The sequence below is a fragment of the Streptomyces sp. NPDC059695 genome (assembly GCF_042733785.1).
GTDB lineage: Bacteria > Actinomycetota > Actinomycetes > Streptomycetales > Streptomycetaceae > Streptomyces.
Window position 1 is genome coordinate 120,950 of record NZ_JBHWFF010000003.1, and the last position, 54,724, is coordinate 175,673.

Genomic DNA, 54,724 nt, shown 5'->3' on the forward strand with positions numbered 1-54,724 from the left:
CACCGCCGCCCCTTGGTCGTTGTTGTGCGTTTTTGTCTTCCACCCCCCCCGGCTCCCCCGCCCCCCCGCCCCGCCCCCGGCGCGGGGCGGGGCCCCGCGCCGCGTGCGGAGTCCCGGTCAGAAGCCGTCCGCGTGGGACCCGGCCTCCTCGTCCGACCTCGTCATGGTGTCGGACGTCTCCTTGCCCGCCTCCGTCACCAGGCCCAGTCGCTTGGTGACGTAGGAGAGGGTCTCGGTCAGGTTCTCGGTGGGCCGGTCGACCTGTTTGTGGTAGGTCTTGCCGATCTCGTCCTGGCCCGCCGACTCCTTGTTGATCCTGTTGATCTCCACGATCGTCCGGCTCAGGTCGCTGAGACAGCGCTGGTAGTCCTCGTAATGGGAGAACTTGGTCTTGAGGTCGCTCAGGACCTTCAGGTCGTCAGCCATGGAACTCCTCCTGCTTGCCCGTGGGGATACGGCTCTCGGCCTCGGCCTCGAACTCGTCCTGTCTCGCCTTCTCTACGGAGGGCATGCGGACGGCCTGCTCCTCGGCGGCGAACTCCTCCTGCCGGGACGCCTTCAGTTCCTCCAGGGACTCCTCCTGACCGAATGCAGGTGCCATCGCCCTCAGCGGCTTGAGGAGTTCGTCCATCTCGACCGGCGTGCCGGCGAGCCCTGTCACACTGCGCAGGTGGCCGCCGAAGTCCTGGAAGCCCTTGATGCGCTCGATGACCTCGCTGCCCATCCTGGACCGTGCCTCGTTGAGGACGGTGACGAGGACGGTGGCCAGTTCGGCCGGCGCCATCGACTGGTACGCCTTGGTGTGGAAGGCCATCGAGACCACCTGGCCCTGGGGGCCGACCGTCACGGACACCATGCGGTCCTTGGAGGTGGCGGACGCGGTCGCCGCGTCCAGTTCGCGCTTGGCCTCCAGCATCTTGTCCCGCTGCTCGTGCAGCGCGGACATCGCGTCCTTGAGGATGCTCTCGAAGTCCATGGCCATGGGGCCGCCTTTCAAGGGGGAAGTGGGGTCGTTCGGCGTGGGCGGGCGGGGTCAGCGTCCGATGACCCCGCTGACGGAGCCGGTGTCGGTGCCCCAGGTGTCCTCGTCCTCGGTGAGCCAGGTGGTGCGCTGCCGGTCCTTGCCCTGGTTGGGCTGGCCGCCACCGGCCGCGCCGGGGTTCATCGGCGGCATCATCGGGGACTGCGCGGTCTGCGGTCCGCCCGCGCCGGTGCCCGAACCGCTTCCGGAGCCGGTGCCCGAACCGCTTCCGGAGCCGCTGCCCGTGCCGCCGACTGAAGCGGTGCCGCCGGAGCCCGCGGAGGCACCGGTGGGGCGGCCCGCCGGGTCCAGGAACGCGGTGGAGCCGCCGGTCGCCAGGCCGGGGACGCGCTTCGGCGCGCCGCCCGCGCCACCGCTGCCGCCGCCCAGCTGGTCCAGCAGCTTGCTGTGGCTGCCGCCGCCCAGTCCGCCCGTCCCCGTGCCGGTCGTGGGGTGCGGCACGGGACGGGAGTTGATGGCGTGCTCTGCATTGGTGAGGAGTTGGTAGGTCCGGCTGATGGGCTTGCCGTCCGCGCCCACGACGACGCCGTCCTTGAGCGTGGCGCCCTTGGGCAGCGCGTAGGGATTGCCGTTGGAGTCGAGGAGCGGCTTGCCCTTGGCGTCGACGACGGAGCCGTCCGGGAGCACCTTCGCCCCCTCGGGCAGCTGGATCTGGTCGAAGTGGGACCCCGGCGTCCGGCCCGGCGTCTCCTCGGGGGCGGGCTGCGACTGCCCCACCTTGGCGCCGGGCGGGGCGACGATCTGCTTGCCGTTCGAACCCATGACGGGCTTGCCGTTCGCGTCGTAGACCTTGCCGTCCTTGCCGATGCGGGAGCCCGGCGGCAGGACGACGGGCTTGCCGTCCGCACCCGTGACGGGTTTGCCGTTCTTGTCGAGCAGCGGTGCGCCCCCGCCCGGCGAACCGGTCCCCGGCCTGGTCGGCGGCGGGGTCCCGGGCAGCCCGCCGGTCCCGGTGCCGGGCAGCGTCTCGGGAAGGGAGGGCTTCTTCGTGCCGCCCGTCCCGTCACCGCCCTTGTCGAGCGGATTGCCGCCGCCGATGCCGCCCTTGCCGCCGCCGATTCCTCCGGCGCCTCCGATGCCGCCGCCTGCTCCTCCGCCCGCCTCCCCGGTACCCGGTCCGGAGGCACCGCCGCCCGCGCCCGACCCGCCGCCCGGCGGCATCTCGGGGCCGCCCGCGCCGCCGCCGGTGGGCATCTGGAGACGGGGCTGGTAGATGCCCTCGCGCAGGGCGCCGGCGAGCGTGAGGTACGAGGTGTCCACCTTGCCCATGGAGGTCTCCGCCGCCTTGTCGAGCGGAGACAGGTGGTCCAGCCACGACTTCTTGGCGGCGAGTTCGATCTTCTCCAGCCAGGCGCTCTGGCTGACGTCCATCCCCGAGCCGTCCTTGACCTTGGGGTTCTCGGGGGAGTAGACGGGCGCGCTGTTGGATCCGTCGCTGCTGGTGATGGTCCGCCACGTGAAGTCGCATGTGGCGTTGGCCATGTGCTCGTTGAGCGCCGTCCGCATGCGCCAGACCGGACTGGCTTCGAAGGTCAGCTCCCTGGCGCCCGGTAGCTTCCACCAGTTCACCAGCGCGGCCCACAGCGCGGCGAGTGCCCTGTTCAGCTCGATCTGGGCGTTGAAGATGAGCGTCTCGTAGCCGCTGCCCTTGGAGTAGTCGATCGTGTCCGGGTACCCGGTGGCACCCTCCACGGGCAGCGGCTGGGCCAGGTCGAGCTGGACCTTGCTCATCTCCGTGGAGATGACGTCGAGGAACTTCCTGAAGGCCCCGGCCGCACTGCCCTTCCACTCGCTCTCGTCGGCGTCGACGCTCTCCTCCCACCGCTTCAGGACGGGAACCCACTTCGCCAGCCAGGCGTGCACGCCGTGCACCAGCTCGATCGCGGCGTCGAAGGAGGCGTAGCTCACTGCCCCCGTGTTGTGCGTGGAGGCGAACAGCAGCTCTTCCAGGGGCTTGAGCGCGTCACTGTAGAAGAGATTGAACTTGGACTGGGCGTTGTCCAGGACGTTCGGCCAGTCGAGCTGGAACCCGACCACGCACGAGTACTGCTCGCTCGCGGCGTCGAGCGGGGTGAGGGGGATGACGAAGGCGACGTCGTAGCCCTCGGACGCCTTCTTTCCGTCGCCGGAGACGATCTTGACGTCGGGGGTGTCCTGACGTCTCCACTTCTCGGCCGCCACCGCTTCGCGGTTCGTCAGGGTGTTGGTGTCGGGGAGAAGGACCTTGATGGCCTGTTCCCAGGTGAAAGCTGCCATGGGGTGAGGGAGTTCCTTCCGGGGGCTTCGGCCTTCGCTAGTTGCCGGTCGAGGGGCTGCCGCCGGTACCGCCACCGGTGCCGCCACCGCCACCGGCGTCCCGCTGGATGTTGTTGAGGATCTCCCACATCTCGGTGACGTCCACGGAGTCGTCGCTGGCGTTCTGGAAGGTCTCCTTGACGAACATGAGGTCGAGGTTTGCCGACTTGGCGATCCTGCGGAATGTCTCCAGCGCGCTGTTGAGGTCCTTGGCCAGCGAGGCGAACCCCAGCTGCACGGCCTCGGCGCTCACCATCTGCTTGACGTTCCCCGGCAGGATCTTGCTGTTGCCGGTCCCCTTCTCCCAGGAGAGCAGTGCCATCACGGACGGGTCCTGGAAGTCCTGGAGCAGCGTGCTGAACTTCCACGCGTAGTCGCGCAGTACGTCGTCCGTGATCGACGTGACGGTCTCGTCGCTCGGGGTCGTCATGAGTGCTCTCCTGCCGAAGTCGGGGTGGTACGTCGTCCGGGGCGTCCGACAGGAAGAACGCGGCCGCAGCCCGGCGGGGTTCAGCCCGGTCCGGGAACGGCGGAACCCGGCGCGCCTGCGAGGGGCGGGCCGGGTTCCTGGCCGGGCGGGGCTCAGCGCTGGAACAGATAGGCACTCTTGCGGTCGCCGTTGCGGATGATGCCGTGGGCGTCCGCCAGCAGGTCCGCGCCCTTGTCGAACTGGTGCGACAGCGTGGAGTCCAGATTGTGCACGACCTGCTTGAACTCCTCGAACTCCTTGGCCGCCTCACCGGTGAACTCCGACTGGATGGCGCTGAGCCGCCCCACGATGGTCTGCACGGCCGCGCTCATGGCGGCCGCGACCTGCTTCATCTGGTCGTTGGCGTCCTGGAGGGCGCCGTGCTTGATGTCCATGTCCATGGGGTCCATGCGCGTTCCTTACGACAGGGGGGAGGAGGAGGGGGAAAGGGAGCGGGAGGCGGAGGGGACGCTCCGCCTCGATCACTTGCTGAGGATGTCGTAGACGTCGCCGTCCCACATGTCCATGTTGGACTCGGCCTCGCCGGCCGTGTCCGACATGACCTTGCTGGTCATGCCGACGGCCTCCACGAGGTCCTTGTACTCGGCCATCACCGTGCGGTAGCCGCGCTGCCAGTTCTCGATCTTCGCGACGAACTTGGTGCCGGCGGCGGACTTCATGCTGTCCCCGACCCGCCCCGCGATGTCCTCGGACTGGGCGTAGGACCGCTCCATCGTCTGGAGGTGCTCCTCCAGCTCGTTGAGGGTCTGGGTGAGTACCGCTGACGAGACCTTGAGGTTGGCGTTGGGCGCGTCGGTCACCTGAACTCCTTTGTCGTGCCGGCTGGGTGGTTCCCGACAGGGAGAACGGGCGGCTCAGGGAGCCGGGTTCACCACCCGTTCGGCGGCGGTGGCCGTCCCCTTCGCCACCTGCGCGCCCTTCACGGTCTTCCCGTCCTTCGGCGCCTCCCCGGGGCAGACCGGTGCCGGCACGCCCGCCGTCACGTCGACGACCCCCGCCGTCGTCAGCGCCGACGGGTCCAGGGCCGGGCCCGACGGCAGCAGGGACAGCAGTGTCGCCGGGACGCCCACGCCCACCGCGCCCGCGTAGCCGAGGGCCTTCGCGGAATCCGCCGTCGGCAGCAGGTACTTCACGCCGTTGTCCGCGATCAGATACGTCGCCCCGGCAGCGCCCGCCCCGGACAGTGCCCGTACCAGCGCGCCGCCGCCGGGCCGTACGGAGACCAGGTCCGCCGCACCGCACGCCGCCGTCACGCCTGGCTGGGGCGACACCGGACGACCCGCGACCACCGCCGCGTCGGCCACCGCCACCAGGGTGGACACCCCACCCTCGGCCGAGGGCCGTACAGTCGTGCACACGCCCTGCCCCGACCCCGGTTCCACCAGCTCCGGCGGCGCCTCCGGAAGGCCCCCGTCCGGCAGGGTCCCGGCCGGCGCCGGATGGGCGGCCAGATCCGCTGCGCCCACCGCGACGGCGACCGCCGGAGCCCCCGCGTAGGCCTGTCGCTGCGTGCGCGGATCGCCGCGCAGCAGCTCGAAGAAGGTCCGGTCGAGCGGCGCCAGCCCCTTCCGCGTCAGCACGTACGGCTCACTGCCCGGACCCGTGAACAGCTGGCCGATCCGGGTCTCCCGCCCGGCCAGGGCGGGGCCGGGCGTGCCCCGGCCCGCGATCTCCGGCAGGACGAGGTCGGGTCCCGCCGGCAGGGAGTTGAGGTAGGCCGCCGCCACCGGGAACGGAGTGGCCGTGCCGTAGCCGAGCGCCGCCCCCGCGCCCGCGCCGAGCCGCAGCCGCCGCCCCTGCCACAACAGGTGCCCGGTCCCGTCCGACGCGGTCACCAGCACTGCCTGCCCAGGACCCAGAGCCCGGCCCGCGCCCGCCGCGCCGACGGCCACCGACACCACCGGGCCGGGCCGCCCCGACGCGGTGGCCGCCACCAGTCCGCACACCAGCCAGTCGCCCCGGGCCAGTGCGGACGCGTCCGGCAGTCCGTCCGGCGCGCCCACGATCCCCAGCGGGCCGCCGCGCGGCACCCCGCCCAGCGAGCCCAGGCCGACCTGCGTCACGGTCGTCCGGTCCCCGGCCACCAGCCGGGCACTGGCCTGGTTGAGGACCGGTCGCAGCTCACCGCCGACGAACAGGTAGCGGGCGCCCGTCTCCTTGACGACCACCAGGGTGCCCGGCTTCGCCCAGCCCGTCGCGCCCCCTGGCTTGATCGCCCCGTACAGGCCCATCACGAGGGCGATGACCACCGCGATGAACAGTCCGGTCCGCACCCCGCGGGTGGTCCGCCGGGGCGGGAGGTCCAGCGCGTCGGGCTCGCCCCGCAGCATGCCGGCCCCGAGCCTGCTCATCACGAACAGGTGGGCCTGCACCTGGTCGCGCCTGGACTGCATGTGAACTCCTGGGTGGGAAGGGGTGTCGGGGATCGGAAGAGTCTCGGGGCAGGTGGCTCAGCCGGTGAGCCCGCGCACCCATGTGAAGACCCCGGCCTCGGTCAGCGCGAGCGGGATCAGGCTCAGCGCCAGCGCGCTGTGCAGCAGGTCGGCGGCCCGCCCCCAGTACGGCAGCAGCCGCCGCCCCGGCACCGTCCACGAGAAGATCGCGAGGGCCGCAGCGGTGGCCGTCAGGCTCGTCAGCAGGCACAGCCGGCCCGTTGGACCGAGGGAGAGCGCCCACCCGGTCGCGAGCAGCGCCAGCCCGTACACGCCCGGCAGGATCAGGGCCAGCCGCTGCCACCGGGAACCGACCTCGCGCACGTGCAGGATCAGCAGCAGCGACAGGACGGCCGCCAGCGTCACCGGCGCCCAGCCGGGCGCACCCGACATCAGCGTGAGACAGGCCGCGCACAGGGCGCCGGTCACCACGTGGAAGGCGGTCAGGTAGCCGTCGGCCACGGCGCTGCGGTCCATGACCTCCCGCGCCGGATACGGCTCGATGTCTTCCTGGAGCTCCTCCGCCCGGCGCGGCAGCGCGGGTAGCCTCATCCCCGACAGCCGGAAGGCGAAACCGGGCAGGAACGCCCCGAACGCCACCACGAGCACCGCCAGTGCCCCGGCCGTCTCCGACGACGACAGCCCCGCCAGAACGAGCGTCCCCGCGGCGGACGTGGCGACCGAGACGACGAGCAGCCCCAGGAACAGGGGCGCGGAGCAGGCCACGGACGCGAGCGCCAGCACAGAGGCGCCCGCCGCCGCCGAACCGCCCGCGAGCAGCCGGGCGGCCGCCAGGTCGCTCTCCCCCGCCGGCAGCAGCGCCCCGGCCAGCGCCAGGTAGGGCACCGCCGCCGCGCCGAGCGCCGTGCCGGCCCCCGCGTCGCCCACCGCCCGCGCGGCGCTGCCCGCGCCGATCAGCAGCAGGACTCCGGTTCCCGCCCCCGCGACCACCCTCAGGGGGCCGAGGTCCCCGGAGAGCGCCAGGAGCACGAAGCCGCCCGCCAGCGCGAGGAGTGCGACACCGAGCGCCAGATGGTGGGTGAGGGTCGGGGTCCAGCCGTCGCCGCGCTGTTCGAGGCCGGCCGCGACACCGTCCACGATGTCATCGAAGTGCGCCTCCGGCAGCGCCTCGCGGCGCATCCGCAGGTAGAGCCGTTCACCGTCGCGCAGTCCCAGGGCCTCCGCGGTCCGCTCCTCGTCCAACGGTTCCTCGCCGAGCCGCTGGAGCACCCAGCCGCCCGCCTCGACGGCCTTCTCGTCCAGGTCGTCGCCGGCGTAGCCGATGATGGTCGGCAACAGGTCCGCCAGGGGGACGTCGGCCGGTACGGAGAGCTCGACCACCTTCTGCGGCCCGTGGAACCTCAACCGGCACAGCCCCGCCACCGCGCTACCGCTCACTGCCCGTGTGTCCTTTCCGCTGTCCAGCCGAGGCCGGAAAGCCCTCGGCGGACAGAGGAACGGACACACCGCGCCGCCGGGTTCAGCTCCTCCCGAGCGAGGGGGACGGCGGGGCTCAGTCGTCCCCGCGCGCCGAGGCCCGTAGCTCCCGTACGAGCGCCTCGACGCCCTCCTCGCCGCGGTGGGCCACCAGGACCGCGGCCAGCCCGGCCACCGACCGCCGCTCGCCCTCGCTCCAGCGAGCCGCCGACGGATGCTCGTCGACCACGAACACGCGCGCGATCAGCAGGGCCTCCGGATCCGGCGACCCGACCGGGGCCGTGGCACCGAGCAGCCGGACGAGCACGCCCGTCACCTCGGCCGCGGTGGCCTCCGGCACGTCGAGACCGGTGACGGCCCCGCCGAGCGGATCCTCGTCTTCCGGGCCGACGTCCGGCAGCCACGCGCGGGGGAGCGCCCCCACCTCGTACGCCCCGCCGATTCCGGTCGCGAGCCCGTCCCCGTCGTCCTCCTCGGTCTCGTCCCCGGTCCCGGCGCCTTCATAGTCCCCGCGCACAGCTCTCCCTCGGACTCCGCCCCGGCGAGCGTACGCGCATCGCCTCGCCCACCCGGGCGACCGGCCGGGCCGGGCCGCCGGGCGGTCCGGCGTGGATCCGTACGCGCGCACGCTCTTCCTGATCCTCCGCTCCCTCTCCGTCGCAGTGGTCAACGGGCCTCCTCGCCGTCGGGTTCATCCGGCGTTCACCCGACGGCGCCGTACGGCCGGGATGAACCGCCCCGCACCCCCCGTCCGTTCCCTGCTGACGAGGAAACCGCACGAAGTCGGCCGCCCGGCGTGCGCCAGGCGTGAGGAGCGTTGTTCGTTGAGCGTGGTGCAAGTCAACCGCCCGCCGCGGCGGCCGGGCCCCGAGATGCCCGACGGAGAGATCCAGCTCCAGGAGCCGCCCGGCCTGCCCGAGAAGCAGAGCGGCGTGGGCAGCATCATCACGATGGTGCCGATGGCTCTGTCCTCGCTCTCCATGGTCTTCATCTTCCTGCGCCCCAACGGGGGCATGATGACGTACATCGCCATGGGCACCATGGCCGTGTCCGCCATCGGCATGATCGTCACCCAGATCATGCGCGGCAACGCCGACCGCAAGCAGGAACTCACCGGCGAACGCCGCGACTACCTGCGCTATCTCGCACAGATGCGGCGGCAGGTGCGCAAGGAGATCCTCCGCCAGCAGGAGGCCCTCGCCTGGCGTCACCCCGACCCGGCCGAATTGCCCTTCCTGGTGAGGACGTCGCGCCTGTGGGAACGCCGCTCCTCCCACCCCGACTTCAGCGACGTGCGGATCGCGCTGGGCTCGCAGAGGCTCGCCGTCCGCCTCGCCCCCCTCGCCACCAAGCCGGTCGAGGACCTGGAACCGCTCAGCGCCCACGCGCTGCGCCGCTTCATCCACGCGTACGGCTCCATCGCCGACCAGCCCGTCGCCATCCACCTGCGCGGCTTCGCCCATGTCCTGATCCGCACCGGAGACCCCGGCTCCGAGACCGGCGCCGCCGAGCCCGGGACGGGTGGGGAACCGGAGGGCGACCGGGCCCGGGCCCTGGTCCGCGCGATCCTCGCCCAGCTGGCCACCTTCCACGCCCCCGACGAACTGCGCGTCGCCGTCGTCGCCCCCGACCGGCGCGCCCACTGGGAGTGGACCAAGTGGCTCCCGCACGCCCTGCACCCGCACGAGACGGACGGCGCCGGACCGCTGCGGCTCGTCGCCGGCAGCATCGGCGAACTGGAGCAGCTCCTCGGTGAGGAGTTCGGCGCCCGGCCCCCGTACGAGCCCGACGCCACCCCCAGCCGCGACGAGCCCTACACCGTCGTCGTCCTCGACGGCGCCGTCCTCACCGCCCCCCACCGGGCCGCGCTCGGCGGCTACCGCAACGCCACCGTCGTCGACGTCGGCTCCACCCTGGAGTGGAAGCACGGTCGCCTCACCCTCCGGCTGCGGATCACCGGCGACCCCGACACCCCCGGTGCGCTGGAGATGGTCGGCGCCGACCGCAACCGCAAGGACCAGGTCACCCCGCTCGGCGTCCCCGACGCCCTGACCCCCGCCGCCGCCGTCCGGCTGGCCGCCGCCATGGCCCCGTACCGCCTCGGCGACAGCTTCGACGCGGGCGAACCCCTGGAGACCGACTTCGACCTGGCCGGCCTCCTCGGCATCCCCGACCTGCACCGTTTCGACGTCAAGGAGCAGTGGGCGCGGCGCAACCAGTCCAACAAGCTCCGCGTTCCGCTCGGCCTCGGCCCCGACGGCACCCCGATCGACCTCGACATCAAGGAGTCCGCACAGGGCGGCATGGGCCCGCACGGCATGCTCATCGGCGCCACCGGCTCAGGCAAGTCCGAACTGCTGCGCACCCTCGTCCTCGCCCTGGCCCTCACCCACTCCTCGGAGATCCTCAACTTCGTCCTCGTCGACTTCAAGGGCGGCGCCACCTTCCTCGGCCTGGACGGCCTGCCCCACACCTCCGCCGTCATCACCAACCTCGCCGACGAGGCCGACCTCGTCGACCGCATGCGCGACGCCCTGCACGGTGAGATGATCCGCCGCCAGGAGCTCCTGCGCGCCGCCGGGAACTACGCCTCCCTCCTGGAGTACGAGACCGCCCGCGCCGCCGGCACCCCGCTCGACCCGCTGCCCACCCTCTTCGTCGTCGTCGACGAGTTCTCCGAACTGCTCGCCGCCCACCGCGACTTCATGGAACTCTTCGTCATGATCGGCCGCCTCGGCCGTTCCCTCGGCGTCCACCTGCTGCTCGCCTCCCAGCGCCTCGACGAGGGTCGGGTGCACCAGTTGGAGTCCCACCTGTCGTACCGGATCGGCCTGCGCACCTTCTCCGCCATGGAGTCCCGCGGCGTCCTGGGCGTCCCCGACGCCTACCAGCTTCCCTCCCAGCCCGGAAACGGCTACCTGCGCAGCGACATCTCCACCCTCAGCCGCTTCAAGGCCGCCTACGTCTCCGGCGCCTACCGGCCCAAGCGACGCCCGGATGCCCACCGTTCGGTCATCGAGAGCCAGGTCGTCGCCCTCGGCACCGAGTACGTGGCCCCGCACGTACTGCCCGCCACCCCCGATCCGCGGGAGGAGACGGCTGCCGAAGAGACCGGCACCCTCCTCGACATCGCCGCCGAACGCCTGGTCGACGCCGGCCCCCCCGCCTACCAGGTGTGGCTGCCACCGCTCGACGTGCCGCCCACTCTGGACGAGCTGCTGCCCCCGATCGGTCCCGACCCCGAGCACGGCTTCACCGCCGAGGGCGACGTCCGCGGCACCCTCAAGGTCCCCGTCGGTGTCGTCGACAAACCCTTCCAGCAGGTCCGCGACCTGCTCGTGGCCGACCTGGGCGGCGCCGACGGCCACATCGGCATCGCCGGCGCCCCGCAGTCCGGCAAGTCCACCCTCATCCGCACCTTGATGACATCGCTCGCCCTCACTCACACCCCCGCCGAAGTGCAGTTCTACTGCCTGGACTTCGGCGGCGGCGCCCTGTCGAGCCTGCGCGGTCTGCCGCACGTCGGCGGTGTCACCGGGCGGCACGACCCCGACCGGGTCCTGCGCACCATCGCCGAGGTCAACGCGGTCATCACCCGCCGCGAGAAGTACTTCGCCGAGCTGGGCATCGATTCCGTCGCCGCCTTCCGCCGCAAGAAGGTCGCCGGTGAACTCCCCGACGACCCGCACGGTGACGTGTTCCTGGTCATCGACGGCTGGAACACTCTGCGCCAGGAGTTCATGGACCTGGTCCAGCCCCTCACCCTCATCTCCCAGCGCGGCCTCAACTACGGCGTCCACCTCCTCGTCGGCACCACCCGCTGGGGCGAGGTCACCGGCGCCCTCCGCGACCAGCTCCAGACCCGTTTCGAGCTGCGCCTGGGCGACCCCGTCGACTCCGTCGTCAACATGCGGGCGGCGGGCAAGGTTCCCAAGATCCCCGGTCGCGGCCTCACCGCCGACCAGATGCACTTCCTGTGCGCGCTGCCCCGCATGGACGGCATCGGCACCGCCCATGACCTCGGCGAGGGCGTCGCCGACCTGGTCGACGTCGTCGCCGACCACTGGACCGGTCCCCGCGCCCCCGAGGTCCGGATGCTCCCGCTCGTCCTCGACGCCGCCGATCTCCCCGAGCCCCACGGTTCCCTGCGGATCCCGCTCGGTCTGGAGGACACCGAGGTCCAGCCGCTGTGGCACGACTTCTCCCGCGACCCGCACCTGATCGTCGTCGGCGACAGCGAGACCGGCAAGACCAACCTGCTCAAGCACATCGCCACCCAGATCATGCGCGCCTACACCCCCGACCAGGGCCGCCTGATGCTGGTCGACTTCCGCCGCGAGATGTACGAGACCGTGCCCGAGGAGTACCGCCTCGGCTACGCCGTCTCCCTCGATCCGCTGCGCCAGATGATCACCGGCGCGGGCAAGGCCATCGCCAACCGCATCCCTGCCGCCGACGTCACCCCGGACCGGCTGCGGCGGCGCGACTGGTGGAGCGGACCCGAGCTCTTCGTCCTCGTCGACGACTACGACCTCGTCAACGGCTCCATGGCCTCCCATCCCTTCGCCGCGGTCCTCGACAACCTCGCCCAGGGCGCGGAGATCGGCCTCCACATCATCGTCGCCCGCTCCGCCAACGGTGCCGGCCGCGGCCTGTCCGACCCGCTCCTGCGCAGGCTCCAGGACGTCAACACCCCAGCCGTCCTGCTCTCCTGCCCGACCACCGAGGGCTACCTCTTCGGTGGCACGAAGCCGAAGGTGCTGCCCGCCGGACGCGCACAGCACGTCACCCGCCGCCGCACGGTGCAGCTCCAGACCCCGCTGCTCGACGCCGACGGCCGGACCCCGCAGAACGGACACCCCGGATGACAAGTCCCCTCCCCGCCCCCGCCTCCGGGACGGGCACCCACACCGTCGGCCCGCATCTGGTGATCTCCTCCGCGGAGACCGCAGCCGCCCTGGCCCCCGTTCTGGACGGACTGCCCCCGCTGTCCGGCACGCTCCTGGTGCTGGCCGCCGCCCCGGACGCGGCCCCGCTCCTCCGCCAGGCCCTGCCCGATCTGGTACTCCTCGCCCGGGAACGCGGGGCGTCACGCCTCCTCCTCGCCGCCTCGGGCCTCGCCGCCCCGGGCCCCGACGGCGCCCGCCCCGTAGGCGCGGTGGCCACGGCGGCGGACTTCACGGTGATCGCCCCGGACGGTGTGGCCAGCGTCGAACCGGACGGCACCCTGCGCCTCGCGGAACCGGGCACCTGGTGGCTGGCGGAACCGGGGGAGGAGCCGTACGAACTGGGCCCGAGCTGGCCCCCGGAGGTGGCGGAGACCGCGGAGCCAGAGGCCGCGGAGGATGTGGAGGAGCTGCTTCCGCCTCCTTCCCCTCCCGTCCCCGTGGTGGCGGTGTCCCGGGGCGGCGCGCACGGGTTCGGCCCCGCGACGTCGGAGGAACAGGAGGAGGGCGCCCGTGCGGTTCCGGGCGGAATCTGGCTCGGAGCACTGCCCGAGGCGGTCGGGCCGCTGATCGGAGTCACCCCGGACACCTACCTCCTGGGCGTCGGATCACCTGCCCGCTCCGCGTTGCCCACCGCCGAACTCCTGGCCAGGGTGCCGGAGGCGGCGGCGGACGCACGGTCTCTCCTGCTGGCCGCGCCGTGGGCCGATCCGTCCGACCTCGTCGCCATGGCGGTGGCTCTCGCGGACGAGCTCGACCGTACGGTACGGGCCGCGGTCGGCCTGCCCGTACGGACGGCCGACGACCACGCCACCACGTTCCTCGACGAACGGGGCGCGCCCACCTGGCAACCCCTCCTGCTCGAACTCGCCGCCTCGCCCGCTCGTCACCGCGTGGTGCCGTCCGCGTGGCTGCGGCCGTCCGGACCGGAGGCGAAGGCACCGGCCCTGTACGCGGTCAAGGACCTGGAGGGCTGGGCCGTCGAACTCGTCCCGGCAGGCCTCTGGCTGCGCCCGGCGGACCGGCAGCCGGACGCGGCACCGCGCACGAGGTGCCCCGACCCGGCCCGCCCGGCCCTGATCGTGGGCGACGGCGAACACCCGTTGCCGCCCGAGCTCCTGCACGTCCTGCCCGGTGTCCTGGCCACGCTTCCCGACCTGGGGGCGACGGAACCGTACGGCCTGCTGTTCCACGGCGCCACGTCGGACGAGGGCCGGGCACGCTCCTGGGCGGAGGAACTGGACCTGCACTGGATGGGAGCCACCTCCTGGAGCTCACCTCGACAGGAGCAGGAGCAGGAGCAGGAGCAGGAGCGGGGACAGGGACAGGGGCAGGAGCGGGAGCGAGGGGAGGGACAGGAGCGGGCACCGGAACAGAAGGCGGAGCCGGCACCGATCCCCCCGGCGCCGGGTCCCTCCACCGTGCCGCCCGCACCAGGCGGCCGCAGCGGCCCGGGTGACCGGGCGGCCCTCCGCGAACTGCTGGGCGAGAAGTACCACATCCTCGCCAGCAAGGCGGAGCTGCTGGCCTCCCGGTTGCCGTCACTGCGCTCCCTCGCACAGGACGGCCTCAAAGCGGACCTGGTGGCCATCGCCCTGTACCAGGCCGACGCCCTCGACCTGGGGTCCCGCGCGGGACTGGCCGAGGCCGCGAGAGCGACCGGGCCCGTCCCCTTCACCCCGCTGCTGCGCTGCCTGGACTCGGGCTTGCGCCGCCTGCCGGGCCACTACGGGGCCGTCATGCTCGCGGCCCCGGCGGAGGAGGTGCCGCTGGACCGGTACGCGCAGGGCTCGGTCCTCGTCGAGCCCGCGGCGGTGGCGGCCGTCCCGGCGTGCGACGCGGAACTGGAGGGCGCGGTGGAGTTCGGGATCTGGTCCACCACCGGCCGCCGCACGTCCGTCTTCCTCGGCACGGACGACGAACCGGAGGTGGTGTTCCCGCTGGGCACGGCCTTCTCCGTCCTGGCCCTTCACCTGTCGGAGGATGACACGGCGCCGATCCGCGTGCTGCTCCGCGAGATCTCCCCCGCGGAGACCGACCCCACGGACGACCGCTTCCGCAGGCGTGACGAACAGGCCCGCACCCGCCTGACCGAATGGTTCGAACGCAGGGACATGCTTGACCCCCACGACCGCCGCCCCCTCCCGGACGCCTCCCGCTTCCACGTGGTCCCAGGGGCCGGCCCGTACCTGGCCAGACCTTCACAGCAGGCCGTCAGAAGAGGCCGAGCCTCTTCGGGGAGTAGCTGACGAGGAGATTCTTCGTGTGCGGGTGGTACACGCCTCGCATGGCCGCTGACCAGTGGAAACGGCCCCGATTGGGCCAAGCTGCAGATGACGCTGGACTGCCGACCGCCGGAAGTGCGAACCACGGCGGCATCGCAGCCCTTCAGCCGCGCGGAGCCCGCCGACGGGCCTGACCCGGCGGCGCGGCGTGCCGATTGCTCCGGGCGGGGGCGGACGGTGCTTCGGCAGCCCAACCTCGGGTATCGGCGGAGAGCCGCTGGTCATGGGCCGAAGCGGCGAGCGGCTGCTGTGTGCTTCCTGAGCATGAGGGATCAAGGACCAGCAGCAGTAGCGCGGCCTCGACTCCCTCAGCAGGACGTACGACGGGCTCCGGAGACCCCGTACCGCCCGGTCGCGACAGGACAGCGCGTGATGTCGGCGCGGACGGCCGTCAGGCGGCCCGCGTACTCATCGGCGATGCCACCCACCACGAGGTCCATCGCCCGGCCGGGATCGATCGCCTTGAAATCGAACTCCGCGTCCTCACGGGGTTGGTGCACCCGCTTCACCATGAAAGCGCCTGACCTCGCGTTCCGTCGCTCCACCCCCGTCATCCCCCGCGCGCCGCGAACCCGACGCTCAGCCGGTTCCCCTCGGTCTGCCCGGCCCTGGACCTGTCCGACCCTCAGCGCCCGACCCGTCGGCGTACGGGCGCGAGGTACCGCTCGTACAGCGGCAGCGACACACAGGACGGCCGGCGGGACGTTCGACACACGCCCTACGTCAGCGCATCGCCTGCCAGGTCGTCCGCCTCGTCCCCGGCCGGCCGCTCCGGTCCTGCCGGAGCGGCGCGCGGCGAGCTCCCGGCCCGCAGGGCGGCGACCTCGCCCCGGAGCTCGGTCAGTTCCCGGTGCAGTGCCTGGATGGCGACGATGGCCACGCCGTTGGCGTCGGTGCAGCAGATCGTCCGGTCGTCCTCACCCACCCCGAACGCCTTCCACCAGTCCTGCGCCATGGGTCCCAGGTGGCGTACGTGGGGAGGGTCCCAGTGATATCGCCACGTGCTGACGGGCAGACGCACCACCTGTTCAAGCACCCGGTAGCCATTGACCGGATCGCCGGCGCTCACCACCTCCGGCACGGCCCCCGACGCCAGGCCGGCGGCGGAAGCGCCCTGTCGAAGACGCTTCCTGACCAGGGGCGGCCTCCGCAGCCCGGCCAGGATCTCCGTCAACCACCGGCCGCTCATCGTTCCCAGACCACCGCGACGATTTCGGTCTTCAGCCCGCGATCCGAGAAGAGCAGGCTGCCCCCTCCACCGCGGTTGGCCGGGTGGTTCACCGGGAGTTGGACGAGACCGTTGCCCAGCCCGCTGCTGTGAGTGGTCTCACCGACCGCCGTGACGTCCCGCTCCTGGTTGATCATCGTGGTGTCGTAGGCGGGATTCCCGACCGCCAGCACGTTCGTGCTCGCCACGGCCGGAACGCTCAAGGGGCCCGTGCAGGTGGCCGCCGTGGCCGACAGCACCAACAGACGGCGGGTGACGCGCTTCGTGGACATGGGGGCTTCCTTCCGGTCGGGACGCCGTGTGCGTCCGCGATACCGCTAACGGCCTAACGGCGCGAAAGGTACGTGGCCTGCGCGCCGCGCTCAGGCCGCGGGCACCGAAGCTGCCAGTACCACGTGGCACCAGCGCCGCCCGCCGGCGGCATCACATCCATGCCGGACGCGCGATCACGAGGGGTATCGTCCGCTCGATCACCGTTGTGCGCGACGGATTCAAGTCCTCGGGGGAGCGATCATCACCTGCCCGCGAGTACGGGGGAAACGCCGCTGTTCAGCGCACGACGCAGCAAGAGTCCGACAGCCTGAACGAGGGGCGATGTGAATCCGGCTACCGCGTCGGGGCCAGGCAGGCCCTGACATGATCCGCGAATGATCGTCACAGGTCAGGCCGCGACGAGCTCCTGCTCGCGGTCCGGCGTCTTGACCTTGGGCTTCTTGTTCGGCAGCGAGAGCCGGAAGACCTTGTGCCACGCGGAGAACACCTGCTGGGGCAGCGGCCCGGTGACGTACTCCAGCTCGTACTTTTCGAACAGCGCGCGCACCTTCACCGCGACCTCGGCGTACCGGTTGCTCGGCAGGTCCGGGAACAGGTGGTGCTCGATCTGGTGCGACAGGTTGCCGGTCATGAAGTGCATGGCCCTGCTGCCGCTGATGTTCGCCGAGCCCATCATCTGGCGCAGGTACCACTGACCGCGCGTCTCGCCGTTGATGGACCGGCGCTCGAAGACCTGCACGCCCTCGGGGAAGTGTCCGCACATGATCACCGAGTGGGACCAGATGTTGCGGACCAGGTTCGCGGTGAACGTCGCGGCGAGCGTGGTGAGGAACGACGGGCCCGACAGCAACGGGTGGATCACGTAGTCCTTGAGCACCTGCTTGCGGATCTTGCGGCCGACGGCCCTGGCCCGCGCGCGGAATTCGGGGTCCTTGCGGCGGCGCTTGTGCAGGTTCTTTCCGAGCTCCAGGTCGTACGCCGCGATGCCGTACTCGAAGAAGCAGGCGTTGATGAAGTTCCACAACGGCTGGCCGAGGTGGAACGGGTGCCACTTCTGGTCCTCGTCGACGCGCATGATGCCGTAGCCGAGGTCGTTGTCCTTGCCGATCACGTTGGTGTACGTGTGGTGCAGCTCGTTGTGCGAGTGCTTCCACTGGTCCGCCGGCGACACGTGATCCCATTCCCAGGTGGTGGAGTGGATCTTCGGGTCCCGCATCCAGTCCCACTGGCCGTGCAGGATGTTGTGGCCGATCTCCATGTTGTCCATGATCTTCGCCACGGACAGCCCGGCGGTGCCGAGCAGCCACGCGGGCGGGAAGAACGAGAACAGCAGCACGCCCCTGCTGACCAGCTCGAGCTTGCGCTGCGCCGAGATGACCTTACGGATGTAGGCGGCGTCCTTCTCGCCGCGGCCGGCGATCACCTCGTCGCGGATCGCGTCCAGCTCGCGGCCGAGCTCCTCGATCTGCTCCGCGGTCAGGTGGGCGGTGGGGTCGATGGCGGTCAAATTGTTCCTACCGTTCGATGTCGCAGGGGCCCGCCGCGGCGGACACGCAGGTCTGGATGAGGACACCCGGCTCGGCCTCGGTGATCTCGCCGGTACGCAGGTCGCGGACGGCGCCCGCCTTGAGCGGCGTGACGCAGCCGAAGCAGATTCCCATGCGGCATCCGGAGGGCATGAGCACGCCGGCCTCCTCGCCGACGTCCAGCAACGGCGTGGCGCCGTCCGCGTCGACGGTCCTGCCGGTGGCGCTGAACGTGACCTCGCCGCCGCCGTCGCCGGCGACGACGATGCCGGGGCGGAAGCGTTCCGTGTGCAGGCGCTCCTGGACGCCGTGCTCGCTCCAGAGCCCTTCGGCGGCGTCGAGCAGGCCCGCGGGCCCGCAGGCCCAGGTCTCGCGCTCGGCCCAGTCGGGCACCAGTTCGTCGAGACGGGCGATGTCGAGCATGCCGTCTGTGTCGGTGTGCACCTCGGTGAGCCGCAGCTTCCCGTCCGCGACCAGACCGTGCAGTTCGCTGCGGAAGATCACGTCTCGCGGCTGTGGCGCGCAGTGGACCATGACGACGTCGTCGAACTCGACGTCGCGCAGCATGCCCATCACAGGCGTGATGCCGCTGCCGGCCGTCAAGTAGAGCACCTTGGCGGGCTTGGCCTGCGGCAGCACGAAGTCACCGGTCGCCTGGTCGAGCTGGACCAGCGTGCCCGGTTTCGCCCTGCGGACCAGGTGGTTGCTGACCTTGCCGTCCGGGATCGCCTTCACGGTGATCGTGACGCGGCCGTCCGGGCGGTCTGTCGGCGAGGTGATGGAGTAGGCACGCCACAGGCGCACCCCGTCGACGTCGACCCCGATCCGCACGTACTGACCGGCCGTGTGACCGCGCCAGCCCCGTCCGGGCCTGATCACGACAGTCGCGGCGTCACCCGTCTCGGGGTGCACGGCCTCGATGCGCCCACACAGGTCGGCGCCCGCACGCAGCGGGCTGACCAGGTCGAGGTAGTCCGACGGCAGCAGCGGCGTCGTGACCATCTCCAGCAGTTTCCACGCCCGGCTGCGAAGGGCTGCACTCGTCATGACTCCAGCTTGATGCGCGTCAAGGCGTAAAGTCCTGACCGCAAGACGTAAATCTGGTCGGCTGAATTGTTCGCAGGGAATAAAGAATGAGCCATCCCATCCGGAGGGTCACCGAACTGGCCCTGGATGAGACGACGGTCACCGCACTTCGGGCCGCGCTGAAGACCACCGCTGACGAGGTCGTCCAGGCGATCATCGACGAGGTCCCTCCCTACGCCAACGCCCTTTCGGGCCGCATGGGCGGCACCATCCGCCGAGCCGTCCGCACCGCCCTGGGGCACTATCTGGACCTCGCGAGCGGGAACGCCACAGGTGGCGACGCCGGTGACGCGGCCTACGAGCTGGGCCGCGGCGAGGTGCGATCCGGCCGTTCGATGGACGCCCTGCTCGGCGCCTACCGTGTCGGCGCCCGCGTGGCCTGGCGATGTCTGGCAGCTGGTGCAGTACCCGCAGGCCTGCCCGCCGCCGAGGTCGCCAAGTTCGCCGAGCTGACCTTCGCCTACATCGACGAGCTCTCCGCCGCGAGCGCCGCGGGCCACGCCGACGAACTGGCCGCCCGGGGGAGGGCCCACGAGCGGCACCTGGAACACCTGGCCCGCGACCTCCTCGCCGGCGCGAGCCCGGACGTGTTGCTGGCCTCTGTTCAACGGGCCGGGTGGCAGCCTCCGGTTTCGCTGACCGCGGTTCTGCTGCCCGCCGCCCAGGCCCGGCCTGCCTACCGCGCGCTCGACCCGAGCACCCTCGTCCTCGACGATCTGCCGGACGCCCTCGGTGTGCTGCTCGTGCCCGATGCCGACCGGTCGCATCTCTTGCGGCAGCTGACCGACCGCACCGCCGTGGTCGGCCCGGCCCGGCCATGGACTCGTGCTTCCGCCTCGTACGCACGAGCCGTACGCGCGCGCTCCCTCTCCCCTGATATTCGCGACACCGAGGACCACCTGCCCGAGCTGGTGCTGAGCGCCGACGTGGACGCGTTCGCAGACCTGCGTGCCCGAGCCCTCGCACCGTTGCGGACCCTGTCTGTCGCGACCGCACGGCGGCTGGAGGAGACGTTGCGGGAGTGGCTGCTGCACCAGGGCAGGCGGGACGAGGTGGCGGCGGCGCTGTTCGTCCATCCCCAGACCGTCCGGTACCGGATGTCGCAGCTGCGGGAGCTGTTTCCGGATCTCGCATCGCCACAGCGGGTCCTTGAACTGACGCTGGCCGTCGGTCTTCGGGCCAGCTGACGCGTACTGCGACCGTCCACGACCGAGTCCGCGAGGGATCCACCACGGCCCGTGTAGGCAATCGACGCTGAGAACGCGGTGCCGTTCGTAGGCTCTCGCACTTCGCGGCACGGGTCGGGCTTCTTCGAGCCGTCTCACAAACGTGGCATTTCTCGGAGAGAGCCCTTGCCGGGTGGGGCCAGAGTGAAGCCGCCGAGGCAGGTGCCCCGCCTCAGGGGTCTGTCCTTGACCCGCCGACCATGGGGCGGGGGCGTCTGGGGGGCCTGCGAGGTCGTCCTGACCTGTCGAGCGCGCGCCGCCGTGGTTCGGGGGCGCGGTGGTACTCACACGATCTTCGTGGAGCCCGCCGTCGAAGTCGCGATCACCGGGGCGACCGACCCTCGCCGCCCCTTCGCCTGCCCCGATGGGCGGCGGGCGGCACCTTCCGTCGGCGTTGCCGTTCCCGACGGCTGAGCGTGCTCCCTCGCGAAACGGGGTAGATACCGCAAAAGGGTGCGTTTTCAGTCCTTCGCGGAGTCGCACCTGCCGGGAGAGTGCCATGGACCTCTGGCTGGTCTGGTCGATCGCCGCAGGGGTGCTGGTGGTGGCGGAGATCTTCACCCTCACTGCCGCGCTCGGGATCCTCGGTGTCGCCGCGGCGGTCACGGCGGCAACCGCCGCCCTGGGGCTCCCGCCGCCCTTGCAGCTCGTGGTCTTCACCGTTCTGGCCGTGGTCAGTCTTCTGTTCGTGCGCCCCGTCGCCGTGCGCCATCTGCTCAAGCCTGAGGCCGAGAGGTTCGGCGTGGACGCTCTGGTGGGCCGCTCCGCGCACGTCGTGGCGGAAGTGACGGGACGGGGCGGCAGGGTCCGCATCGGTGGCGAGGAATGGACGGCCCGCGCCTACGACGAGACGCTGGTGATACCTCCGGGGGCGACCGTCGACGTCATGGCGATCGACGGCGCCACCGCCGTCGTCTACCCCCGGGAGTAGGTCATGGATGTGCCGGGACTGCTCATCGCCGGTCTGATCCTCGCGGCGCTCGCCGTGTTCACCGTGGTGCGGGCGGTACGTATCGTGCCGCAGGCGCGCGCCCGGAATGTCGAACGCCTCGGCCGCTACCACCGCACCCTGAGGCCGGGGCTCAATCTCGTCATCCCGTACGTCGACCGCGTCTATCCGGTGATCGACCTGCGCGAACAGGTCGTCTCGTTCAAGCCGCAACCGGTCATCACCGAGGACAACCTGGTCGTCGAGATCGACACCGTCCTGTACTTCCAGGTCACCGATCCGCGAGCGGCCGCCTACGAGATCGCCGACTTCCTCCAGGGCGTCGAACAGCTCACCGTCACCACCCTGCGCAACGTCGTGGGCTCCATGGACCTGGAGAAGACCCTCACCTCGCGCGACACCATCAACAACCAGCTTCGGGGCGTGCTCGACGATGCCACCGGCAAATGGGGGCTGAGGGTCAACCGCGTGGAGATCAAGGCCATCGACCCGCCGCAGTCCATCAAGGACGCGATGGAGAAGCAGATGCGTGCCGAGCGCGACAAGCGGGCCGCGATCCTCGGGGCCGAAGGGCAGCGGCAGTCGCAGATCCTCACCGCCGAGGGAGACAAGCAGTCCGCAGTGCTCCGGGCGGAGGGCAACCGCACCGCCGAGATCCTCAAGGCCGAGGGCCAATCCCGGGCCATCGACGAGGTGTTCCAGGCCGTGCACCGCAACGACCCCGACCCCAAGCTCCTCGCCTACCAGTACATGCAGATGCTGCCCCAGCTCGCCCAGGGCGCCGGCAGTACCTTCTGGGTGATTCCCAGCGAGGTCACGTCCGCGCTTCAAGGAGTGTCCCGCGCGTTCAACGAGGTGCTGCCGCAGTCTCCGGCGACCCGGGAGACCTCCGCGGAGGGCACGGCCGCCGCCCAGGCGGCCGAGGACGCGGCGAAGGCCGCGGAAGCCGCCGCCGAGGCGCTTGCCGACGCGGCTGAAGCCGATTCCGACACGCTTCCCTTCACCAGCGGCCGTCAGGCGCCGCGGGGTCCGGAGGACGGGTAGTCGGCCCCTGATGCCGCCGGAACCGGCTTTCCGGAGCTTGCGCGGTGACGCCCTCCTGAGCGGTCGACCCTCCCCGGATTCTTCCCAGCGGCAGCCCGGTTGTGGGGATGCCTTCGCCATCAACTGTGGACTTTGGGTCGCCAAACGCACGTCCGTGATGTTCTGCAGCGGGACGAACTTGAAGTTCCGGTTGCCGGGGGTGCCGTTGGAACCGTACTGGCAGACGAAGACGCCCTGGGGGAAGGCCGGGCCGAGGTTGGCGGCGGTGGCGTCGATGCCGTCGGTGTCCTCGCAGAAGTGGGTCCTCCGGTCCGACGGCACGTTCCGCGGCAGCCAGTCCGGTCTCTGCCTGGGCGTGGTCGGAGCGACCAGGGTCAACGGGTCCCTGATCGAGCTCCAGACCTGTGACGCACGCGCGGGCCAGCGGTGGTCGCGCGACTGACAGCCGCAGCCACGCACCGACCTTGCGGGCGCTCGTCCCGACCGCACCGCGGTCGGGGCGAGCGCAGGTGCCGCGCCGCAGCACGCCCTCCCGTGCCACTTCGAACCGCCGCGCCACGGGTGCGCGCTCGGACGGGACCCAGCCCGCCACGGCCGTCCTGGGGGACCTGCCGCGACGGCCGACGGGTCAGGGCGCCGGCCCCCGCCACGGCGCCCGGATCGCGGAAGACGGACGTCCAGGGCCAGGTGGGCACCGCCGCGCGCGGGCGCGGTGAAACCCAGGGACGAGAGCAGCACCTCGCAGCCGCCGGCGTCCGGGGCGATCACCCGGTCGAGAACGCCCGCGCGGACCCGGTCGATCAGGAGCGCACCGATGTGCGTGAAGTAGCCGCCCAGGGCGATGTTCCGCGGGTTCAGCACGTCGACGAGCAGCGCAATGCCGAGCGCGAGGTCGTCGGCGATCCGGTCCCGTGCCTGCCGGGTGCGCTGGTGGCCGGCTTCCGCACGGGCGGCCACCTCGTTGAGGCGGTGCTCCAACTGATCGTTTCAGAATGAAGCGTCGGACGGTTCTTCGTCGTCGAGCCGCTGGAGGACCTGCGTGAAGCCGCCGTCATCGAGGAGGCCGACCAGCAATGGGTCATGCTGTCGATGCCGGGTTCCCGGACGATGAGGCCGTCGGAGCACCAGAAGTATCGGCCGCCCAGCGCCTCGCCAGTTCGGGACCACCTCGCCATGATGCGTTCGACCTCGGCGAGCGTGAACACAGTCGCGCTCCAGCGAGAGCCGTCCGCCGTCAGGCGGACCTCGACGTCGACGTTGGAGACGCTGTCCAGTGGTTCGTCGGCGTTGAGCAGGAACGACGCCTCGAACCGGTTCGTTCGGACGCGGTACCAGGGTCCGTCCCATCCCTGCTCTGCGGCTTCTTCGGCCCCGATGTTCGTCATTCGGGGAGTATGTCGAGGGGACTCGAAGGGCTCAACTGGGTTCTCTGGCATGCTTCCGGATCATGACCACGAACCCTGTCCCCGACGGGCTGTGGGATCAGATAGCCCCTCTGCTGCCGGCACGGCCCGCACGTCGTCACCGCCGTCCCGGGCGACTCCCGGTACCCGACCGGGTCGCGTTGGCCGGCATCGTCTACGTCCTGCGCAAGGGCGTCGCCTGGCGCGACGTACCGAGTCAGGTCGTTGGTTGCTCAGGCGTGACGGCCTGGCGCAGGCTACGGGACTGGACCGAGGCGGGCGTCTGGCCGCGCCTGCACGCCGCACTGCTGGCCGAACTGCGCCGAGCCGGTTTGCTGGACCTGGACGACTGCGCCGTGGACGGCTCACACATCCGGTCCCTCAAAGACATCTCAGTGGTGTAAGAAGTCAAGTTGGCGGATGAAGCCAAGTTACCAGGGTCGGCCTGCTGCGCCATGGCGGCGTCCACTTGCGCGATCGACCAGGGTGAAGACGGTCAGGGCGACCGTCGACGCGGCCCCCGTGGCCAGGGCATCCGCCACGTACCGACCCAGGCTCGGCCGCAGAATGTCCACGAGCCCGAACAGCACGACAAACCCCGCGAGGCACGCCGCGACAGCGGCCCACCAGCAGCGGTGATACGCAAAGAACCACTGGGCCAGGCCCACCCCGATCAAGGGTGCAGGGGACAGCTGCGGCTCGTCGAGGGCGGCGAGCACTCCGTACCCCAGTCCGCTGACCGTCCAGCAGGCAGCGCTCACGAGGTCCACCTCGCTCCACGACACGGGCCGCTTCACTTGTGCCGTCCGTGCCGTCCGCTGACGGCGCCACCGGCCCGACGGCGTGCTCGCCACTGGGACACGCCTGCAGCAGTCACCGAGAAAATCAGGAGCGGTCCAGCAGCCCAATAGAGCACGGCCATCGGCCAGGCCGGCGCCTTGCCGGCCAGCATGGTCGTCGTCTTGCCAGCCATACCGATGCCGAGCAGCACATAGGCGACACCCCAGGTGCGGGCCACCCATACGGGGCCCACGATCGGCTGCGGCGGCCGGTGTGGCCGGAGCACGGCCCGTCCGCCCAACCATGTACAGCCCACTGCCACGACCGTCATGAACACCCCCCCAGCCGTGTCCAACGCATCGGTCTGGATCCCGAGCATTCGCGCCACACTCTTCTCACGTCACGCGGCTCCCAACGCCAAGGCCGCCCCTGGTCAGCATCATGGCAGTCCGGGCGCGGCACCTCAGCGGCAGGGCACGGCAGATGGCTGGAGCGGCTGCCTTCCGGAATCCGGCAATGTGGGAGGCCCGGACTACCGTCACGCGCGCGCCTGGCGGAGCGATGCGAAGGCGTGTTGTTCGTCGAAGAACTGCCGGGTCTTGAGGCAGTGGTGGAGCTGGCCGAGGAAGCGGTTCAGCAGGTGCCGTTGTGCGGCGGCATGCCAGTCTCCGTGGTCGCGTCGGCGCCGGTAGTGCGCGTTGGCTCCGGGGGAGGCGGTGAGGGCCGCGAAGGCCCAGAGGAAGCCGGCGTTGATGAGGCGGCTGTTCTTGACGAAGTGGCGGCCGACGAAGCGCTTCTTGCCGGAGGCCCGGGTGATGGGCGCGGATCCGGCGTACGACTTCAGCGCCCTGGCGTCGGCGAACCTTGCCCGGTCATCGCCCAGCTCGGCGAGTACACGAGCGCCGAGCATGGGCCCGAGGCCCGGGAAGCTGAGCAGGATCTCACTGTCGTCGTGCTGGTGAAAGGCGGCTGTGGCGGCCTCCGCTAGATCATCCGTGGCCTCGCAGGTGGCGTCCGGCTGCTTGAGCAGGGCCAGGAGCTGATGGCCGAAGGCATCCTCGACGCCACGCAGCTGGTGGGCGTACTCGGCGCGGAAGACGTCCCGCAGCCGCTCGGCTTCCGCGTCACAGCCGCGGAGGCGGCCACTGCGTTTGAGAGCGGACCGCAACTGGGAGAGGGTGAGCTTCGCGGCCTTGGCCGGAGTCGGCGCCAGAGTGAGGATGACACGGGCGTCAGCCCTGGTCAGCCCGCCTTGCTTGCCCTGGAAGGCCAGCAGAGCAGCAGGGTAGTACTCGCGCAGGAGCGAGCGGACCTGGTTGGCGACCTGCTGCCGGGTCCAGACGGCGTCCTGCTGAGCTCGGGCCAGGACTGTGATGGCCTGGGCAAGTTCGGAGTCGGCCGGCAGAGGTCGGTGCGCATGCATGTCGGTGCGCAGGATGTTCGCCAGGACCAGGGCGTCTCCCGGGTCGGACTTCTTTCGGCTGACGCCGTGGCGGTCGCGGTAGCGGGCAGCGGCGAGCGGGTTGATCGCGAAGACCCAACGACTGCCGGTGCGCAGGCTCGCGACCAGGAGGCCGTGGCTGGTCTCGATGGCCACCGGTATCGGATCTTCTGGGCTGTCACCGTGCTCGGCCAGGAGGGCCAGGAGCTGGTGGTAGCCGGCCACGTCGTCGGTGATACGGGCCTTGGCGAGCAGAGTGCCGGCTTCGTCGACGAGGGCGACGTCGTGGTGACGCTCCGCCCAGTCGATGCCGCAGAACACGGTCAAGCGATCCTCCCAGATCCGTCCGTTTATGCAGGTCACGAGCACATGCGGGTCACGCGGCGCCCTAATCCAAGGACTCGTTGGTCCGCCATCTCAGTAGCCGTTCGCGACACCAGCGCACTCCAGGGGCTCGATCTTTCTGCAGAGCTCGCGGGCTCGCGGATGAACAAGAGGTCGACCCTGGAGCGGGCTCGCGCCGTGACGATCAACGTCTGGCAAGCCGTCGCGAGTTTCGCGGTGATCACGGAGGCGCCGGGCTGCGCCGCTCTTGACAGAGGCCTCAAGGGGCCGGGAGAAACGGAGGCATCAGCCCGGCGCCCGCGTCATCACCGCGAGCCCCGCAACGGACAGCGATGCCGCTCTTTGAGGAGACCTTGACGGCCAGGGGGGATCCAGGCATTCGCTGTCCTGTGCGAGCAGCTACCCCGGGACGTTGCATGGGCCCGGGCCATCTGCTTACGCACTGGATTAGGGGGGATCACGTCGGCCCTTCGCCGGTCGACCGTGCCAGGCCCGGCTCCAAGCACCACCTGATCGTCGACCGCCACGGCACCCCGCTGGCCGTCACGCTCACCGGAGGCAACAGGCACGACGTCACCCAGCTCCTGCCCCTGCTGGACGCGGTCCCTCCGATCCGGGGGCTACGAGGACGTCCCCGCCGCAAGCCCAGGCGGCTGTACGCCGACCGGGGCTACGACTTCGACAAGTACCGGCGCCTGCTGTGGAAGCGCGGCATCAAGCCCGTGATCGCCCGACGTGGCTTCGCCCACGGATCCGGGCTGGGCAAGGTGCGTTGGGTGGTGGAGCGTGCGTTTGCCTGGCTGCACCAGTTCAAGCGCCTGCGCATCTGATACGAGCGCCGGGCGGACCTTCACCAGGGGCTGCTCGAACTCGCCTGCTCAATCATCTGCCTGCGGCGACTCTCGCGATCATTCTGAAACGATCAGCAAGTCGCGGGACGGATCGTGGAGCGGGCCCGAGGGGTCGGCGACCGGACGAGGTCACCACGCACTGGCCGGACATGCTGTGGGTGGCCGACTCGCTGGTGACCGGGCAGGTCCGCGCGTACGACCTGCTGCGGATGTTCGGCCGGGAGGGCGGCCGACCCCGCTGGCCCAGGCGTTCGCCGAGTACGGGCGGATCGCCAAGAACCTGCAGCTGCTGCGCGTAGTCGACCCGGTTGACGACACCTACCGGCTGGAGACGAACCGGCAGTTGACCGTCCAGGAAGCTCAGATCATGCAGGCGTACCGCACGGATTCAGGAGGACCAGTTCGGCTTGGTCCTCAATGCCGTCGTGCCCTGGACGCCCCGATACCTGGACGCCGCCGTCGCGCACCTGCGGGCGCGCCCCGCGGAGGAGCGGGAGCGCGATGTCCTGGACGAGGCCGTTGCCGTTTCTCCCCGCTGCAACACGCCGACCCCAACTGCCTGTCCCGTTTCAGCCTGGCCGGCCGCCCGCCGCACGAGGGCCTGCGTCCCCTGCGCGCCCCTGCCACTGTCCACGTCGACGAGGGCGACGACGGCACAGAGGAGTGAGCAACGGTGCGTCAGGCGACGTTGGGCGGCAGAGCGCCGAGAACGGTCGCGAGGCTGTGCGGGTCGCGGCGGGCGATGTTGTGACCAACCGGAATCTCGTGAACCCGCCAGTCCGAGTCGTTGCGCAACCGCTCGGCCAGGGGCAGGAACGGGCTACCCGGCCACGCGCCACCACTGATGAACGTTCGGCCGAGCCCGCGGCTCGGGTTGCCTCCCAACCTGATCGACTGGACGAAGCTCGCCATGGGATGCGGTCGCGCGCGCGGGTCGAGCCCCTCGGGGACCGCGACCCATCGACCGTCGGCCTGGGCGCCGGCTATGAACAACTCCCGGAAGCTGTCGCTGGTCAAAGACCAGCACGAATCCCCGTCGTCCGGGACGTAGGCGTCGATGAAGACGAGCTGATCGAGGCGGTCGCCGAGCCGGTCCGCGACGCCGGCGATCACCATCCCGCCGTAGCTGTGCCCACACAGGGCGAGGGGCGCCTCGTCGCTACGGGCAATGATCTCGGCAACCTGGTCGATATGGGTGTCGAGGTTCGGCGGACGGTCCACATCGGTTGGGCCGTCCCACTCCAACCCTGACAGGGTCACCGCCTCGACGTGGTGACCGTCTCGGCGCAACTGGGCGGCCACCGAGTCGAAAACCCATCCGCCTTGCCAGCCACCCGGCACCATCACGAATTTCACCGCGTCATCGTAGGTCAACCAGAACCCGGTGAGTACGGCCGGTGAGCACACGCCTCGGCAACGCCCGGGCTGGCCGTGGCGAACCACAACGCAAATCCGTCCGCACCGGCCAGCTCCGGCGACGAAGCCGCCCTCGATGTCACACGGTCCCCACAAACGATCCTCACGGAGCGAGATCGGAAGCGGGCCACCGCTGATCTCGGATCGGTTCTCGGGACCGTCCTCACGTAAGCCGGCGAGTGGCCCCCTTCTGAGAATGGGTTGCGAAAGGATCCGGGGGGCATGGCGGGCGCCCTCAAGGGCCTTCCCCGGCCGATGCGGCCAACATCGAGCAGCACCCCCTGTCCCCGCTGCGCGGCCGAGCCCGGCTCGCCCTGCCGCTCGCGCGGCGGAGCGGTCGCCGGGATCCACCACACCGGCCGGTTCAAGAAGGTGCCTCGCCTCGCCAAGAGGCTCCGGGTACAACCCCGGCCGAACGCGGCCGGGGCGGCCCGGCACCCCGCCGCCAGGGCCGATCACCGACGACGCCCCGAGCACGGACATCCGCATCGGCTATGCCCGCTGCTGAGCAGTCCGGGCGGGACGAGGCGTCCGGGAAGCAGCGGGCCGGCGAAGATGCGGCTCTGCTCCGACACCGACGTGGCCTTGAACAGGAAGCCCGGCCGCATCCGTACCACCCGCATGTCCGGATGGGTCAGCTGGTAGCCGGCGAGGTACCGCTCCAGGTACGCCTTCTCCCGGGTGTAGGCGGCGCCGGGCCATCCGTGGGTCGGCCAGGACTCGTCGACGGGCCGCCCGTCCGAGGACCCGGCGAATAGGCGCGGATGGAGGAGGCGTGTACCAGGACGTGGGTCCCGGCCCGGGCACAGGCCTCGAAGACGCGGATGCCGCCCAGGACGTTGGTGCGCCAGGTCTCCACCGGGTCGTGGGTGGGCTGGAACTTCCAGGCCAGGTGCACCACGGCGTCCGCTCCCGCGAACGGCCGGTCGAGGTCGGCCCCTCCCGGATCGATGTCCGCAACGTCCCACCGGACCCTGCGGACGGTCAGGTCCGGGGTGCGGCGGGCGAGGCCCAGTACGTCGGTCACGGCCGGATCCGCGGCCAGGGCGTGGATCACGCTCGTGCCCGCGTTGCCGGTCGCGCCCGTCACCACGACCTTCATGAGACCCACCAGACCTTCGTGAACGGGCGGTGCGACCGCCGCCGGCCATCGGCCGAGGTGCGGCGGGGCTCCGGGCGGGCCCCGGGGCCGAGCGCCACGCCCACGGCGGCCAGCCGCAGGTCCTGCAGCTGCTCGATCTGTCGTTCGGCGCGGGTCGCCAGGTGGTGGACCGCCCCGGCGTCGATCCGGTCGTCGCCGCGGGCGATCTCACCGAGGGACCGCCAGAGGGCCAGCTTGCCCGCCGCTGCGAGACGGAGCGCCTCCAGTTCGAGCACGCCGCTGAGGGGCGAACGGGCCACCAGCCGGCCGTTGGGCTTGGCCCGGCCGATCTTCTCCGCGCACCGCGCGACCAGCGCGCGCGCCCGCGGCACGGGAACGCGGAACGAGGTCATGATCCCCACGAGGCTCTCGCGGTCCTCGGCGATCTCATCGGCGAGGGCCGGCAGTCGGCGTCCGGCGGGCCCTGGGCCGTGCGCACGGGCCGTTCTACGGACGAGGGCGTCTCCGGCTGCCGACCCGGCGTAGTGGTCGCGGAGGTAGACGCGGAGCAGGCGGTCCGGATCCGAGGAGGAGGACCGGGATCGATCGCGGTCGGAAGGCATGTCGCCGACTCCCCTGGATACGGCGGTCCGGCGAGGGCCGGACCGCGGGCGGGCGCGGCGATCGGGCCAGGGCATCCGCCCTACTCCGCGGCTGCGTCGTACCAGCGCCTTCCCGGGATGAAAGCGAAGAAACCCGACCAGAAGGTCGATCGGTCAGAGAGGCGTGTGCCGGACTCCACCCTTAGCCCGGCGGTCGCCGTCGTGGTCACGCGGCTTCGAACTCGTGGGCCCCGCCCCCGCGCCATTCGACCCAGCGCGGGTCATCCAGCAGACGGTCGGCGTCCTCCAGGCCGGCACGACGGAGGAACTCGGTCACGTCCCTGTCGCTGTGGGCCAGACCGAGAATGCCGCCCTGGCGGACGGTCACCCGTCGGCCCCCCGTCGGGGAAGGCGGATGGACGACGATCGGCGCGCTGCTCATGACTCCCCAAGCTCCTTGTCGGTCGATTCGGTCGCCTGCCCGGTGACGGCTCACTCCGCCGGGAGAGGGACGTAGGTGAACAGGTCGTCGGAATGGGTGAACTCGAGCAGCCTGAGCATCTGGTGGCTGGGTGCGGCGAGGACGAGGTGAACACCCCGCGTCAGGGCCCGCAGCCTGACGGCCAGCAGCACGTTGAGCCCCGTGGAGTCGCAGAAGGAGGAGTTGCGCAGGTCGACCACGAGGTTCGACCCGGAGGGGGTTCCGTCCAGCGCCGCCAGGAGCGACTCCCGCAACAGTTCGCTCGCGCGTCCGTAGTCCATTTCGCCACTCACGCGAACCACCTGCTCCGCGGGGGGCAGCGAGTCCGTGCGATCGGCACCGGTGGCCATGATGCACCTCCTGTGAGCTGTCAGGCCACTGCCCGGTGCGGCCCGCTCCATGCCCCTGCGGGGTCCTCGGGTCACCGGATCCGCGTCTCGCAGCTCCTGGTCCGACGCGAGGGGTGCCGGACGGGCCTTCACGAGCCTGTCCTCGGGCGGATCGACGATCCGTACGCCGCGCTCCAAAGGGCCTCCGTGACGAGGCCGGCCTCCTCGCGCAGGAGCGCGACGTCGGTGTCGTGCCGGAGCCGGACCGCGATTCCGCGCGCGTACGCGGCGACGCTGCCCACCAGGGCGAACGGTCGTCCCCACGTCTTCAGCACCGTGCCGACCTCCTTGGTGGCTTGCGTGTGGTCGGCCGGGCGCGGGGGACCTCGCGTCGGGCGTTCGCGCCGCCGGAGCGGACGAGGGAGGACCGTCCGTCGTCAGGTGGGCGAATGCGCTGTCGATGAGGTTCTCGGTCCGCTCCTCTCCGCGCGGCGGGACGCCGTGGCCCGAGAACGGGACCGGCCCCTACTCACTCCCCGGCGCCCCGCCGTCACGTTTCTGCCGCCCTGAACGGACCGTGGGCGCCCGGGCGAGTGAAGCGGCGACCATCAGGCAGACTCTGGGCACAGCACTCCCAGAAGACCGGGGGACCAACGTGCGCGCATTCCCTTCCCGCCCGGAGGCTGGCCTTCCGCCGGTCGCACGGCCGGGGACGCGCTCCCGTCCAGTTCGTCGATCGTCGTGACGGCCACGCCACAGCCGGACCCCGACGACCATCGTCCCCCGGCACGCAGCTCGCCGCCCATGTGTGGTCCCCGCAGGAGGAACTCCCCCGGCCGGGGGAGGGGAAGCAAGTCGGCCCGGTCGCGGTGTCGTCCGGGGAATCCAGCCGCGGACGCCGTCTGCCGAGGTCCCCAGGGGCTGCCACCGTACGAGAGCCATCGTCTCCACCGACTCCGAGGAGCGCACATGACGATCACTCTCCGCCCGGGAAGCACGGTGATGTTCACCGGTGATTCGATCACCGACTGCCGGCGGCTGCAGAGCGAGGACGGCCTCGGGTTCGGCTACCCGCTGCGCGTCGCGGGGGAATGGGGACTCCGGCACCCGGACCGGCGACTCAACTGGCTGAACACCGGGATCGCGGGCCACACGGTGCGGGACCTGGAGTCCCGCTGGCAGCGGGACGTACTCGAAGCGGCCCCCGACCTGGTGTCCGTCCTCGTCGGGGTCAACGACGTGGGATGGCACACGCTCGACCCCGAGGGGCGCGTCATCTCGGCGGAGGAGTTCGAAGCGGGCTACGACCGGCTGCTCGCACCCCTGGCCGAGGCCGGCACAGAGCTCGTCCTCATCGAGCCCTTCCTCCTTCCGATTCACGGCGTCGTCGAGGCCGGTGGCGGCTCCGTACACATCGGGGAGAAGGAGCGGGGCGAGTGGCGCGCCGACCTGGACCCGAGGATCCAGGCCGTGCGCACGCTCGCCCGCGCCTACGATGCGCACCTGGTGGCCGCCGACGGCATGTTCGCCGAACTCGGCGCGACGACCGGCCCGGAGTACTGGGCCGCGGACGGCGTCCACCCGACGCCGGCGGGCCACGCCGCACTCGCCTCGGCCTGGCTGCGCCAGGTCGCCTGACGACGGCCTGCGGCGTCGGGCCGGGGACGGCAGCGCCTGTCACGGTGTGGCCGCCACGCTCTGGGGGGCGCCTTGTGCCGCCACGCCCTGGGGGGCGCCTTGTGCCCGTCGCCTTCACGAAAGCGCACCACCATCGGCACAGCCGACGCACGGGCCCGGGGTGTAACGGGGACGCGACGGGTCAGGCGGAAGAACGCCGCACCCGCTTCTCACGTCCCTCAGCCGGAGGACCGCATGCCCAAGCTCCCCGCCGCACAGCTTCCTTCACCGCGCGTCCTCTCCCGGTCCATAGCAGTGGAGCTGCTCACCGAGGACGTCGCGGTCGGGGTTGAGACGACCGTCAGCTACACCTCCCGCGACCCGTACGCGCTGAGCGTCCTCTTCCACATCCCCGGCGACGTGCCCGTCCTGTGGCGCATCGACCGCGAGACAGTCCTCGCCGGATCGCTCGCCGCCACCGGTGAGGGAGAGGTCCGCGTCCTTCCCGCTCCCGAAGGCAAGGTTCTCCTGAGGCTGGGACCGGCCGGGCACTGCGCCATGGTCAGGTGCGTGCGGGAGGAGCTCTCCCGGCTCGTACGCGACACCCTCGCCCTGGTCCCGCAGGGCACGGAGGAGCGCCACATCGACTGGCAGCCCCTGCTCGACTCCCTGAGGCGCTGAGGGTTCGTGCCCCGAGAACGAAGCGGACCAGTCCGGACGACCCGTGAGCGAAGCCGCTCGGCGGCCTCGGCTCCAGGGACCCGCCCCGTGGGGCCGGTGAGAGCACTCGCGCGCTCCCGGGGGTGGGCGGCCGGGCCCGGTTCCGTCCGTGATTCCACCGTTGCGTTCGACACGGTGGCCCTGACCCTCGCCGCCCGCGACTGCACGGCCGTGGTCGACGGCTTCGCCGCCCCCGGACTGCGCCGTCTGCGCGCCCGTAGAGCCAGGACGAGGCAGGAGAACGCGATGGGCGAACTCGTCCGTCCCGCGCGCGGGAGCCCCGGACGGCGACAGGCCGACGGCGCTGAAGGCCGTGGCACCCCACCGTGACCAGGACGGCAACCTCCTCGACGCGCACACGGCCGCCGTGGAGGTCTTGAACGTCGTGCGCCCCACGATCGCGATCGCCTGGTTCGCGGCCTTCGTCGCGTACGCCCCGCACCGTTGGCCGTACCACCGGAAGCTGTTGCGCCGCGGACCCGTCCGGGGAGCACGCCGTGGCCATCGCCCAAGAGGTGTGCCGCTACTACCCGCTCGCCGCCTTCGCTGCCCGGGACCTGACGGGGCGGGGCGAGCGGATCGAGAAGGGAACGATGCTCCTCCGCGACCCCTGCGGGCAGAACCGCGACCCCCGTGGACACCGCTGCCCCGGCGAGGGCGTCACGGCGGTCGTGCTCTCGACGCTCGTGAGGTGACGAGGTTTCGGCCGATTGAGATCCATATCCATGGGTACGCGCCAAGAGGCCTCGATTGCCCCAGTACACGAAGGAGGAACCGACCGTGAGCATGGTGGAGCAGACCATCGACGTGGACGCCCCGCTGCGGAACGTCTACAACCAGTGGACCCAGTTCGAGGAATTCCCCAACTTCATGGAGGGTGTGGAGGACATCCGGCAGATCGACGACCGCCACTGCCACTGGCGGACCAAGATCGCCGGCGTCCGTCGCGAGTTCGACACCGAGATCGTCGACCAGCTGCCCGACGAGCGCATCGCCTGGCGCACGACGGGAGGCGACGTCCGGCAGAAGGGCGTCGTCACGTTCCTGTCGCTCGACCCCGAGCACACGCGCGTCCGGCTGGCCATGGAGGTGGAACCCGAAGGCATGGCCGAGAAGGCCGGTGACGCGCTCGGGTTCCTGGACCGCCGCGTCAAGGGCGACCTCAAGCGCTTCAAGGGCTTCATCGAGGACCACGGCTACGAGACGGGCCAGTGGCGAGGCCGCATTCGTCCGTCCGACCGGTCGATGCCTGGTGGGACGTCCTCCGGGGAGCTTCCCACCGACGGGCTGCGCGACGGCGACCCCATGGGCGGCCCGGCGGGAGGGGCTCCGGCGCGGCCCGCGCCCGAGACCTGGGACCTGCCGCCGGAGCCGGGTGAGCCGGGCATGCGCTGACCCGCCCCCGTTCACCGAGGGCACGGTGGACGGAAAGCGGCACGCCTCCGGGTGATGCCCCCGCCCGTAGTGGCGACACCGAGCGGGCCCGTCGCGGCGGTATCTCAGGGACAGACCCGAGAGCGCGCGGCGGGTTCGCACGCGTCCCCCCGGCCTGGGCCGGGGATCCCGCCGGGAGGCCTCGCCGGCTGTCACCTCGGTGGAGTCAGGCGCGCAGCGTACCGAAGGGCGCGCGACCGTAGGCGGCCCGGTAGGCGGCGGCGAAACGTCCCGGGTGCCCGAAGCCCCACCGCATGGCGATCGAGGTGACGGTCGCCGTTCCCGGCTCGGCCGCCCGGAGGTCGTCGTGGGCGAGCGCCAGGCGGACCCTGCGGAGGTAGGCGAGCGGAGTGCTGTCGAAGTGCCGGGCGAAGGCGTACTGGACCGCTCGCGGAGTGACGGGAACGGACGCCGCGATGTCGGCCAGGGTGACGTCGCGGTCCGCGTTCGCTTCGATGTACGTGACGGCGGCGCGAAGGGTGCGGGACGTGGCGTCACGGCCGTCCGGGCCGCTGTCCTCGCCGAGGGCCGAGTGCGGCAGTGCCCTCAGCGTGGCGGAGGCCAGATACTGCGCCGCGTTGGCCGCCAGCATCGGGTGGGCATCGATGTCGGGGTCCGTGAGGACGTGGCGGCCGACGGTCCGTGCTCGTCGCCGCTGGAATCCCGTTCGCGCACATGAGCGGGGACGTGCGGGGTGTCCGGGCGGGGCATGGGCGATCCGGCCCGGCCCATGGCCCCCTCTGGACGGCCGGGTCCGGTGTTGGCGTGGGCGTGGGGCACCGGTTCCCCGCGATCGGCCGCGGCAGAGGAGCGCCCCGGCTCGCAGGGCGGCGGCGATCCGGCTGAGGGCTCAGGCGGGCTGGGCGCCGTCCGGGGCCTCGGGCCCAGGTACCGAGGCGGCGAAGGGGCGCGGGGCAAGCGACTCCCGGGCGGACACGTGGTGCACGAGACGGAAAGAGTGGTGTTCGAGGCCGAGAGTCCGGCCCTTGGCGTGGTCCTGGTACTGCTGACGACCCGGCCCGTTCGCCGCCTGGTCGCGTCGAAGACGAGGCCGTCGACCGCTGCGGGTCCTGCTGCAGCCCGGCGGATACCCACGCGGCGAGGGCCCAGTCCTCGGAGTCCGGCGCTCACGCCCGCGGAGCGGACCGGCGCAGGTCACGGCACGGTGCCCCGGCTCGTGTGGCGGGATCCGGGGCCGCGTCCGGTGCGATCGGATCGCACCCGGACGCGGGCTTCGGGCGCCGTGAGACGAGGGCGTCGGCGTCTGGCACGCGTCGCCGGCTCGCGTGACCCGCTGCGTCAGGACAGCGGTGGGTGCCCGCCGAGACGTGCCCCACGCAGGATCGGTGCGGCGGGCAGGACGTCGAAGAGGGTGTCGGTGCCGGTGATCTCCAGCAGCCTGACCGCCTGGCGGCTGGGGGCAGCGAGACGGAACGCGCTGCCGCCCTCGATGGCGGCCATTCGTCCGGTGAGGAGCTCGTTCAGACCCGTGGAGTCGCAGAACTCCAGCCCGGCGCAGTCGACCACGAGCACCTCTGGCACGTACGAGGCCCCCAGGCTCTCCTGGAGGGCCCGGGCCAGAACGGGGGCCGTATCCATGTCGGCGCTTCCGCGCAGTGCGATCACCACGGTGCCCGGCGGCGCCGGACGGCAGCTCACGGTGAAGGCCGGCTGTGCTGGCATGTTCATACCCCTTCGCCAGTCGGTCACGGAGATCCTGGTCCCATGCTCGATCTCCTGGTGCTCTGCCGCAGCGCCTCGGACGAACAGGTCTCCGTCCGAACACTCCGCCGAGCGAAACCGCGCCCCGACGGCGTCCCGCCCGGGGCCTCGGTCAGCGTCGCGGCGCCGTGGACCGACGCCGCGACCGCCCTGGACGCCCGGGCCCCTCTCAGTTCCCGAGGGCGGATTCGGACGGCGGGCGGGGGGTGCCGGTGGTGCTCTCTGAGACGGCGAGGGCGACCCGCGGCCGGCACGGTGACGTCCCAGATCCTGAAAAAGCCGTTCGCCGTCACGTCCCGTCCGGACCGGTCCTGCAGGTACGCGTTGAGGTCCTCGGCGTACACCTCGTGCCACGCCCCGTGCTCTCCGTGAGCGAACAGCCTCGGAACCGGGGTCCCGCGCCGCAGAAGGGCCCGGATCACGGTGTGCGTCTGCTCGTCCACCCGGGTGCGGGTGACCTACTGGCCGGCCTCGGCGGGGAAGCGCAGACGGATCTCGCCGGCTCGGCAGGACACGAGTACGGGTCAGTCCGCGCTCAGCGAGGTCCGTCGTCACACGCTCCCTCAGGCAGGGCAGCGAGCGGGCGACGCGCCGCACGTGCTCGTGCTTGGCCGTGTCCCGCTGGTCGTGGAAACGAGGGTGGTAGAGGTACCGGCGCCGCCCCGCGGCGTCCGTGCCCACGGCCTGGATGTGCCCGTTCGGCCGGCGGCGGACCGGGACGTCGTGCCAGGCCGGCGGGATCACGAGGGCGCGCACCCGCTCGCGTTCCCCGGGGGCAGGGGCTCGGCGGCCCGGTCCAGGTAGCGGAACCCGCGACCGTGACGCACGGGACGCCACCCCGGCTCGTGGGGATCGCTGGTCCGCAGCGGCACGGCCGTCGTCAGTCCTCGTGGGGGTGAGGTGTCGTCTCATCCAGGCGGCGACGAGCCCCCCGTCGGCCAGGCCCGGCTCGCCCGGGTCGCGGACGGGCGGCGCCGAAGATCGCCGGAACGCCGCATGACTTGCGGCCCCCCGGGGCAGGCGCAGCACGTGGCGAACCACGGCGCCCGGCAGGCGGGTGCCGCGCTCGGCCCTCGGAGGTGCACGATGTCCCCTAAGGCCCCGCCCATGAGCATGCTGCCCGGCGGCCTCGTGGCCCTTCCCAACGTGTACCGCCCGCAGGCCGACACCCGGCTGCTCGCCGAGGCGCTGGCACGCGAGGAGCTGGCTCCCGACACCCGGGTCCTGGAGATCGGCACCGGAACCGGCGCACTCGCGCTGAACGCCGCGCGCAGGGGCGCGGAGGTCACCGCGGTCGACGTCTCCTGGAGCGCGGTCGTCACTGCACGCGTGAACGCTCTGCTCCGACGGCTGCCGCTCAGCGTCCTGCACGGCGACTTCGTGACGCGTACCGCAGGCCGCCGCTACGACCTGATCGTCACCAACCCGCCCTACGTCCCCGCCCCCACGGCGGCCCTGCCGGTCCGAGGCCCCCAGCGGGCCTGGGACGCGGGCCCCGACGGACGCATGGTCATCGACCGGATCTGCGCGCACGCCTCGGCCCTGCTGCGGCCCGGCGGGGTTCTCCTCATGGTCCATTCGGCCATGAGCAGGGCGGAGGGCACGCTGGAGCGGCTGACCCGTGCGGGACTCACCGCCGAGATCACCGCCAAGGCAACGGTCCCCTGGGGGCCCGTCCTCCGTTCACGACGTTCCTGGCTCGAGGGGCAGGGACTGGCGCACGCAGACGAGACGCGGGAGGAACTGGTGGTGATCCGTGCCCGGAACATCTGACGCCGACGCCCGCCCGCCGCGCGAGACCCCGGCGCGTCGGGTGTGCGTGGACCCGCAGGGGCCCGTCCTCGTCGAGGGGCCCGTCGAGATCATCCTCGACGACGGGACCTTGGCCCGCTCCGACCGCTTCATGGCAGCCGTGTGCACCTGCCGCCGCAGCCGTACGCACCCCTGGTGCGACACCAGCCACCGCCGGCGCGGGCGTACCGCCCCGGCCCGGCCCGACAGGAGTCCCTGATGCCTCCTCGCACTAGCTCCGGACCCGCCGTCGGCCCCCGGCTGGTCGAAGGCCGAGGCACCTTGTCCGGCGCCGTCGTCCAGGCTCTGAGATGGGGCGGCACACCGCTGTACGGCGACGGGGCCGTGGCGGAGGCCGATCCGTGGGGAGAGGACTTCCACCTGGCTCTCTACCTGCTGTACGAGCTGCACTACCGGGGGTTCGCGGGCGTGGACGACACACGGGAGTGGGACCCTGAGCTGCTGCGGCTGCGCCAGGCGCTGGAAGCACGCTTCCTCCATGCCCTGCGGGAGGAACTCCCCGCCGCGCCCCGGACCGTCGAGGACGCCTTCGCTCCGCTGCTCGTGGAACCCGTGGACTTGTCCGACAGCCTCAGCCGCCACCTTGAGACCGACGGGGAGCTGTGGCAGCTGCGCGAGTACGCGGCCCTTCGCTCGCTGTACCACCTCAAGGAGGCCGATCCGCACGCCTGGGTCATTCCCCGCCTCACGGGGAGGTCCAAGGCCGCCATGGTCGCCATCGAGTACGACGAGTTCGGCGCCGGACGAGCCGACCGCGTTCACGCGCGACTCTTCGCGGACCTCATGGCCGATCTCGGACTGGACGCCACGTACGGCCGGTACCTGGACCGCGCACCCGCGAGCCTCCTCGCGACGGTGAACCTGATGTCCCTCTTCGGTCTGCACCGTGCCCTGCAGGGAGCTTTGGTGGGGCACTTCGCCTGTGTGGAGGTCACCTCGTCACCAGGTTCCAGGCGTCTGGCCGGGGCCATGCGTCGGTGTGCCGCAGGCCCCGCCGCCGAACACTTCTACGCGGAACACGTGGAGGCCGACGCCGTGCACGAACAGGTCGTACGGCGCGAGGTGATCGGCGGACTTCTCTCCGACGAACCGGCCCTGGAAGCCGACATCGCCTTCGGCTGCGCCGCGACCGTCCTCCTGGAGGACCGTCTCGCCGACCACATCCGCGGCGCCTGGACCCAGGGGCTCAGTGCCTTGCGCCGGCCCTTGGCGACGCCGTCCGGCGCAGGCCTCGCCGCGCCGCCGCCCCGGGGCCCGTCGACTAGCGGCGCCGCGGGACCCGGATAGCTGCCCACGCTCCGTTTGACCCTTGGGCCGGGCGGCGCGGCCGGGAGCGGTCGAGTCCGGGTGAGGGGTGGCGGTTCCTCCGGAGGCTCAGGTTCCGGCCCCCGTCAGGAGGGCGCACCGCCCTCAGGTCAGCGATGCCGGAGGGGCCGGCCGTCCGTACGGAGGCTGCGGTCGGGCTGTCCAGGGCTGATCGCTGAGGTCGAGGGGGATGCCGAGGCCCTTGCACAGGCGGCGCACCCGGGCGAGGACGCTGAGCGAGGCTTCGGTCGCCGGGCCGGCCGCGAGGTGGAGACGCACACGCACCGGCCGGTGGGCGAGGAGCAGACGCTGGACGTGCAGGTCCGCAGCGGCCCGAGCGGTGAGATCGAGGTCGGCCGGGAGGTGCAGGGCGAGGACGCGGTCCTCGGCGGTGTGCTCCAGGTGCATGGGGTGCCTTCCACGAGGGACCGGCCGCGTGGACGCAGCTCACTCGGGGGTGCGACGCAGGTCTGCGGTGGTCTCCACGGTAGGCCTGTGCCCGTTTCGTGCACGGGGCATGCGAGGGGGGCGGAGCCGTGAAACCGCAGGCCCTGTTGCGTGTGCAGGTTTGGGGGCGTCGGAGGGGACCGCCGGCTCGCCCCCGAGGGCGATTCCCGGGGGCGGGCGGCCTGCGGGTGCGCGAGGAGGTGGAGATGTCGCTTCGGCGGCCGCCGGTGGCGAGGTGCGCGTTCTCGACCGGCGGTCCGGGCGAGGCGCACGGCCTCCTGTGGCGTCGGGACGGCGAGCACCGCGTGCGGTCCGGTAATGCGCCCCGCTCGGCTCACTCGCCGCCGGGGTCCGTGTCGACCTGTGACGGGACTGCCGTACGCGGCCCGGGTCGCCGCTGCCGGAGCACGTTCGGCTCCCGGGTGCACCGAACCCCGCGCTCGTCCGCTCAGGCCGGAGTGCCGAAGGGGCTGGTGCGCAAGCGGGCGAGGAGGTCGGCCGGGTCGTCGTACACCGCCGCCGCGCCCGCCCCGGTGAGGTCGGCGCGCGGGATGCCGCCGCACAGCAGCCCGGCCGGCACCACGCCGGCCCGCCGCGCGGCCCGCATGTCCCAGACGCTGTCGCCGACGAACACGGCCCGGTCCTCGGACACGCCGACGAGGGAGAGGGCGTGCCGGACCGGATCGGGGGCCGGCTTGCCCTCCTCGACGTCGTCGGCGGTGGCGGTGTCCGTGAGGGCGTCGTCGGCGTCCAGGGCCCGTCGCAGGGCGGTCAGCTCCCGGTCCTTGGCCGACGTGACCAGGACGATCGTCCAACCGTCGTCCGCGAGCGTCCGGAGCAGCTCACCGGCCTTGTCGAAGGCCTGCAGGCGCTCGAAGGAGGTCGCGTAGAGGGTGTCGTGGGCGGCGCTGATGCCCGCGTCCGCCGTCCGGTCGCGCGACGGGGCCAGCAACTCGTCGATGAGCCGGTCGCCAGGGAGTCCGAGGGCACGGTGCACGGCGTGGGTCGGTACCCGGTGGCCGCCCTGCCGGAAGGCCTCCCACCAGGCGACGACGTGCAAGTGGTTGGTGTCGACCAGGGTTCCGTCGACGTCGAAGAGAGCGGCGCGTTCCATGGGGGACTCCTACAGGTCGCGAAGGGCCGGCAGCAAGGTCGTCTCCGCCCAGCGGAGGAACGGCGTCTGCCGGTCGCCGCCGACCTGGACGAGCGCGAGGTCGGTGAAGCCCGCGTCGGCGAAGCGCCGGGCGGCCTCCACGACGGCGTTCACGTCGTCACCGCAGGGGATGGTCTTCGCCACGTCCTCCGGCCGCGTGTGCGCGGAGGCCTGGTCGAAGCTCGCCGGGAGCGGCAGCTCGGCGTTCACGCGCCAGCCTCCGAGGGCCCATCGGAACTCGTCGTGGGCACGCGCGACGGCGGCGTCGCGGTCACTGTCGTAACAGACGGGCAGTTGCCCCATCCGGGGCTTCCCCGCGCCGCCCCTCTCGTCGAAGGTGTCGAGGAGTCCGCGTTCCGGTTCCGTGGCGATCAGGAGGTCGGCATGCCGTCCGGCGACCGCGCAGGAGCGGGGGCCGGAGACGGCGATGCCGAGGGGCGGGGGAGTGTGGGGGACGTCCCACAGCCTGGCGTCCTCCACCTGGAAGTGGCGCCCGTGCCGTGTCACGTACGCGCCCGTGAACAGGGCGCGGATGATCTCGGCCGCCTCGTCCAGCATGGCGAGGCGGACCCGCGCCGAGGGCCAGCCCCGGCCGACGACGTGCTCGTTGAGGTTCTCGCCGGAGCCGAGGCCGAGCCGGAAGCGGCCCTCGGAGAGGAGCTGGACGGTCGCGGCCTTCTGGGCGACCACCACCGGGTGATAGCGGAAGGTCGGGCAGGTCACATAGGTCATGAGGGGGATGCGGGACGTGGCCTGCGCCGCCGCGCCCAGGACGCTCCACGCGTACGGGGCGTGCCCCTGCGAGGGCAGCCAGGGGAAGGAGTGGTCCGAGATCACGGAGAAGTCGAATCCGGCGCGCTCCGCCTCGACCACGTGCCCGACCAGCTCACGAGGGCCTGCCTGCTCGGTCATCATCGTGTATCCGATGCGCATCATGCCCGGCGACTTGCCGCGTTCGGAGTGTCCCAAACGGTCGGAACCGGTGGTGAAGCACGCTGCGCCCCGCTCTTGAGGACGTCCGGTAGGCCGGGCACCTCGGGCGTCGGGCCGTCGGCTCCGCCTCCGTGGAGGGCCGCGCCCCGACGCGAGGAGCCGAGATGGAGATCCTGACCATGGAGGGAGAGGAAGAGTTCGTCCTGGTCGACCTGGCGACGCGGGCCCCGGTCAATCGCGCCCCGCAGGTCATCCGACGCGCGGTTCCGCAGCCTCAGCGACCAGGTGCAGACCGAGTTCTTCGACGCAGATCGAGGTGTGCACCCGGGCCACCGCGAGCCGCGCGGACCTCCGCGACGACTTCTCCCGGCTCCGGACCGAGGTGGGCGCGGCCGCCCGCGAGGCGCACTGCGTACCCGTCGCCTGCGGTACTCCGGTGCTGCCCCCCGAGGAGCCGCTGACGGTGACGGACACGGAGCGGTACCGGCTGATGGCCCGGCACTTCGCGTCCCTGGTCACGCGGGAGGACGGGGCCGCCCGCGAGCACGGCCGCGTGTGCGGGTGCCACGTGCACATCGGGACCTTCGACCGCCCGCGTGCCCTGGAATTCGCCGAGCACATGCGGCCGTGGCTGCCCGTGCTGCAGGCGCTCGCGGGGAACTCGCCCTATGCCCGGCGGCACCACGACCCCGGCTTCCAGAGCTGGGCCGTCGAGCACGCGCGGTGGCCGACCGTCGGCCCGACGCCGGTCCTGGACGAGGCGCGCTACCTCGCGCTGGTCGCCCGGCTGATCAGGGACGGGACGCTGCTCGACCGCCGCATGGTGTACTGGCACGCCCGGCCCTCGGAACACGTGCCGACCCTGGAGATCCGGGTCGCCGACACCAACGCGGATCTTGACGCGGTGGTGCTGGTTGCGATCCTGGCGCGCGCACTCGCTGCCACCCTGCTGGGCCGCGTGGAAGCCGTGGTTCCTCCGCCCCCGGGTCCCGCAGACCCACCTGCTCCGGGCTCACCGGCTCGCCGCCGTGCACGGGCTCACGGGAGCGGGTCTGGACTAGGTTGGACGGCTCGCCGGCGGCCCGCCGCCGAGCCCGTGGACGCGCCGATGGCCCGGGCCCGGCCGGGGATCGACCTGACCGGCGCCACCGCCTGGGCGCACGAGCAGTGGCGACACGTCCGCGTGGACGGCGGCGGCGCGGCACGGCAGCGCGCCGTCTTCCGCCACCATGGCCGGTTCAGCGCGGAGGTCGAATCGCTGGCCCCGGCCACGATGAGGACCTGATCACGACGTCGCCCCGCAGCAGCTCGTGGGGCATGCCCAGGCCCGGTCAGTTGTCCCCGGCGAGCACACGGATGATCGCCGACGAGAAGGCGTCCAAGTCGGCCGGCCTTCGGGAGGTGATCAAAGGGTGGTCGCCCGAGGTATCGACGACCACCTCCCGGTCCCGCCAGGTGCCTCCGGCGTTCTCCAGGTCCGGACGGAGCGAGGGGTACGAGGTCAGTTCGCGGCCCGTGGCGAGCCCGCTGTCGACGAGGAGCCACGGCCCGTGGCAGATCGCCGCGACCGGCTTGCCTGCCGTCGCGAAGGCCGAGACGAGGCGCCGGGCGTCGGCGTCGGTCCGCAGCCGGTCTGCGTTCAGGGTGCCGCCCGGGACCAATACGGCGTCGTACCCGTCGGCGGTCGCCCGCGCGAGGGTCGTCTCCGCCGGGACCAGGTCGCCGGGGTGGCGGTCGGAGACGAGGGTCTGTACGGGTTCGCCCTTCTGTGCGGCGACTGTGACCCTGGCACCGCTCGCTCGCAGGGCCGCCGCCGGTTTCTTCAGCTCGTCCTGCTCGGTGCCGTAGTTCGTCGTGAGGATGAGGACGTTCCGTCCTTCGAGCGTTCCGTCGGATGGCACGATGCGTTTCCTCTCGGGAGTCGCGGTCCCCCGCCACCGGTGCGCCTCACCCTCGCACGCGTGGCTCAAACCTCGTTCCCGGCCCGTCCTCGTACGTGTCGAGACCGGTACGAACAGCGTTGGCCCCGGCCGCGGGCCGACGCGCGGCATCCGCCCGGGGCCAGGGCACGGTGGGTGGCAGCCGTCCGTCCGCGCCGCCGCCTCACGGCGGCGCGTCCAGGGCACGCCGTTCGCGCGCCGAAGGCCGGGCCTCGTCCATCGTGGACACCTCCTCCCGGTCACTCCCGGTCCGACGCGACCGCGTCGTCTTTCCGCGACTTCCCCTCCGATCCGTGTCAGACCATCCGATAGCGGGCATCGTTAAGTCGACGAACATCCGTCCGACGGACCCCGCCGCCGCCCCCGTGACCGTGACGTAGGCCCCTCGCCACGGCCGAAGGAGGCTCCATGTCCGCCGTCCGAGAACGTCCGACCCTCACAGACCCGCACTCCGGGACCGGAACGACGCCGGCCACGGCCGGAGCGGGGGCCGCAACGCGGCGCCGGGCGCTGGACGGTCTGCCCGAGCCGGTCCGGCCGAGAGGCGTCTCGACGGACGACGCCCGGTCGCTGTCCGTGGCGTTGTTCGTCCGGCTGCGTGAGCTGGAGGAGGGGACCGCGGAGTATGCGTACGTGCGGAACACGCTGGTGGAGCTGAACCTCAGCCTGGTCAAGTTCGCGGCCCGCAGGTTCCGCAACCGCGTCGAGCCCGTGGAGGACATCGTCCAGGTCGGCACGGTCGGCCTGATCAAGGCGATCGACCGCTTCGACCCGGGCCGCGCCGTCGACTTCTCCGCCTTCGCCCTGCCGACGATCGTCGGAGAGATGAAGCGCTTCTTCCGGGACACCAGCTGGGCCGTACGGGTCCCCCGCCGCCTCCAGGAACTCCGCCTCGACCTCGCGAAGGCCGCCGACACCCTGGAACAGGACCTCGGCCGCCGCCCGGACCGCGCGGAGCTGGCCGCCGAGATGCACCTCACGCAGGAGGAGGTCGCCGAGGGCCAGCTCGCCGCCCACGGCTACTCGGCCCGGTCCCTGGACGTCTCGGCCGTGGATGAGGAGGCCGGGCCCACCGCGGGCGCCCGCTATCTGGCCGAGGAGGAGTCCTCGTACGAGCTGATCGAGTCGCTGACGGCCCTGCGGCCCCTGCTCGACCGGCTCTGCGTGCGCGACCGCCGCATCCTGGAGCTCCGCTTCGGGCAGGAGCTCACCCAGGCAGAGATAGGCGATCGGATCGGTCTCTCCCAGATGCACGTCTCGCGGCTGCTCACGCGCATCCTCGGCGACCTGAGGGACGGCCTGTTCCGTGACGAGGGTGAGGCCGGTGCCGCGACCGGCACCGACACCGCGAGCTGTTGAGGCCGCGGCACCCCGAGGACGGGCCCGGGCCTGGGGCACCAGGCACCGTGAGCGGCTGGAGCGGCCCCGATGCTCCGTAAAGGTCCCCGCGGGAACCAGTGCCTCCCCCCGCGGTTCACCCGGTCGGGTCGGGGCAGCCGCAGCACATGACCAGTCCGCGCACGCGGCCCTCAGCCGCCCGGACGCGCCGTTACGAGTTGACCGTCGGTGACGGTGTGGTGCGGGAGTGCCGCGACCTCGCGGGGCGGGCTCTGAGCGACTGGTTCGGGACCTTCGCGGAACTCGGCCAAGTCGCCGACGACGTGCTGCTGCTCGTGTCCGAGCTCGTGACCAACGCGCTCACCCACGGTGGGGTTCCGTACGAACTACGGTTCGACGGCTCCGAGGGCCGGCTGTGGGTGCAGGTCAGCGACTCGAGCCCGCAGCGCCCCCGCCCCCACGGGCGGCACCACGCAGGACGGCCCTCCGGGCACGGCCTGTACCTGCTCGGACGGCTCGCGGACGCCTGGGGCTGTGTCCCCCGGTGCCGCGGCAAGGCCGTCTGGTTCGAGGTGGAGGTGGGCCTCCGGGCCGGACGCGCCGCCCCGACCTAGAGTGGAAGGGCGACGAGGAGCCCTCCCCCCGGGCTCCTGCCGTGCAGGGACCGCTCTGTGCGAGGTCCCGGTGACAGAGCGCAGCACCCCCTCCGACGTGGCGGCGCCGCACGCGGAGCTGGGGGAGAACGGCCTTGCTCGCCGGGGCTGACGGCGCCGGTCACCAGCCCAGCAGTCTCGATGTGGTTGATCTCGGGCTGCCTCGACCAGTGCTGGAAGAAGCTGCGCCGCTGGCCGAGTAGCCCTCCACCAGAGCGTGTCTCGTGCATCGCTCGCCTGAAGCAGTGGCGCGGCCTGGCGATGCGGTGCGACAAGCTCGCCGTCGCACACCGGGCCGCGCTTCACCTCGCGGTCATCCTGATCTGGGTCCGTAGGTAGGCCGTCGGACCCTCGCCGATCAGCCGAGGGGGCCGAACCGGCCGACGGAACGTAGGCGTGCGGCCTGGAGTACCCGGCCGGGCCGCATGTCGGCGCCTCCTGCGTGGCGTTCGAGGCCGGACGCACCTGGGCCCTGGCCCATCGCACCACCCTCTTCGCCCACCCCTGAGACGGGTGCCGCCACCGGCCCCGTACCGGCCGGCAGCAGCACCCGCCTCAGGCCGTGCGGATCCGGTCGCGAACCTCCGGCCTCGCCCCGAACCCGGCCGCCTTGTAGGTGGCGACGCCACCGATGTTGGAGCTCGGGGTGCACACCCGGACGCTCGACGAGCCCGCCTCCCGTAGCGCGGCCGCCCCGGCGAGGGTGATCGCCCGGCCGTACCCGCGGCCGCGGTGGGCCGCGTGGACGCCCATCGGCTCGACCAGCCCCGGCCTCCCCGGGCCGGCCGACCAGACCGTGACCACCGCCACCGGCTCGCCCCGCTCGTCGTAGGCGCCCAGGCAGCGGGCGTCGTCGTAGAACGGTCCCGCCGCCATCCGGTGCCAGTACTCGCGCGTGGGCCGCGAGGTGCCGAACGCCGACCGCAGGACCTCGGCGAAGTCCTGTGCCCGCTCGGGGCCGATCGTCTCGATCCGCACGCCGGGGTCCTCCACCGGCTCCGTGAGGTCGCGGAAGAGCGGCGTCCACGGCTCGTCGACGCCCCAGCCCTCCTTGGTCAGCAGGTCGTGCAGCAGCAGGCCCGACGGCGCCTCGATGGCCACCTCCCCCTCCGGCAGCACACCGCGCTCGGGCAGCGAGACGTCCGCGACGAGCCGCCGTGCCAGGTCCCCGTCCCGGAAGGCGTCGGGGGCGACCGTCATCCGCAGCAGCGTCGGAGTGTCCTGCATCCCGACGGCGAGAATCCGTCCGCCCCGGCTCCAGGTCCGTACCACCGCGGCCGTCTCGGGCATTCCGAAGCGGTGGTTCCAGCCGATGTCCCCCGCATGGAGCTGCATCGGCGCTCCGTCGTACTGCCACTCCCGCAGCGCGCCCATGGCCTCGCGCACCCCGGCCACGGCCGGCGTCCCCAGCACAATTGTCATGCCCGGGATCCGACACCCCCGCCCGGGAGCCCCGCAACCCGATAACCGCCGCACTGGCCCCACCAAGGAGACAGGCTCCAGTCCTCCCTGTACCGCAGCCCGAGGCGCCGGTTCGATCCGGTGGCTGGGCGAGGGGCGTTCGCTGCGCCGTTGGGCGGACATCCGGGACCGGCGGCGAGGAATGCGGGGACGCCGGGGAAGTCGGGAGGGAGAAGACGGCCAGCAGGTGATCCCCATTGCCGTCGGAGGAGCGAGCACCGTGGACGATGTTGGGGCGACCCGTGAGAGCCGGACAGCGCGTGAAGGAGGGGCGGAGGGGGGAGAGCCCGACTCCACGTCGTACGTGTCGCTCCGGATCAACGGGAACGTGCACGAACTGCGGCTCGACAACCGCACGACCCTGCTCGACACGCTGCGCGAGCACCTGGACCTCACCGGCGCGAAGAAGGGCTGCGACCACGGCCAATGCGGTGCCTGCACCGTGCTTGTGGGTGGCCGGCGGATCAACAGTTGCCTGGTGCTCGCCGTCGCCTGCGACGAGCCCGTCACCACGATCGAGGGCCTCGCGTCGCACGATCGCCTCCATCCCCTTCAGGAGGCGTTCGTGTCGCGCGACGCCCTGCAGTGCGGCTACTGCACACCGGGCCAGATCTGCTCCGCTGTGGGCATGCTGGACGAGGCCGCTGCTGGGCACCCCTCTCACGTCACGCCGCCGTACCGGCCGGGCGTTGGCGGCCCGGAGCTTCTCACCCCGGAGGAGATCCGCGAGCGGATGAGCGGCAACATCTGCCGTTGCGGCGCCTACGCGAACATCGTGGACGCCATCGAGGAGGCCGCCTCGTGAAGCCCTTCGTGTACCTCCGCGCCGACCGTACCGACCAGGCTCTGGCCGCGTACGCGGCACACCCCGGTGCCCAGTACATCGCCGGCGGCACCAATCTCCTCGACCTCATGAAACTGGGAGTGGCCGACCCGCCGTTCCTCATCGACATCAGCCGACTCCCGCTGAACGGCGTCGAGGAGACCCCGGAGGGCGGCGTGCGCATCGGGGCAACCGTCCGCAACAGCGACCTGGCCGCCCATCCGCTCGTACGGACCCGATACGCCGCGCTGTCGCAGGCACTCCTGGCGGGAGCCTCCGGACAACTGCGCAACGCCGCCACCACCGGCGGCAACCTGCTGCAGCGCACGCGATGCCCGTACTTCCAGGACACCTCGAAGCCCTGCAACAAACGCGCGCCGGGCACCGGCTGCCCCGCCCGCGAGGGTGTCCACCGGGACCTGGCGGTACTGGGCCATTCCACGCGATGCGTCGCCACCCACCCCTCGGACATGGCCGTCGCGCTCGCCGCTCTCGACGCCCGGGTGCACCTCCTCGGCCTGGACGGCGAGCGCGACGTAACTCTCACGGAGTTCCACCGGCTGCCCGGTGACACGCCGGAGCGCGACACTGCCGTCCGTCCCGGGGAACTTGTCACAGCGGTCACGCTCCCGCCGCCCACCGGAACCCGCAGTGCCTACCGAAAGGCCCGCGACCGCGCCTCGTACGCCTTCGCGCTCGTCTCCGTCGCCGCGTCCCTCACCGTCGAGGACGGAGTCATCCGGCACGCCGCCCTCGCCTTCGGCGGGGTCGCGCACGCACCGTGGCGGGCCGCCGCGGCCGAGGAGGTCCTCAGAGGAGCTCGCGCCACGGAGGAGACATGGGTACGCGCCGCCGACGCCGAGCTCGCCGCAGCCGAGCCGTTGCGCGACAACGCCTTCAAGGTGCCACTCGCCCGTGGTCTCGCCGTCCGCGTGCTCACCGATCTCGCGTCCCGTCACTGAGGAGCCGACCACCGTCATGTCCACGAACTCCCACTCCCAGGATCCCGCCGCGGCCGATCAAGACAGTGCCGTCCGTCGTGACGACGCCGTTCGTCGTGACGCCAGGGAGAAGGTGACCGGCGCGGCGCGTTACGCCGCTGAGCACACCCCGCCCGGCTGCGTCCATGCCGTCCCCGTGCCCGCCACCGTCGCGCGGGGCAGGACGACCGCTGTCCACGCCGACGAGATCCTGCGGCGCCCGGGCGTCCACGCCGTGCTCAGCCACACGAACGCCCCCCGGCTCGGCGAGGCCGAGGACCCGACGCTGACCCTGCTCCAGAACGATCACGTTCCCCATCGAGGCTGGTACGTCGCCCTCGTGGTCGCCGACACCCTGGAGAACGCCCGGGCCGCCGCCGACGACCTGCGGGTCGAGTACGCCGTCGAGGACCACGATCCGGGGCCGCCCGAGGGCCATCCCGGCCTCTACGCACCCGACGAGGCCAACGGCGGCCATCCTGCCGTGCGCGAGCGCGGGAACTTCGACGAGGCCTTCGCCACGTCGGCCGTGCGCGTCGACGCCACGTACACGATGACCGCCCAGCACAACCAGCCGATGGAGCCGCACGCCTCCACCGCCTGGTGGGAGGACGGCGCCCTGACCGTCTACGACTCAAGCCAGGGGACGACGAAGGTACGAGACGTCCTCGCCCAGCTGTTCCAGGTGCCCGCAGACCGCGTCACGGTCGTCTCCGCGTACGTCGGCGGCGGCTTCGGCTCCAAGGGCACCCCCCGGCCCCAGGTCGTCCTCGCCTCGATGGCCGCTCTGCACCTCGGACGGCCGGTGAAGTTGGTCCTCCCACGCCGTGAACTCGCCGCCGTCGTCGGCCACCGCGCCCCCACGGTCCAGCGCGTCCGTATCGGAGCGAACGCCGACGGCGTTGTCAGTGCCCTCGCCCACGAGGTCGTCACCCAGACCTCGACGGTCACGGAGTTCGTCGAGCAGGCGGCCGTCCCCGCACGCACCATGTACACCTCGCCGCACAGTCGGACGAGCCACCAGGTGGTGGCCCTGGACGTGCCGACGCCCTCGTGGATGCGTGCTCCGGGCGAGGCGTCCGGCATGTACGCCCTCGAGTCGGCCATGGACGAACTCGCCGTCGCCACAGGCGTCGATCCGGTCGAGCTCAGGCTCCGCAACGAGCCCGGCGCCGAACCCGACAGCGGCAGGCCGTTCAGCAGCAGGAGCCTCACGCAATGCCTGCGGGAGGGGGCGCGGCGCTTCGGCTGGGAGGGCCGCGACCCCCGCCCCGGAGTACGACGAGCCGACGGACGACTCACAGGCACTGGAGTGGCAGCGTCGACCTATCCGTACCTCCTGAGTCCCTCCTCGGCATCCGCGCACGCCGCGCCGGACGGCATGCACCTCGTACGGCTCGCGGCCACCGACATCGGGACCGGAGCCCGGACCGTCCTTGCCCAGATCGCGGCCGAGGCACTCGGCGTCCCGTCGGACGCGGTACGCGTGGAGCTCGGGAGCAGCGCGCTGCCGACCGCGCCTCTGGCGGGTGGCTCATCGGGCACCTCGTCCTGGGGCTGGGCCGTCCACAAGGCCTGCACGGTCCTGGCCGGCATGGTGCGCGCGCACTCCGGTCCGCTCCCGCCCGAGGGTCTCACCGCTCGGGCGGACACCGCCGAGGAGGCAGGTCGGGAATCCTTGTACGCACGGCACGCGTTCGGGGCGCAGTTCGCGGAGGTCGACGTGGACACCGTGACGGGGGAGGTACGGGTACGCCGCCTGCTCGGGGTCTTCGCAGCCGGCCGGGTACTGAGCGGCCGCACCGCGCGCTCCCAGTTCATCGGTGGAATGACCATGGGGCTGGGCATGGCGCTGACCGAGAGCAGCACGCTCGACCCCGCGTTCGGGGACTTCACGGAACGGGACCTGGCCGCGTACCACGTCCCCGTCTGCGCCGACGTGCCGGCGATCGAGGCGCATTGGCTCCACGAGGAGGACCACCACCTCAACCCCATGGGCAGCAAGGGGATCGGGGAGATCGGCATCGTGGGGACAGCGGCCGCGATCGCGAACGCCGTGTACCACGCGGTGGGCGTACGGCTGCGGGACCTGCCGCTGACCCCGGATCGGCTTCTTCCGCACCTGCAGGCCACGGCTTCCGATACGCGTGCGGACGACCGGCGTGGCCGCGCCAGTCCCAGCATGCCAAGCGTACGCTCGTCTTATGACCGAGAGTGAGATCCAGCTCAAGGCAATCGCGGCGCTCACGGCCCTGCGCGGGGGAGTGGCTCAGGATTACGTCTCCGACCTGCTCGGTGAGGTCATTCCGACGCGGTTCCTGGTTCCCGATACCGACGACGCGGTGGAAGTCGGAGCGGCGGTCCTGACGCAGCTCACGGGACCGGTCAGTGCTCTCGTGCGGGGCTTTATCCTCGCCTTCGAGACGGTGGCCGACGCTTACGACCGGACAGAGTCCGGCGAGCCCACCGAGCAGATCCTTCAGGCCCTGGCGCTGGCGATCGCCAGCGACACGGACTGATCAACCCGGTCAGGGGGCGAGCGCCCACGTGTCGCCGTGCGCGGACCCAAGCCGAATGGTGAGCGGGTGGTCCGCCGATGACGGGGTAGGCGCGTAAGCGAACGGCGATCACCCCGGGGCTTCGGGCCGTGGGGCGGCGTGCCGGGTTCGTTCCCGGGCCCGGCTCGTGCCGGGGAGGTCGGGATCGGGACAGCAGGGAGGCGTATCGCAGGAGTGCTGTCGAGCACCCTTCGGGGCCGCGGAGTTCGCGCGAATCCACGGGCGGACCGGGCCCTCGCTGACAAGCCGTCGGCCGCATCAGGGTCGATGTGCGCGAGAGGAAAGAGAAGGCACACCGATGAGTCATCAGACGCAGGGCGACGCATCCGGGCAGGCACCCGAGAAGCTGCGCAAGATGGTCGCGCACACCCGCGAGAAGCTCGGCGGGACCGCGGACGCCCTGGCCGCCAAGGAGGGCGTGAAGACCCAGGCCATGGAGAAGGCGGCCGACCTCGGGTCGCAGGCCGTCGCGAAGGCCGCCGGCCTCACCGGTCAGCTCCGCGAGACCGCGGAGCAGGCCGCCCAGCTCGCGAGGGACAAGACTCCCGACCCGGCTGTGGACAAGGCGGCTCACGCTGCCGCGCAGCTGCGGAGCACGGCTGCTCGTGCGGGCCGGCTCGCCGTGGGGCGGACGCACCTCTTCGGTGACAAGGTCGGTCGGGGGGCGGTCGCAGAGCGGTCCTGGGCCAACCGGAACCTCATTCTCGTGGGGGCTGCCGCGCTCGCGGCTCTCCTGCTCGTACGCCGCAGCCGGAGGCACTGATGAAGACCGCCACACTCGCCTACCGCCCGGTGGGCCTTGCGTTCGGAATCGCCGGCGGCATCCTGGCCCGCGCTGCCTTCAACCGCATGTGGAAGTGGGCCGGGCACGATGACGGCGCTCCGGGCGCGATGGACGAGGAACGTACCTGGCGAGAGATTCTGCTCGCCGCGGCACTGCAAGGAGCGGTCTTCGCCGTAGTCAAGGCCGCCGTCGACCGCGCGGGAGCCACCTCGATGCGGCGCCTGACCGGAACGTGGCCCAGCTGATGCCCGAGTGCCGCCGACCGGAAAGCCGGCGGCGGTATCCATCCGCAGAAGAGCAGGTCTCTCAGATTCAGGGCGGGCGAAACGGCACGAGTACGGCATCGCGCCCGCACCGCCACGCGAAGGTGAGCCTGAATGAACACGCAGCAGGACTCCGGTCGGACGGACCGACGCGAACGGAAGGACCGGCGCCGCGAGATGGACGCGCGCCACGGGCCGGACGAGCCGGAGGAGGCGGACAAGCCGCTGCCCCGGAACCCGCAGAACCAGCAGGCGGCGCAAGGAGAGGATCCTCTGGCCATACCCGTACCGCACTGGCCCGATGCCGCAGCGCCCGAGACCGACGTGGCGGGAACCGGACGCCGGGGTGACGCAGACAGAGCGAGGCTTGAGGAATCCGACGTCGACGAACCAGTGGACTGATGCGATGAGAGGCTGAGGGCGAAGGCAAGCGGCATCTGTCGGGCCTTCTCCCTGCCCCCGCGACTGGTGAGGGCTCGGGGCCGGGGCCATGCGGCCCAGGCCGGCCGCTGGCTGCAGCAGTCCCGTACAACCCCGAGCTGGTGTTGTGAGCGCAGGCTCGGCGGGCGCGCGAGACGTGGCACCTCGTCGGACGGGCGCTGACCAACCGGACGCGCACCGTGTACGACGAGCGGCTCTACAACGCGGCTCCGACCGAGTTCGTCGCCAGACTGGCAGATCAGGGCCAGGGCCTCAGTGTTCTTGCCGTCGTTGGCCACAATCCCGGTCTCCACCAGCTGGACTCGGCGAGTAGGTGTGGCCCGCCCATAGGGCCAGGCAGTGGCGGTACGCCTGCGCGATCTGCCCGCGCTCGACCCTCAGACGACCTCGACCTGCCACCGTCCTCGACGAGGTCGTGCCGGCCGAGGCGGACCCCACCATGACGCATGCCGCGATGGCGTGGGTGGATGCCGCTCGAGCGCGAGCAGGCCATGTGCCAGCATCTCGCACGGCCTGGAAATCGGCAGTCACCGGTCCGGACCACCGCGGTGGAAATCGTAGACGGACACGCCCTGCGTACCGCCGACGACGACGCTCCGACCGTCGGGGGTCCAGGCGCAGGCGTACAAGATCCCGTCTGTACGCATCATGGTGACAAGTCGCCCCGATGCCGGGTCCCAGATCCGTAGCGTCCCGTCGTCGCTCGCAGTCGCGATCCGGGCGCTGTCCGGCGAGATCGCGACCCTGGTCACCCGGCCGGTGTGGCCGACGAGGCAGGCGATGTGACGGCCTGTCGCCCGGTCCCAGACCCACACAGCCGGGTGGTAGCCGCCGGTGGTGGCCAGCCAGGTTCCGTCCGGTGAGACCTTCACCCCCACCCAGCCATGGTGACCGGTGACACGGGCGGTCTCCTGGCCGGTGGACCTGTCCCAGATCCGCACCGTCCCGAAGTCGTCGGCGCTGGTGAGCCAGGTGCCGTCGGGGGCGATCGCCAATCCGCTCGACGCGGTAGTGGATCCGGGGAGGCGGGCGGTCTCCCGGCCGCTGGCCCGGTCCCACAGCCGTACCGTGCCGTCCTTGCTGGAACTGGCGAGCCAGGTGCCGTCGGGCGCGATGGCCACGGAGATCGCGATGTCGGTGTGCCCGGTCAGGCAGGCGGTCTCCCGTCCGGTGGCCCGGTCCCAGATCCGCACCGCCTTGTCATGACCGGCGCTGGCGAGCCAGGTGCCGTCGGGCGCTATCGCCACCCCGTTCACAAGGTCGGTGGTGTGTCCGGCGAAGCGGGCGGTCTCCCGTCCGGTGGTCGATTCCCAGATCTGCACCGTGTCGTGGCTGATGGTGGCGAGCCAGGT

General features: G+C 71.8%; 53 protein-coding genes and 10 pseudogenes (1 of these 63 only partly in view). 28 read left to right on the forward strand and 35 right to left on the reverse strand.

Annotated elements, in window-relative coordinates:
* Positions 1–117: 117 nt before the first annotated feature.
* From ACFV2S_RS05695 to ACFV2S_RS05735, 9 genes are all read right to left on the reverse strand, one after another.
* Complete coding sequence (locus tag ACFV2S_RS05695) at positions 118–426, reverse strand: hypothetical protein (protein ID WP_383792941.1); 309 nt, start codon at positions 424–426, stop codon at positions 118–120.
* Positions 419–982, reverse strand: coding sequence for a YbaB/EbfC family nucleoid-associated protein (locus tag ACFV2S_RS05700; RefSeq protein ID WP_385554551.1), 564 nt, complete (start codon positions 980–982; stop codon positions 419–421). Before ACFV2S_RS05700 ends, ACFV2S_RS05695 begins: the two co-directional genes overlap by 8 nt.
* Before the next feature lie 51 nt (positions 983–1,033).
* Complete coding sequence (locus ACFV2S_RS05705; protein ID WP_385554553.1) at positions 1,034–3,298, reverse strand: hypothetical protein; 2,265 nt, start codon at positions 3,296–3,298, stop codon at positions 1,034–1,036.
* A 37-nt stretch (positions 3,299–3,335) separates the two neighbouring features.
* Positions 3,336–3,767: a hypothetical protein gene (locus ACFV2S_RS05710; protein ID WP_383792949.1), complete on the reverse strand. Its 432-nt coding sequence runs from the start codon at positions 3,765–3,767 to the stop codon at positions 3,336–3,338.
* A 152-nt stretch (positions 3,768–3,919) separates the two neighbouring features.
* The gene (locus ACFV2S_RS05715) at positions 3,920–4,216 is read right to left on the reverse strand and encodes a hypothetical protein (protein ID WP_043225484.1); all 297 of its coding nucleotides are present in this window, start codon (positions 4,214–4,216) and stop codon (positions 3,920–3,922) included.
* Positions 4,217–4,288: 72 nt separating this feature from the next.
* The gene (locus ACFV2S_RS05720; RefSeq protein ID WP_383792952.1) at positions 4,289–4,627 is read right to left on the reverse strand and encodes a hypothetical protein; all 339 of its coding nucleotides are present in this window, start codon (positions 4,625–4,627) and stop codon (positions 4,289–4,291) included.
* A 54-nt stretch (positions 4,628–4,681) separates the two neighbouring features.
* On the reverse strand, positions 4,682–6,220 hold the full coding sequence (gene eccB / locus ACFV2S_RS05725) for a type VII secretion protein EccB (protein WP_385554556.1): 1,539 nt from the start codon (positions 6,218–6,220) through the stop codon (positions 4,682–4,684).
* A 57-nt stretch (positions 6,221–6,277) separates the two neighbouring features.
* Positions 6,278–7,657 (reverse strand): type VII secretion integral membrane protein EccD, encoded by a 1,380-nt coding sequence (gene eccD / locus ACFV2S_RS05730; RefSeq protein WP_385554558.1) that lies wholly within the window; start codon positions 7,655–7,657, stop codon positions 6,278–6,280.
* Between the two features lie 115 nt (positions 7,658–7,772).
* Entirely contained in the window at positions 7,773–8,213 is a 441-nt protein-coding gene (locus tag ACFV2S_RS05735; protein WP_385554560.1) for a hypothetical protein, read from the reverse strand.
* Between the two features lie 307 nt (positions 8,214–8,520).
* On the opposite strand from ACFV2S_RS05735, the gene eccCa reads away from it, so the two are divergent.
* Entirely contained in the window at positions 8,521–12,564 is a 4,044-nt protein-coding gene (gene eccCa / locus ACFV2S_RS05740; protein ID WP_385554562.1) for a type VII secretion protein EccCa, read from the forward strand.
* Complete coding sequence (locus ACFV2S_RS05745; RefSeq protein ID WP_385554564.1) at positions 12,561–14,891, forward strand: hypothetical protein; 2,331 nt, start codon at positions 12,561–12,563, stop codon at positions 14,889–14,891. The genes eccCa and ACFV2S_RS05745 overlap by 4 nt, the downstream gene beginning before the upstream one ends.
* A gap of 344 nt (positions 14,892–15,235) precedes the next feature.
* Here the strand turns inward: ACFV2S_RS05745 and ACFV2S_RS05750 are convergent, their stop codons facing one another.
* From ACFV2S_RS05750 to ACFV2S_RS05770, 5 genes are all read right to left on the reverse strand, one after another.
* Complete coding sequence (locus ACFV2S_RS05750; RefSeq protein ID WP_385554566.1) at positions 15,236–15,427, reverse strand: hypothetical protein; 192 nt, start codon at positions 15,425–15,427, stop codon at positions 15,236–15,238.
* A 218-nt stretch (positions 15,428–15,645) separates the two neighbouring features.
* Positions 15,646–15,882, reverse strand: a complete 237-nt coding sequence (locus tag ACFV2S_RS05755) for a hypothetical protein (RefSeq protein WP_385554568.1) — start codon at positions 15,880–15,882, stop codon at positions 15,646–15,648.
* A gap of 230 nt (positions 15,883–16,112) precedes the next feature.
* Complete coding sequence (locus tag ACFV2S_RS05760) at positions 16,113–16,427, reverse strand: hypothetical protein (protein ID WP_385554570.1); 315 nt, start codon at positions 16,425–16,427, stop codon at positions 16,113–16,115.
* 389 nt (positions 16,428–16,816) lie between these two features.
* Positions 16,817–17,935: a fatty acid desaturase family protein gene (locus ACFV2S_RS05765; RefSeq protein ID WP_385554572.1), complete on the reverse strand. Its 1,119-nt coding sequence runs from the start codon at positions 17,933–17,935 to the stop codon at positions 16,817–16,819.
* Between the two features lie 7 nt (positions 17,936–17,942).
* On the reverse strand, positions 17,943–19,001 hold the full coding sequence (locus ACFV2S_RS05770; RefSeq protein ID WP_385554574.1) for a ferredoxin reductase: 1,059 nt from the start codon (positions 18,999–19,001) through the stop codon (positions 17,943–17,945).
* 86 nt (positions 19,002–19,087) lie between these two features.
* Between ACFV2S_RS05770 and ACFV2S_RS05775 the strand changes: the two genes are divergently transcribed.
* The 3 genes from ACFV2S_RS05775 (at position 19,088) to ACFV2S_RS05785 (ending at position 22,259) form a co-directional block, all read left to right on the forward strand.
* Positions 19,088–20,227, forward strand: coding sequence for a PucR family transcriptional regulator (locus tag ACFV2S_RS05775; RefSeq protein ID WP_385554576.1), 1,140 nt, complete (start codon positions 19,088–19,090; stop codon positions 20,225–20,227).
* A gap of 538 nt (positions 20,228–20,765) precedes the next feature.
* Positions 20,766–21,197: an NfeD family protein gene (locus ACFV2S_RS05780; RefSeq protein WP_385554578.1), complete on the forward strand. Its 432-nt coding sequence runs from the start codon at positions 20,766–20,768 to the stop codon at positions 21,195–21,197.
* 3 nt (positions 21,198–21,200) lie between these two features.
* The gene (locus ACFV2S_RS05785; protein ID WP_385554580.1) at positions 21,201–22,259 is read left to right on the forward strand and encodes an SPFH domain-containing protein; all 1,059 of its coding nucleotides are present in this window, start codon (positions 21,201–21,203) and stop codon (positions 22,257–22,259) included.
* Between the two features lie 207 nt (positions 22,260–22,466).
* Here ACFV2S_RS05785 and ACFV2S_RS05790 read toward each other — a convergent pair.
* Positions 22,467–22,580, reverse strand: a pseudogene (locus ACFV2S_RS05790) (hypothetical protein); the annotation flags it as partial.
* Here ACFV2S_RS05790 and ACFV2S_RS05795 point away from each other — a divergent pair.
* The gene (locus ACFV2S_RS05795; RefSeq protein ID WP_385554582.1) at positions 22,525–22,701 is read left to right on the forward strand and encodes a ricin-type beta-trefoil lectin domain protein; all 177 of its coding nucleotides are present in this window, start codon (positions 22,525–22,527) and stop codon (positions 22,699–22,701) included. The pseudogene ACFV2S_RS05790 and the gene ACFV2S_RS05795 overlap by 56 nt on opposite strands.
* A 293-nt stretch (positions 22,702–22,994) precedes the next feature.
* Here the strand turns inward: ACFV2S_RS05795 and ACFV2S_RS05800 are convergent.
* Both ACFV2S_RS05800 and ACFV2S_RS05805 read right to left on the reverse strand, forming a co-directional pair.
* A pseudogene (locus ACFV2S_RS05800) lies at positions 22,995–23,216 on the reverse strand (ROK family transcriptional regulator); the annotation flags it as partial.
* A gap of 30 nt (positions 23,217–23,246) precedes the next feature.
* A pseudogene (locus ACFV2S_RS05805) lies at positions 23,247–23,644 on the reverse strand (hypothetical protein).
* Between the two features lie 62 nt (positions 23,645–23,706).
* Between ACFV2S_RS05805 and ACFV2S_RS05810 the strand changes: the two are divergent.
* Positions 23,707–24,048: pseudogene (locus ACFV2S_RS05810) on the forward strand (transposase); the annotation flags it as partial.
* Positions 24,049–24,093: 45 nt separating this feature from the next.
* Here ACFV2S_RS05810 and ACFV2S_RS05815 read toward each other — a convergent pair.
* The 3 genes from ACFV2S_RS05815 to ACFV2S_RS05825 all read right to left on the reverse strand — a co-directional run bounded on the left by ACFV2S_RS05815 (position 24,094) and on the right by ACFV2S_RS05825 (position 26,225).
* Positions 24,094–24,447 (reverse strand): hypothetical protein, encoded by a 354-nt coding sequence (locus ACFV2S_RS05815; RefSeq protein ID WP_385554584.1) that lies wholly within the window; start codon positions 24,445–24,447, stop codon positions 24,094–24,096.
* An 8-nt stretch (positions 24,448–24,455) separates the two neighbouring features.
* Positions 24,456–24,821: a hypothetical protein gene (locus ACFV2S_RS05820; RefSeq protein ID WP_385554585.1), complete on the reverse strand. Its 366-nt coding sequence runs from the start codon at positions 24,819–24,821 to the stop codon at positions 24,456–24,458.
* Positions 24,822–24,980: 159 nt separating this feature from the next.
* On the reverse strand, positions 24,981–26,225 hold the full coding sequence (locus tag ACFV2S_RS05825; RefSeq protein ID WP_385554860.1) for an IS110 family transposase: 1,245 nt from the start codon (positions 26,223–26,225) through the stop codon (positions 24,981–24,983).
* A gap of 455 nt (positions 26,226–26,680) precedes the next feature.
* Here ACFV2S_RS05825 and ACFV2S_RS05830 point away from each other — a divergent pair.
* Positions 26,681–27,145, forward strand: a pseudogene (locus ACFV2S_RS05830) (IS5 family transposase); the annotation flags it as partial.
* A 56-nt stretch (positions 27,146–27,201) separates the two neighbouring features.
* Positions 27,202–27,746, forward strand: a pseudogene (locus ACFV2S_RS05835) (Tn3 family transposase); the annotation flags it as partial.
* An 11-nt stretch (positions 27,747–27,757) separates the two neighbouring features.
* Here the strand turns inward: ACFV2S_RS05835 and ACFV2S_RS05840 are convergent.
* The 6 genes and pseudogenes from ACFV2S_RS05840 to ACFV2S_RS05865 form a co-directional block, all read right to left on the reverse strand.
* Positions 27,758–28,435 (reverse strand): alpha/beta fold hydrolase, encoded by a 678-nt coding sequence (locus ACFV2S_RS05840; protein ID WP_385554587.1) that lies wholly within the window; start codon positions 28,433–28,435, stop codon positions 27,758–27,760.
* Between the two features lie 566 nt (positions 28,436–29,001).
* Positions 29,002–29,597, reverse strand: a pseudogene (locus tag ACFV2S_RS05845) (NAD-dependent epimerase/dehydratase family protein); the annotation flags it as partial.
* A complete protein-coding gene (locus tag ACFV2S_RS05850; RefSeq protein WP_385554589.1) occupies positions 29,594–30,199 on the reverse strand; it encodes a hypothetical protein in 606 nt (201 codons plus the stop codon). The gene ACFV2S_RS05850 and the pseudogene ACFV2S_RS05845, both read right to left, overlap by 4 nt.
* A 205-nt stretch (positions 30,200–30,404) precedes the next feature.
* Positions 30,405–30,620 (reverse strand): hypothetical protein, encoded by a 216-nt coding sequence (locus tag ACFV2S_RS05855; protein ID WP_385554590.1) that lies wholly within the window; start codon positions 30,618–30,620, stop codon positions 30,405–30,407.
* Between the two features lie 50 nt (positions 30,621–30,670).
* Complete coding sequence (locus ACFV2S_RS05860) at positions 30,671–30,952, reverse strand: STAS domain-containing protein (protein ID WP_385554592.1); 282 nt, start codon at positions 30,950–30,952, stop codon at positions 30,671–30,673.
* Positions 30,953–31,137: 185 nt separating this feature from the next.
* Entirely contained in the window at positions 31,138–31,323 is a 186-nt protein-coding gene (locus ACFV2S_RS05865) for a hypothetical protein (RefSeq protein ID WP_385554594.1), read from the reverse strand.
* 634 nt (positions 31,324–31,957) lie between these two features.
* Between ACFV2S_RS05865 and ACFV2S_RS05870 the strand changes: the two genes are divergently transcribed.
* The 5 genes and pseudogenes from ACFV2S_RS05870 to ACFV2S_RS05890 form a co-directional block, all read left to right on the forward strand.
* On the forward strand, positions 31,958–32,626 hold the full coding sequence (locus ACFV2S_RS05870) for an SGNH/GDSL hydrolase family protein (protein WP_385554596.1): 669 nt from the start codon (positions 31,958–31,960) through the stop codon (positions 32,624–32,626).
* Positions 32,627–32,860: 234 nt separating this feature from the next.
* Positions 32,861–33,286 carry an SsgA family sporulation/cell division regulator gene (locus ACFV2S_RS05875; RefSeq protein WP_385554598.1) on the forward strand — a complete coding sequence of 142 codons (426 nt, stop codon included), beginning with the start codon at positions 32,861–32,863 and terminating at the stop codon, positions 33,284–33,286.
* A 96-nt stretch (positions 33,287–33,382) separates the two neighbouring features.
* Complete coding sequence (locus ACFV2S_RS05880) at positions 33,383–33,655, forward strand: hypothetical protein (RefSeq protein WP_385554600.1); 273 nt, start codon at positions 33,383–33,385, stop codon at positions 33,653–33,655.
* A gap of 167 nt (positions 33,656–33,822) precedes the next feature.
* Complete coding sequence (locus tag ACFV2S_RS05885; RefSeq protein ID WP_385554602.1) at positions 33,823–34,020, forward strand: hypothetical protein; 198 nt, start codon at positions 33,823–33,825, stop codon at positions 34,018–34,020.
* 85 nt (positions 34,021–34,105) lie between these two features.
* Positions 34,106–34,576 (forward strand): annotated as a pseudogene (locus ACFV2S_RS05890) (SRPBCC family protein); the annotation flags it as partial.
* Positions 34,577–34,925: 349 nt separating this feature from the next.
* On the opposite strand, the gene ACFV2S_RS05895 reads toward ACFV2S_RS05890, so the two are convergent.
* The 3 genes and pseudogenes from ACFV2S_RS05895 to ACFV2S_RS05905 form a co-directional block, all read right to left on the reverse strand.
* Complete coding sequence (locus tag ACFV2S_RS05895; RefSeq protein WP_385554604.1) at positions 34,926–35,351, reverse strand: helix-turn-helix domain-containing protein; 426 nt, start codon at positions 35,349–35,351, stop codon at positions 34,926–34,928.
* Between the two features lie 707 nt (positions 35,352–36,058).
* Positions 36,059–36,442, reverse strand: a complete 384-nt coding sequence (locus tag ACFV2S_RS05900) for an STAS domain-containing protein (protein WP_385554862.1) — start codon at positions 36,440–36,442, stop codon at positions 36,059–36,061.
* A gap of 765 nt (positions 36,443–37,207) precedes the next feature.
* A pseudogene (locus ACFV2S_RS05905) lies at positions 37,208–37,393 on the reverse strand (hypothetical protein); the annotation flags it as partial.
* 201 nt (positions 37,394–37,594) lie between these two features.
* On the opposite strand from ACFV2S_RS05905, the gene ACFV2S_RS05910 reads away from it, so the two are divergent.
* The 3 genes from ACFV2S_RS05910 to ACFV2S_RS05920 are packed head-to-tail and all read left to right on the forward strand — an operon-like array spanning position 37,595 to position 39,580.
* Positions 37,595–38,254, forward strand: a complete 660-nt coding sequence (locus tag ACFV2S_RS05910) for a HemK2/MTQ2 family protein methyltransferase (protein ID WP_385554863.1) — start codon at positions 37,595–37,597, stop codon at positions 38,252–38,254.
* Positions 38,238–38,492: a CDGSH iron-sulfur domain-containing protein gene (locus ACFV2S_RS05915; protein WP_385554606.1), complete on the forward strand. Its 255-nt coding sequence runs from the start codon at positions 38,238–38,240 to the stop codon at positions 38,490–38,492. Before ACFV2S_RS05910 ends, ACFV2S_RS05915 begins: the two co-directional genes overlap by 17 nt.
* Positions 38,492–39,580, forward strand: a complete 1,089-nt coding sequence (locus tag ACFV2S_RS05920; RefSeq protein ID WP_385554608.1) for an iron-containing redox enzyme family protein — start codon at positions 38,492–38,494, stop codon at positions 39,578–39,580. Before ACFV2S_RS05915 ends, ACFV2S_RS05920 begins: the two co-directional genes overlap by 1 nt.
* Before the next feature lie 123 nt (positions 39,581–39,703).
* Here ACFV2S_RS05920 and ACFV2S_RS05925 read toward each other — a convergent pair whose 3' ends face one another.
* The 3 genes from ACFV2S_RS05925 to ACFV2S_RS05935 all read right to left on the reverse strand — a co-directional run bounded on the left by ACFV2S_RS05925 (position 39,704) and on the right by ACFV2S_RS05935 (position 42,134).
* A complete protein-coding gene (locus ACFV2S_RS05925) occupies positions 39,704–40,006 on the reverse strand; it encodes a hypothetical protein (protein ID WP_385554610.1) in 303 nt (100 codons plus the stop codon).
* A 487-nt stretch (positions 40,007–40,493) separates the two neighbouring features.
* Entirely contained in the window at positions 40,494–41,159 is a 666-nt protein-coding gene (locus ACFV2S_RS05930; protein ID WP_385554612.1) for an HAD family hydrolase, read from the reverse strand.
* A 9-nt stretch (positions 41,160–41,168) separates the two neighbouring features.
* Entirely contained in the window at positions 41,169–42,134 is a 966-nt protein-coding gene (locus ACFV2S_RS05935) for an LLM class F420-dependent oxidoreductase (protein WP_385554614.1), read from the reverse strand.
* A 313-nt stretch (positions 42,135–42,447) separates the two neighbouring features.
* On the opposite strand from ACFV2S_RS05935, the gene ACFV2S_RS05940 reads away from it, so the two are divergent.
* A complete protein-coding gene (locus ACFV2S_RS05940; protein WP_385554616.1) occupies positions 42,448–43,416 on the forward strand; it encodes a glutamate-cysteine ligase family protein in 969 nt (322 codons plus the stop codon).
* Positions 43,417–43,462: 46 nt separating this feature from the next.
* Here the strand turns inward: ACFV2S_RS05940 and ACFV2S_RS05945 are convergent, their stop codons facing one another.
* Positions 43,463–44,032 carry a type 1 glutamine amidotransferase domain-containing protein gene (locus tag ACFV2S_RS05945; protein WP_385554618.1) on the reverse strand — a complete coding sequence of 190 codons (570 nt, stop codon included), beginning with the start codon at positions 44,030–44,032 and terminating at the stop codon, positions 43,463–43,465.
* A 447-nt stretch (positions 44,033–44,479) separates the two neighbouring features.
* Between ACFV2S_RS05945 and ACFV2S_RS05950 the strand changes: the two genes are divergently transcribed.
* The 3 genes and pseudogenes from ACFV2S_RS05950 to ACFV2S_RS05960 form a co-directional block, all read left to right on the forward strand.
* Entirely contained in the window at positions 44,480–45,430 is a 951-nt protein-coding gene (locus ACFV2S_RS05950; RefSeq protein ID WP_385554620.1) for a SigB/SigF/SigG family RNA polymerase sigma factor, read from the forward strand.
* A gap of 146 nt (positions 45,431–45,576) precedes the next feature.
* Positions 45,577–46,023, forward strand: coding sequence for an ATP-binding protein (locus ACFV2S_RS05955; protein WP_385554622.1), 447 nt, complete (start codon positions 45,577–45,579; stop codon positions 46,021–46,023).
* Positions 46,024–46,287: 264 nt separating this feature from the next.
* Positions 46,288–46,401, forward strand: a pseudogene (locus tag ACFV2S_RS05960) (IS5/IS1182 family transposase); the annotation flags it as partial.
* A gap of 216 nt (positions 46,402–46,617) precedes the next feature.
* Here the strand turns inward: ACFV2S_RS05960 and ACFV2S_RS05965 are convergent.
* The gene (locus ACFV2S_RS05965) at positions 46,618–47,484 is read right to left on the reverse strand and encodes a GNAT family N-acetyltransferase (protein WP_385554624.1); all 867 of its coding nucleotides are present in this window, start codon (positions 47,482–47,484) and stop codon (positions 46,618–46,620) included.
* Positions 47,485–47,827: 343 nt separating this feature from the next.
* On the opposite strand from ACFV2S_RS05965, the gene ACFV2S_RS05970 reads away from it, so the two are divergent.
* The 7 genes from ACFV2S_RS05970 (at position 47,828) to ACFV2S_RS06000 (ending at position 53,333) form a co-directional block, all read left to right on the forward strand.
* Entirely contained in the window at positions 47,828–48,328 is a 501-nt protein-coding gene (locus tag ACFV2S_RS05970) for a 2Fe-2S iron-sulfur cluster-binding protein (protein ID WP_385554626.1), read from the forward strand.
* On the forward strand, positions 48,325–49,308 hold the full coding sequence (locus ACFV2S_RS05975; RefSeq protein ID WP_385554628.1) for an FAD binding domain-containing protein: 984 nt from the start codon (positions 48,325–48,327) through the stop codon (positions 49,306–49,308). The genes ACFV2S_RS05970 and ACFV2S_RS05975 overlap by 4 nt, the downstream gene beginning before the upstream one ends.
* A gap of 16 nt (positions 49,309–49,324) precedes the next feature.
* Complete coding sequence (locus ACFV2S_RS05980) at positions 49,325–51,544, forward strand: xanthine dehydrogenase family protein molybdopterin-binding subunit (protein ID WP_385554630.1); 2,220 nt, start codon at positions 49,325–49,327, stop codon at positions 51,542–51,544.
* Positions 51,531–51,845: a hypothetical protein gene (locus ACFV2S_RS05985; RefSeq protein ID WP_385554632.1), complete on the forward strand. Its 315-nt coding sequence runs from the start codon at positions 51,531–51,533 to the stop codon at positions 51,843–51,845. The genes ACFV2S_RS05980 and ACFV2S_RS05985 overlap by 14 nt, the downstream gene beginning before the upstream one ends.
* Positions 51,846–52,182: 337 nt before the next feature.
* On the forward strand, positions 52,183–52,647 hold the full coding sequence (locus tag ACFV2S_RS05990) for a hypothetical protein (RefSeq protein WP_385554634.1): 465 nt from the start codon (positions 52,183–52,185) through the stop codon (positions 52,645–52,647).
* Entirely contained in the window at positions 52,647–52,913 is a 267-nt protein-coding gene (locus ACFV2S_RS05995; protein ID WP_385554636.1) for a DUF4235 domain-containing protein, read from the forward strand. Before ACFV2S_RS05990 ends, ACFV2S_RS05995 begins: the two co-directional genes overlap by 1 nt.
* A gap of 132 nt (positions 52,914–53,045) precedes the next feature.
* Complete coding sequence (locus tag ACFV2S_RS06000; protein WP_385554638.1) at positions 53,046–53,333, forward strand: hypothetical protein; 288 nt, start codon at positions 53,046–53,048, stop codon at positions 53,331–53,333.
* 566 nt (positions 53,334–53,899) lie between these two features.
* Here ACFV2S_RS06000 and ACFV2S_RS06005 read toward each other — a convergent pair.
* Positions 53,900–54,724, reverse strand: the 3' portion of a protein-coding gene (locus ACFV2S_RS06005; RefSeq protein WP_385554864.1) for a hypothetical protein. The gene runs 645 nt beyond the window's last position; 825 of the gene's 1,470 nt are visible here — the last part of the coding sequence; the start codon falls outside the window, past its right edge; it ends in the stop codon at positions 53,900–53,902.

What these genes read in the sequence shown, in the direction of transcription:
- ACFV2S_RS05930 (WP_385554612.1), bottom strand. Translation starts at nt 41,159, where the DNA reads ATGGAACGCGCCGCTCTCTTCGACGTCGACGGAACCCTGGTCGACACC.
- ACFV2S_RS05895 (WP_385554604.1), bottom strand. Translation starts at nt 35,351, where the DNA reads ATGCTGGCGGCCAACGCGGCGCAGTATCTGGCCTCCGCCACGCTGAGG.
- ACFV2S_RS05990 (WP_385554634.1), top strand. Translation starts at nt 52,183, where the DNA reads ATGAGTCATCAGACGCAGGGCGACGCATCCGGGCAGGCACCCGAGAAG.
- ACFV2S_RS05760 (WP_385554570.1), bottom strand. Translation starts at nt 16,427, where the DNA reads ATGTCCACGAAGCGCGTCACCCGCCGTCTGTTGGTGCTGTCGGCCACG.
- ACFV2S_RS05955 (WP_385554622.1), top strand. Translation starts at nt 45,577, where the DNA reads ATGACCAGTCCGCGCACGCGGCCCTCAGCCGCCCGGACGCGCCGTTAC.
- eccB (WP_385554556.1), bottom strand. Translation starts at nt 6,220, where the DNA reads ATGCAGTCCAGGCGCGACCAGGTGCAGGCCCACCTGTTCGTGATGAGC.
- ACFV2S_RS05855 (WP_385554590.1), bottom strand. Translation starts at nt 30,620, where the DNA reads ATGAGCAGCGCGCCGATCGTCGTCCATCCGCCTTCCCCGACGGGGGGC.
- ACFV2S_RS05770 (WP_385554574.1), bottom strand. Translation starts at nt 19,001, where the DNA reads ATGACGAGTGCAGCCCTTCGCAGCCGGGCGTGGAAACTGCTGGAGATG.
- ACFV2S_RS05705 (WP_385554553.1), bottom strand. Translation starts at nt 3,298, where the DNA reads ATGGCAGCTTTCACCTGGGAACAGGCCATCAAGGTCCTTCTCCCCGAC.
- ACFV2S_RS05695 (WP_383792941.1), bottom strand. Translation starts at nt 426, where the DNA reads ATGGCTGACGACCTGAAGGTCCTGAGCGACCTCAAGACCAAGTTCTCC.
- ACFV2S_RS05965 (WP_385554624.1), bottom strand. Translation starts at nt 47,484, where the DNA reads ATGACAATTGTGCTGGGGACGCCGGCCGTGGCCGGGGTGCGCGAGGCC.
- ACFV2S_RS05935 (WP_385554614.1), bottom strand. Translation starts at nt 42,134, where the DNA reads ATGATGCGCATCGGATACACGATGATGACCGAGCAGGCAGGCCCTCGT.
- ACFV2S_RS05715 (WP_043225484.1), bottom strand. Translation starts at nt 4,216, where the DNA reads ATGGACCCCATGGACATGGACATCAAGCACGGCGCCCTCCAGGACGCC.
- ACFV2S_RS05745 (WP_385554564.1), top strand. Translation starts at nt 12,561, where the DNA reads ATGACAAGTCCCCTCCCCGCCCCCGCCTCCGGGACGGGCACCCACACC.
- ACFV2S_RS05985 (WP_385554632.1), top strand. Translation starts at nt 51,531, where the DNA reads ATGACCGAGAGTGAGATCCAGCTCAAGGCAATCGCGGCGCTCACGGCC.
- ACFV2S_RS05900 (WP_385554862.1), bottom strand. Translation starts at nt 36,442, where the DNA reads ATGCCAGCACAGCCGGCCTTCACCGTGAGCTGCCGTCCGGCGCCGCCG.
- ACFV2S_RS05755 (WP_385554568.1), bottom strand. Translation starts at nt 15,882, where the DNA reads ATGGCGCAGGACTGGTGGAAGGCGTTCGGGGTGGGTGAGGACGACCGG.
- ACFV2S_RS05925 (WP_385554610.1), bottom strand. Translation starts at nt 40,006, where the DNA reads ATGCACCTGGAGCACACCGCCGAGGACCGCGTCCTCGCCCTGCACCTC.
- ACFV2S_RS05780 (WP_385554578.1), top strand. Translation starts at nt 20,766, where the DNA reads ATGGACCTCTGGCTGGTCTGGTCGATCGCCGCAGGGGTGCTGGTGGTG.
- ACFV2S_RS05995 (WP_385554636.1), top strand. Translation starts at nt 52,647, where the DNA reads ATGAAGACCGCCACACTCGCCTACCGCCCGGTGGGCCTTGCGTTCGGA.
- ACFV2S_RS05910 (WP_385554863.1), top strand. Translation starts at nt 37,595, where the DNA reads ATGCTGCCCGGCGGCCTCGTGGCCCTTCCCAACGTGTACCGCCCGCAG.
- ACFV2S_RS05850 (WP_385554589.1), bottom strand. Translation starts at nt 30,199, where the DNA reads ATGCCTTCCGACCGCGATCGATCCCGGTCCTCCTCCTCGGATCCGGAC.
- ACFV2S_RS05710 (WP_383792949.1), bottom strand. Translation starts at nt 3,767, where the DNA reads ATGACGACCCCGAGCGACGAGACCGTCACGTCGATCACGGACGACGTA.
- ACFV2S_RS05700 (WP_385554551.1), bottom strand. Translation starts at nt 982, where the DNA reads ATGGCCATGGACTTCGAGAGCATCCTCAAGGACGCGATGTCCGCGCTG.
- ACFV2S_RS05920 (WP_385554608.1), top strand. Translation starts at nt 38,492, where the DNA reads ATGCCTCCTCGCACTAGCTCCGGACCCGCCGTCGGCCCCCGGCTGGTC.
- ACFV2S_RS06000 (WP_385554638.1), top strand. Translation starts at nt 53,046, where the DNA reads ATGAACACGCAGCAGGACTCCGGTCGGACGGACCGACGCGAACGGAAG.
- ACFV2S_RS05980 (WP_385554630.1), top strand. Translation starts at nt 49,325, where the DNA reads ATGTCCACGAACTCCCACTCCCAGGATCCCGCCGCGGCCGATCAAGAC.
- ACFV2S_RS05820 (WP_385554585.1), bottom strand. Translation starts at nt 24,821, where the DNA reads ATGCTCGGGATCCAGACCGATGCGTTGGACACGGCTGGGGGGGTGTTC.
- ACFV2S_RS05950 (WP_385554620.1), top strand. Translation starts at nt 44,480, where the DNA reads ATGTCCGCCGTCCGAGAACGTCCGACCCTCACAGACCCGCACTCCGGG.
- ACFV2S_RS05785 (WP_385554580.1), top strand. Translation starts at nt 21,201, where the DNA reads ATGGATGTGCCGGGACTGCTCATCGCCGGTCTGATCCTCGCGGCGCTC.
- ACFV2S_RS05870 (WP_385554596.1), top strand. Translation starts at nt 31,958, where the DNA reads ATGACGATCACTCTCCGCCCGGGAAGCACGGTGATGTTCACCGGTGAT.
- ACFV2S_RS05775 (WP_385554576.1), top strand. Translation starts at nt 19,088, where the DNA reads ATGAGCCATCCCATCCGGAGGGTCACCGAACTGGCCCTGGATGAGACG.
- ACFV2S_RS05875 (WP_385554598.1), top strand. Translation starts at nt 32,861, where the DNA reads ATGCCCAAGCTCCCCGCCGCACAGCTTCCTTCACCGCGCGTCCTCTCC.